A 56,558-nucleotide genomic window follows, 5' to 3' on the forward strand; every position below is an offset into this window, starting at 1 on the left:
CAGCTCCGCACCCCGAAGCAGTTGACGTTGCCCCAGTAGCCCTCGACCTGAGGGTGAACCAGTGGATCCCCGTAGACCTCGCTGGTGGAGGACTGCAGGACGGTCGCGCCCGTCTCGCGCGCCAGTTCGAGGAGGTTGCGCACCCCGACGAAGTTCGTCTCCAGGGTGAACAGGGGGTCACGCTGGTAGGTGAGCGGCGATGCGGGACACGCCATGTTGTAGATGACATCCAGGACACCCACCGCCGCGGCGTCCAGCGGGCGGTTGATGTCGTGCTCGAGGAAGTCGAAGCCCGGGTCGTCCTCGAGGTGCCGGAGGTTCTCGCGCGTGCCCGTAGCGAAGTTGTCAAGCCCGAGAACTTCGACGCCGTCGCGGCGAAGACGATCACAGAGGTGGGATCCCAGGAAGCCGGCGGCGCCGGCGACGAGGGCTCTCATCGATTCTCCCAAGTTTCAGTTCCGGCCCATGCCGTAGTACTCAAAGCCCTCCGCCCGCAGGCGTTTTGGATCGTAGATGTTCCGGCCGTCGAACACGACGTAGCCCCGCATCACCGATTTGAGGCGCTGCCAAGACGGCCGCTGGAACTGTTTCCACTCGGTGACCAGGAGCAGCGCGTCGGCATCCTCGGCGGCCTCGTACATGTTGCCGGCGTATTCGATCGAATCACCGAGCGCCTTCTTCGCCTGCACGGTCGCCTCGGGATCGAAGGCCCGCACGGTCGCCCCGAGCTCGACCAGCCGGCTCGCGATGACGATGGAAGGCGCCTCGCGCATATCGTCGGTCTGCGGCTTGAAGCTCAGGCCCCAGAGCGCGAAGCGCAGGCCCTCCAGGCTCGTTGCCGGCGACGGGCCGCCGAAATGGGCGACGATCTTCGACACCAGGGTGGCTTTCTGCCCGCTGTTGACGCCGTCGACCGCGCGCAGCAGGCCCATGTCCGCGCCCAGGCTGGCACCGGTGTGAATAAGGGCCCGAACGTCTTTCGGCAAACACGAGCCGCCGTAGCCGACCCCGGGGAACAGGAATTCGTAGCGGATCCGCCGGTCCGCACCGATCGCCTCCCGCACCGCCGAGATGTCGGCGCCGGCCTTCTCGCACAGGTTCGAGATCTCGTTGATGAACGAAATCTTGGTCGCCAGAAAGCAGTTGGCCGCGTATTTCGTCATCTCGGCGCTTCGGATGTCCATGGTGATCAAGGGATTGAAAGTGCGCAGGTACGGCTCGTAGACCTCCCGCATGATGTCGAGGGCGCGTTTCGAGTCGCCGCCGATCACCACCCGGTCGGGCTTCATGAAATCGGCGATCGCCGTGCCCTCTTTGAGGAACTCGGGGTTGGAGACGATGTCGAACTCGTGCTTCGCCTTTTTGGCGATGATCGCTCGAACCTCGTCGGAGGTGCCGACCGGGACGGTCGACTTGTCGACCACGACCTTGTAGCGGTCCAGGTACGACCCGATATCATCCGCCACGGAATAGACGTAGGAGAGATCGGCCTCGCCGGTTTCGCTCATCGGCGTCGCGACCGCGATGAATATCACGTCCCCGTGCTCGACCCCGCGGCGCGTGTCGGTGGTGAAGTCGATCAGCCCGCTCTCCCGGTTGCGGGCGATCAGCTCCGCCAGGCCGGGCTCGAAGATCGGGACCCCTCCGGCGAGCAGCAGGTCGATCTTGTCCTGATCGATATCGACGCAGACCACGTCGTTGCCGCTGTCGGCGAGGCAGGCGCCCGTGACGAGGCCGACGTAGCCGCATCCGATCACCGAAACCTTCAAGATGACCCCCTTCGTGTCCCGAACGGTCGCCGCCCATACTGCCGCACGCGGGCGATGCCCATGCGGGAATCCGGCCCCGCGATCAACAGTCGTCGATCGGCACCAACCGACCGTCGTTCCGGGCGGACTCCTCCGCGGCACTGATCGCCCGCACGATCGCGACCTCGCTTTCGAGCGGGGCCGTCTGGACCGTCCCGGCGCCAAGCAAGCCGACGAACGCCCGAAGCTCGCCCGTCAGGGGCGGTTCGTCACCGTAGGCGGGGTACGACGTGCCACCGGAGTCATGCAGCGATAGCTTTCGCTCCGCGGTGTCGTCGAAGGTGAGCGCGTTGCGCTCGCCGACAACCGTCATGCGGTGGCGCTTCACCGGCGAGATCCAGCTGGCGGTCGCGAAGAACGGGACGCCCCCGATCACAAACCTGGCGATCGCCGCCGTGTACCGCGACGGCTCGCCAACGCCCCAGGCCTGCGCGCACGTGGGATCGGCGTCGAATAACGCCCGCGCCATGGACAGACCATGGGGAAGCCAGTCCCACAACACCGACGAGTCGGTTCGTGGTTGGTGGTTCATGCCCTCCCAGAACACGGTCTGCACGGGGTCGACTTCGGGCAGGAGTTTTTTCGCGGCCTGAAACGCGGGGTTATGCAATTGCACGTGCCCCACGACAACGGGTGCGCCGGAACGTAACGCCGCCTGGTGAATGCGGCCCGCGTCGGCCACCGTGGTTGCCATCGGCTTTTCGATGAACGTCGGCAGGCCCGCCTCGATAAACGGGATCGCGACTTGCGCGTGGGTCGCCGACGGTGTCGCGATCAGAACCCCGTCGGGCCGCTGGCGGAGAACGAGATCGAGGTTCTTCGACTCGTCAATCACCTCCACACGCATCGCCGCCAGCGTGCGGACGATGTTCACGCCCCATTTGCCGCGGCCGATTACGGCTACTCGCATGCGCCCTTCCGGTACGACGGCTGGTCTTTGGCCCAGTCGACGAATCGCGCGAGCCCGTCTTCGACATCCACCTGCGGTTGATAGTCCAACTGCTCATGGGCTTTGGTGAGGTCCGGGCAGCGTCGCTGCGGCTCGCCCGCCGGGTAGGAGTCCGGATATTCGATGCGCTGAAATGTCGAGCCCGGCACGAGCTTTCCGTACAGCTCGGCCAGATTCAGCATCGAGATTTCGTTGGCGGCATTGCCGATGTTGTACGGCTCGCCGGGGCGTCCTCTGAGTAGCACTTTCAAAAACCCGGTGATCGCGTCCGTGATGTAGCAGAACGTTCGCGTCTGCAGTCCGTCCCCGTGCACCGGAATCGCCTCGCCGTTCAGCGCCTGATAGGTGAACATCGGAACGACGCGTCGGTCGTTGTGCTTCATCCCGGGCCCAAATACGTTGAACGGCCTGACGATCGTCACCGGCAAGTCGTACTTCTGGTGATAGACCGTCGCGATCGTTTCGGCCAGTCGTTTGGACTCGTCGTAGCAAGCGCGGGGACCGACGCTCGAGACGTGACCGTGGTAGGTCTCCGGGGTGGGGACGAACCGGGGATCGGGGTCACCGTAGATTTCGCTGGAACTGAAGAACAGGAAGCCTTCCAGCGACGGGTTCTGGCGCCCCAACTTGAGCAGATTCTCGATGCCCGACACCGCGCTTTCGATGGTTTCGAGCGGATACTTCATGTAGTAGACCGGCGAAGCCAGGCCGGCCGCATGCATGATGAAGTGAATGTCTTCGCGCACCGGCAGCGGGTAGGTGACGTCGGCCCACACCTCGGCAATGTTCTCGTCGCGCTCAGAGGTGCTCGGGTCGCCCGTGATGAAATTGTCGACCGACAGCACCCGGACGGGTTCTTCGAGGATCGTGTCGTTGAGCCGCTTGAACACCCGCAGGAAGTGTTTGCCGAGGAAGCCGGCGCCGCCGCTCAACAGCACGGTTTTTCCCGACAGGCGGTGGGCGTCGTCACCGAGGCCCTGGATGATCGCCTCGGTGTCGCGGCGGACGATGAAATGTTCAGGCATACAAGGAACTTTCTGCTATGTCAGGTCTGTAGGGGGAATGGGCTTCAAATAGCGGTACGCCCCGTCGGTCTTCTTCTTGATGTCTTCGATGTATTCGTATGCGAAGACGACGAGAACGTCGGGCTTGTGTTCGTCCAGGTAGCTCTTGGGAACGATCGGGATGTGCGTGCCGGGGGTGAACTTGTTCTGCTTCAGGGGGCTGTCGTCGACGGTGAACGGGATTTCGCCGGGCCCGATCTTGCCGTAATTGCAAATCGTCGCCACCCGGGCCGGCGAACCGTAGCCGGCGACCTGCAGACCGGCTTGCCGGTATTCCGCCAGCCGATCCTTGAACGCGGCCATTTGAATATCCACACTGCGGCGAAACTCTTGCAGCGTTTCCAGGGTCAAATCCTCTTCCTCGCGCGCGAGGAACCGGACCGTCGCATCGGAGGGGGATTGCCGGCCCGCTCGCCGCACGAACACCTGCAACGAGCCGCCGTGCGGCGTGATCTCCCGCACGTCGGCGATCAACATGCCGTGCGCCTCGAACAACTTCGCCAGCGATGTGAGTGAGTAGTAGAAAATCCGATCCAGATAGAACCGCTCGAACTGCGTGGTGGCCAGAATGGATCCGATGTATTCGACCTCGACGATGAACGTGCCGTCCTCGGTCAGCAGCCGCTTCACCGTCTCGATGAATCCACTCGGATCCTCGAGGTGGGTGAAGACGCTGCTGGCGACGATGACGTCCGCCTTGCCGTGGGATGCTTCGATGGCCTCGGCTGCTGCCATGTCGAAGAAGGACGTCAGCGTTTCCAGGCCCTCGTCGTTGGCGATCTTCGAAACATTGATCGACGGCTCGACGCCGAGCGCTTTGACGCCCAGCTTCTGCAGCGGCCGGAGCAGAACCCCGTCGTTGGAGCCGACGTCGACCACGAACTTCGCCGACGCCAGTTTTTGCGCCAGGTCCTCGAAATGGTTCACCAGCGCGCGGTTGACCGAGGACAGATAGTAGTAGTCCTCGAACATCCTCTCGCGCGAGATGATCGTGCCGAGTTGGACGTTCTTGCACGTCGGGCAGAAGAACACCTGCAACGGAAAGAATTCCTCCGCGGCGAATTGAGCTTCCGTCGGGTACTTATTCGCCAGCGGTTGCTGGCCAAGATTGAGGAACTCGACGGCGGCGGGCTCGCCGCACAATCGACATTCCATCGTCGCGGTTGGCGGTGTGGGCATATCAAGCTCCTGTTTGCCTCGTTTGCGGATCAATCGCCGGCGATGCGCCGGCCGATTGGAATTCGGGGGCACGGGTCTAAAAAGAAGGTCTTTTCCTTGCCCAAATCGGTAGATTCGCTGATCGAGGGCAACGTGCTCGTCCGTTGAATGCTCATCATCTCCATAACAAGGTGGTAAGGATAGTACTTCACCGGCAGGCTTCGGAGTCACCGTCGATCGGAACCGTTGACTAGACGTCCGACGTCGCGACGACGCCGCCCTGCGCACCCGCAAGGCTCCGTCGCGCCCCCACGGCGAAGAACAGGCTGACCCCCAGGGCCAGCAACACGGGCCCGATCGAAAGTATGACATGCACCGCGGCGGCCGTCCCGTCAGCGAGAGATCCCTTGAGCCACATTCGGTTTCGCGCCTTTGCGATGTCGGCGTCAGGGGGACGGAATTGTGGCGGTAGCACCGCCCTGACATCCGGGTCCGCCAGAATCTCGGCTAGCTGCTGCGTTGGGAAATAGAGTTGCGCCTCAAGACCCGGGCCGTCCTTGGTTTTGAGATGGTCAAGGTCGTTTGTGGTGAGATAGGCCTTCACCTCGACCTCCTGTTGGCGTGCCGCTTCCGACCATTTGATGGATCCGAGCACCCCCACGTTGCCCATCGCTGCGACGATCGCCACGAGGACGAACACGTACGTTGCCGTCAAGGATCTCGCGGCTCGGCCGGGCCGCCTGGCGTGCGCTTGACCGGCAAGGGTTAGCACGGCCACCAATCCGAGTGGGTAGGCGAGCAACAGCATGTCCAAATAGCGTGGCGCCACGAGGTTTCCACGGCCGTATGCGAGCAGTACAACCTGGATGGCGACCCACCCAGCGATTCCTACCACCACCCAGGCGCGGTCAGAGATAGCCGGGCGTCTCGCCAGGGTGTGCCAACAGAACCAGACCGTCGGAACCATTGGAAGGATGATCCTCGCGGTGAACAGGAGCAATCCCTCAATGAACGTCCACGGGGTGGACAGCGGATTCGCGTCCGATGCTTCCCAGAGGATCGTCGCCACGGCGGTTGATGCGATAACGACGACGGCGGCCAGCTCACGACCGTTCCGCTTCCTGGCCCTGGTTGCCAGCTGCAGCCCCACCAGTAAACCGGCAGCCAGAACGGTGGACACTCCCGCCGCAAAAGACAGGCAACTGAGGATCGCGGCCACCAATCCGCCGAACCAGCGAAAGGAGAACGCCTCCGCGGTGGCGAAAGCGACCAGCGCCGCGACGGCAAAGAGCAACGAAATGTACACCATCGACTGGAACCCGGATAGCGCGTTCTCGTAGCCGATCGGAAACGCAAACACCAATGCGACGAAACAGGCCAGCAGCAACTGGCATTGCGGCCGGACGAGGGGCATCAGCAATGCCGCGAGCCAGGTGGCCACGGCGGTGAGCGCGAGCGCACCGAAAATCATCTCCAGGCGCGTGTTCCACTCGCCGGCCAGCTCGAGATGGCCCAGCGAGAGCAGCCGAAAAATGAAGATACGGTGCGAATTGTGCGGGGCGAACAGGTCGGCGAAGGACAGTGTCCCCCTGAGATACGGCCCGTAGACCTTCTGGCCTTCCCCATTCCATTGATCCAACAACGGCACCGGCGAACCGAGCGCCCAAATGACGACCAACCTGGAACCGGCGACCGTGCAGGCGACCGCCGTCAGAAGCGCCACCATGCCGCGCGGGCGTTGCGGTTCGTCCACGGGTGTGTCCGCCGGCGGCGCTGTGGTCTCGCCATGATCGTCTGCAGCGGGCGCGACCGGCTCGGGTGGGGAGCTTCCGCCTGCCGGGTCCAGCACCAATTCGTCGTGTTCGCCCATCGGATGACGTCCCCCGGTTAATCCAGATTCATCGTGGGGACAATTTCTTTCGCGCGCCCCCTGGCCGAGGATCGCCTCCCCGATAGCGCCGCATCAGCCCAAGCGCGCCGAGCGATGCCAGCCCGCCGCCGGTCCAGCGCAACATCGGGCCTCGCATGGCCAGCCCATACCAGTGCAGATAGGCGGGCAGCCAGCCGACCAGGTCGAACTTGCTTGTGCCGGCGGTTCGGTCCTCCCAGCTGCACGGGACCTCATCGACCCGATAACCCCGCAGGTGCGCCTTCGTAGTGAGCTCGAGACCCACTTCGAACCCCCGCTGACTCTCCACCGGAACGTCGTCGAGAAAACGGCGGCTGTAGGCGCGAAAGTTCGTGGTCGCGTCGTGAGTCGCGATGCCGCCCACGTAGTGCAGGCTGAGCCCCGCGGTCCGCGAGATCAGTGTCTTCAACCTGGGTCCCCCACGCTGGCTACCGCCGCGCATATACCGCGACCCGCTGACGACAGCCGCGCCTTCTTCGCGAATCTTGGCCGCCATCAACGGAATCGCCGAGGGCGGATCCGACAGGTCTGCCATGCTGGTGACCACGACGTCACCGCGCGCGGCCCCGAAGCCGGCGATCAGCGCATTCGCCACACCCTTTCCGATCGAATTGCGAACTAACCGCACGGTGGCCGGCCGGTCGGGCATCGCGGCCAGCGCCGGCAGCGTGTCGTCCTCATCGAAGTCGTAACAGACGAGCAGTTCGTGCGGGGTCTCCGCCAACGCCTCGGTCAGCCTCCTGACGCAGACCTGAATATTCTCGCCCTCGTTGTGGACCGGGATGACCACACTCACCAGGCGCTGATCGCCCGTATCGGATCCTGGTCCGGGCTTGCGAGCGCGAATCACGAACTGCTTGCCCAAGATTCGCCATGCCGGCCTCAACAGCAGATACATGCGCACCAAGATCGGCGCCTGCGGCAACGACGAGGACGCCGTGTACGGCATAAACCGGTCGTAGCTCTCCGCGATCTCGAAGTCGGAGGCCTCCAGCAGCTCGATCAGAGAGCGATCGCTGATCGGCACGGTGTGATCCCAGAAATCCCAATAGGCACCCGGGACCAGACGGATGTTCGGCCCCATCGCGATGAGATGCCCACCCGGCTTGAGCACCCGGCGGGCCTCGGCGATCGTCCGCTCGACGTCATCTTTGCCTTGCATGTGCTCCAAGAAGTTGCTCGTGAAGACGACGTCGACCGAATCGTCCTCGAGGAACCCGAGGTCGTCGGCGCGGCCGTGATGGAACTCGACCCCGGGATCGAGCATGGCCGCGCTGTCCGGGTTCAGATCGACCCCGATCCGACGCGCCGCATGCACGTGGTTCAGGAACTCGCCGTAGCCACACCCAAGATCCAGCACCGTGTCGCTGCGCTTGATGCGCGACTGGAAGAAGTCCCGCACCAATACGGCCCAGATGGCCGACCGCGACTCGCGGGCATGGCCGAAGCGATTGCGATAGAGCTGCTGGAGGTCGGGTTCACCCGCGATGTGCATGACGTCCCAATGGTGACAAACAATCCACGTCAGATGGTCCCGGCCTCGACGGCGTCGACGATCCAGGGAATGACCTCGTCCAACATGTCATCGAGGGTTGTGGCCGCCTCGAAGCCGAGAACCTCGGAAGCCTTGTGAACGTCCGGTGAGCGCAACTGGACGTCGTGCTCGAAGGGCGGGTCGCTTTCGTATCGGAACGGGGTGCCGGGACGCATCTTCTTCCAGATCGCCTCCGCCAGCTCCAACACCGTGGTGGGCTCGGGCGTCGAGAGGTTGAAGTCCCCGTTCAGCGCGGCCGGATGCTCCATGCAGGTCCGAATGCCGCGGGCCAGGTCGCCGCCGTAGGTGTAGTGCCGCACCTGGGTGCCGTCGCCGAGGATGCGCAGCGGGTCCTGCCCCTTCGCCACCTTCTGAACGAGGTCCGGCACGACGTGACTCATGGCGAGTTTGACATTACCGCTGGGGATTTCGCGGCCACCCAGCGCCCGCTGTTCGCCAGTCCCCACACAGTTGAACGGGCGGATGATCGTGTACGGAAGGCCGTACTGCTCATAGGCGCCGTGCGCGAAATACTCACAGGCCAGCTTCTGAAAGCCGTAAGTGCTTGTCGGAGGCGGACATTCGGTGATGTGCTTCTCCGGCGTGGGGAAGACGGTGGCGTTTTCGAACACCATCGACGAACTGATCACGTTGATCTTCTTGAGCCAGCCCTTTTGGTACGCGTAGATGGCGGTGTCGAAATGGGCGGCGGCGATGCGTTCGTTCTCGGCCAACAGGTCGTAGGCGTACTCGTGGAAGTAGGTTATGCCGCCGATGCGGGCCGCGCTGGCCACCATCTGCTCGCAGCCCTCGATCAGCTGGAACATCAGGTCCAGGTCTTTGACGTCGCCCTCGACGAAGTGATACCGCGGGTGATCGTCGTAGCTTTTCTTGACCTTCCCATATTTCGAGTAATTGTCGACACCGACGACCTCATGGCCGGCGCGCAGCAGCTCGTCGACAACGTACCCATTGATGAATCCCGCGCTGCCAGTGACGAGAACTTTCACGGGGCCGGGGTTCCCATGCTCAGCGTCGCCAACGGGGCTCCGTTCGGCGCGTCCTCTTCAGCCTGCTTGGCCCCCAGGCAACCCCAGACATCCTCGACAATCTTGTCTTCGGGAATCTGCAGACCGCGGTAGATCGAGTGCGGCACGCCGATGACGATGACATCGGCACGGCCCAACACGACGTCGAGTGCGTAGTACTCCGGGCCATCGAGGAACGGATCGTGCAGCATCACCTGCTTGGCCTCGAGCATCAACAGATGCCGGAGTTTGAAGCTGAGCGAGTCGCGCGTGTCGTCACAATCCGCCTTGAACGTCATGCCGAGGAGGCCAACGGTCTTGTCGCGCAGATCAACCCGGCGCTTGAGCATGTTGACGATGAACTGCGGCTGGCCCTCGTTGATCAGCATGGCCGCGTGTCCCAGCATGAAGTTGTTGTTGCTGAACCCGGCGAGCTGCATGGTGTCCTTCAGCAGGCACGGGCCCGCCGCCAGCCCGGCCCTGGGCAGGCTGTCGACGCGCTTGTTCTGGTACGTCGCCGCGTGATGAATGCGGTCGAAGTCGAGCCCGGCCTCCCGGCTGAGCAGGTAAAACTGGTTGGCGACCGCGAACTGGATGTAGCGGTACGCATTGCAGAACAGCTTGGCCAGCTCCGCCTCCTGCGGCTCCACCTCGATGATGTCGCCGGTGATCCGGGAAAAGAGTTCGCGGACAACCCGGCGCCCTTCGGCGTCGAACCCGCTGATGATCTGCGGAATCTCGCGCAGCTCGCGGATGGAGTGGCCCTGCGCGATGCGCTCGGGGCAGAAAGTGACATGAACGCCGACCCCGCGCTCCTTGAACAAGTCGTGGACGCGCTGGCTTAGTCCGGGGTAAACGGTGCTTCGCAAGACGAGCGTCTGTCCGTCGTGAAAGTACGGACTGATCTCATCGATGATGCGGAAGAAGGTGTGCGCCTGCGGTGTCAGGTACTCGTCCACCGGCGTCCCGACGACGCAGATCACGATGTCGGAATTCCTGACCGCCCACGAATCGGTGGTCGCCGAGATACGGCCGGTCGGCAACAGCCGCTTGAGCAGTTCCTGGGCGCCGTTCTCGACGAATGGCATCCGGCCGGCCATGATCGTTTTCAGCGCTGTGGTGTTCGTGTCGAGGATGTCGACGTGGAAACCCTCGTCCGCAAGCACGAGCGCCAGCGGCAGCCCGACGTGCCCGGCGCCGCCGATGATGCAGATGCGTTGATCGGTTTGAGCTGCCATTCGAAAGCCCCTCCGCTCCTTGCTTCAAGCCCCCCACGGGTTGAACAACCACAAGTTCGTATAGCTAACGTGGTTCCGTTGGTTGGAGCGTACGAGATCTGGGGCTACCACGCGGCGTTTCGGGAAAATATCAACCGGGCCGCAGCCCCCGCCCGTCCGACGGCGTCGGAAGCCTTGAGGCGCAGCGCCTCTGGCAACGGCTCGAGTATGCAACCGGGCTGAATTTCGTCTGAAAAGTATGTGAATGACCTTCGACGCGCATTGCCTCCGAGGACCTCGGCTAATGCCGGCAGCCATTCACCGCGTGAGTTCCGCCAATTTCAGCCCGCGGCGAGGAGTCTCCGAGTAATTTGCTCACCATGCAGCTCCTGGGGGGCTCGGTCGCGAACGCCCACACGGTAGAAATGCGCAAAAAGCTACGCTACGCCGCCGTGGCGGCCGCCTTCCTGCCTATCGGCCAGGGCCTGATCCAGGTGATGGGAGTGTGGCTCAACAGCTACACCGCCGCGTCGCTCCTTGCGGCGGCGATTGTCACCGTTCCCAACTTCTTCGCCAACAAGCACTTCGTCTGGCGGGCGACGTCGGCCGAGAACCTGCGCAAACAGGTGATCGTGTTCTGGCTGGTCGTGATGCTGGCGGTGGCACTGGCTACGCTTTTCACTTCTCTGGTCGACGATGCGATGGCCGGTGACACCACACCCATCCACGGTGCTGCCGTGTTCTTGGTGCAGGTGCTCGGGTTCGGCGTCGTGTGGATCGGCCGCTTCCTGATCCTGGATCGGTGGTTCCGCGACTCGCAGGCGGAGCCCGCGACAGCACGGTCGTAATTCCGGGCTGCCGGTCGCGCCCCAATTCTGGTGGAAAGCCAGCGGCACAAATGGGTTTCGATGCGGGATTGCCCTGGCTTCAGGGTCGCGCAGGGCCCTGGACCTGCAGGCTCCACCGTGCGCCGGCCGCGAAGAATAAACCAATTCCCAGCGCCAGCAATGCGGGCGCGATCTCGAGGATGAGGTGAACTGTCGTGGCGGTGCCGCCGGCGAGCCGGCCCCTGAGCAGCAAGCGGTGGCGAGCTCCGGCATTATCGGCGTCGGCGGGTCGGAATTGGGACGGCAGGATCGCCCTGATATCTCGATCTTCCAAGATTTCCGCCAGCTTTCGCGGCTGCGGGTAGGAAAGGTCGAACATCTGGCTGCGCCCGCCCTTTGCGTTGAGATCGTCGACGTTCCGTGTGGCCAGGTAGGCCTGGACGTTGACTTCCTGCTGGCGGGTCGCTTGTCCCCAGCCGACGGCCCCGACCACCGACACGTAGCCCAGCCCGGCGAAGGCGGCTACAACGACGAACACCCATACGGTGGCGGCCGGGACCGCATACCGGCCTAACCGCGAGGCGCGCGCCGTCCCGGCAAGCACGAACACCGCGACCAGCGCCACGGGATAGACGAGCAGGACGACGTCCAGGTACCGCACCGCGAGGGCGGGTCCACGGCCGTAGGCGAGAAGCAGCAGCTGGATCGTCAACCACGCACTGATTCCGACCACCAGCCACGCACGGTCGGCGATGGCGGGACGCCGCACCAGAATGTGGTGACAGAACCAGATCGTCGGGACCAACCCGATTATCGCCTGGCCGCCGAAGAGAATTAATCCCTGGATGAACGTCCACGGACTGCTCGTCGGATGCTCGCTTGAGGTTGCCCACAGGACCATCGCCAAGGCGAGTGATATGAGGACGACGATGCTGGCGTACTCGCGAACGCACCTCTTCCTTGCGTTGGTAGCCAACTGCAACGACACCAGCGCGGCCGCGGCGAGGGTGATGGCCAGACCTGAACCGAAGGAGAGGTAACTAAGGACCGCGGCCACCAATCCGCAAAACCAGCGCACCGAGAACGGCCGCGCGGAGCTGAACGCGACCAGAGCAGCGATCCCGAAGAACAGCATGAGGTACAAGGAACTTTGAAACCCGGACAGTATGTTCTCGTAACCGATTGGAAGCGCGAACAGAAGTGCGACGAAGCACGCCAGGGGCATGCGGCAGCGCGCCGCGACCAGGGGCAGCAGCAACGCCAAAAGCCAGGTGATCGTCGCGGTATGGACGATCGCGCCCAAGATCATTTCGAGGCGGGTATTCCACTCGCCCGCGAGTTCCAAATGTAAGAGTGCGAACACGCGGAATACAAAGATGCGGTGTTCATTGTGCGGGGCGAACAGGTTGGCGCACGAAAGTGCGCCCTTCAGGTACGGCGAGTACAGGTTCGCCGCTTCCCCGTACCACTGATCGAAGAACGGCATCGCCGAACCGAGGGCCGAAATGGTGGCCAGCTTGGCGCCGAAGATGACGCAACTGGCAGCGGCCAGTAACGCAAACATGCCCTTCGGCCGTCGTGTTCCAAGTGATGGGTCCGGTGGTACGGACGGGGTCGGTCCATTTTCGTCTGTGGCCGCACTGCGATGTCGGAGGCCGACGGCCGCATAACTCTCAACCTGCTCACCCATTTGGCAATTGACCCCCTTGCCAAGCCGCCCTGGCGACTGGCGTTTTCGCGCCAGGCGCGTCGGAGATCGCCGCTTTATACCGCCGTGGAACCCGAGGTACCCCGCGTTCACAAGCCCAAAACGCCAGCGGAAGCCTGACCCGCCACCGCGGCGAATACCTACCTATGTGAATCCGATTATGGGAGCGTATGAGATTGACGTGTTCGAACATCGGAGTTTTCATGGAACCCCCGGAGGGATCGCGATGAGCAATCACACCTACCGCGTGATCGAGATCGTTGGATCCTCACCCGATGGTGTCGACGCGGCCATCCGGAGCGGTCTGGCCCGGGCGACGCAGACCATGCGCGGCCTGGACTGGTTCGAGGTGGCGTCGATCCGTGGCCACCTGGTCGACGGGGCCGTCGGACACGTCCAGGTGACGATGAAAGTCGGCTTCCGCCTCGAAGATTCCTAGGTCCGCCAGCCCTAGCCGGCGACGGCTCCCGGCTCCGAGAAGGGCGCCCCGAACTCGGTCACCGGCTGCAGCCCGCGCTTACGCACCTTCGCGGCGGCGTCGCGGATCAGCTTGTATATGCCGACGAACGCGGCGTGATCGGTCATCACGAACGGCGTCAGCAGCCGGTTGTGCACCAGCGAGAACGCCACCCCTCCGGCGGGGTCGGCCCAGCCAAGCGATCCGCCCAGCCCGACGTGACCGAAGCCGGGCATCACGTTGCCGTACGGCAGGCTGTGGTAACCGAGGTGGAAAGCCAACGGCACGAACAGGTTTCGGTCCGGCCGCAGGCTCCGCCGGCCGGTCAGGCCCGCGACCAGCTCCCGCGACAGGAACTGGGTGCCGTCGATCTCCCCGTGGTTGGCGATGGCGCCGTACATCCGGGCCAGCGCGCGGGCCGTGACCACCCCGTTGGCCGCCGGGATTTCCGCGTCCAGCATTGGCATCTCGCCCTGGACGGCGGCGATCATGCCCGGGAAGTACATGGACCGCCATCCCCCGGACAGCTGGTGGCCGACCTTGCGGCTCACGTAGTTGACGATCGGGTTGCCTACCAGGCTCTGCGGCGTGATGATCTGGGCCACCCGCGTCGGCGATTCGGCCGGTGGCCGGCCCAGGTGCATGCCGTCGGTGCCCAGCGGCTCGGCGAGTTCCTCGCGGATCAGCGCGCGCATGCCTTTACCGGTCACCGCCCGGCCGAGACCGGACATCAGCCAGCCGAAGGTCAGCGCGTGATAGGCGGACTTGCCCAGCAGGCGCCCCGGCGGGGCGGCGGCCAGCCGTTCCTCCATCACGAGGTGATCGAACAAGTCTTCCTGTGTGGCGCCGCGCAGGCCCGACAGGCCGGCGGCGTGTCTCATCACCTCGCGCACGGTGAGCTCGGCTTTGCCGTTGGCCGCGAAGTCCGGCCAGTATTCGGCGACGGGGGCCTCGTAGTCGATGAGCCCGCGGTCGGCAAGCCGGTGGATGACCGTGGCGGCCATGCCCTTGGTCGCCGAGAAAACCATGGGTGCGGTGTCGGCCGACCACGGCACGTGACCGCCCCGATCCGCCCAGCCGCTCCACACGTCTACCGCGGGTCGGCCGTCGACATAGACGGCCAGGGCGCCGCCGCCGAAGCGGCGGGCCGGGAACATGGTGGAGAAAGCGCGAACGACGCACGCAAAGTGTGGGTCCGCCGCGCCGGACACGCGATGACCTGCGTCAGGGCCATCGAGCACAGGGACCGCGCGGCGAGCGACCCGGGACTCCATCGTCACGCTATCGAATTTACTGAAGTTTCATACCTTCCGCCGGGAAAACGTCGGTTAATTTACCTTTCCGTTAGCCCGACGCGGCCTTGAGGATTTGCTCGGCGGCCAGGGCCGGGGTCAGCTCCCCCGCCTTGACCTGGCGTTCCAGGTCGGCACGAATTTTGCGGACACCGGGGTTGGACACCACCCGGTCCAGGACGGTGTCGCGGACCATCTGCCACGTCCAGTCGACCTGCTGGGCGCGCCGGCGCTCGTCGAGTTCGCCGGCCTCGGACAGCACCCGGTGGTGGCGCTCGATCGTCTCCCACAGCTCGGCCAGGCCGGTGCCCTCGGTCGCGCTCATCGTGAGAACCGGTGGCCGCCAAAGCGTTTCGCCCGGGTGGATCAGCCGAATCGCGGCGGACAGTTCCCGCGCGGCCTTTCGCGCCTCGGGCAGGTGCTCCCCGTCGGCCTTGTTGACCACCACGATGTCGGCCAGCTCCAGAGCGCCCTTCTTGATGCCCTGCAGCTGGTCGCCGCTGCGCGCCAGGGTCAGCAACACGAACGTGTCGACCATGTTCGCCACGGCCACCTCGGACTGGCCGACCCCGACCGTCTCGACCAGGACCACGTCGAACCCGGCGGCCTCCAGCAGGACGATGGTTTCCCGCGTGGCCTTGGCGACCCCGCCCAGGGTGCCCGAGGTCGGGGACGGGCGGATGTAGGCGTCGGGCTGGACCGCCAGGCGCGCCATCCGCGTCTTGTCGCCGAGGATGGAGCCGCCGGTCCGGGTCGACGACGGGTCGACGGCCAGCACCGCCACCCGGTGGCCGTGTTCGATGAGGTGCATACCGAGCGCCTCGATGCTGGTGGACTTGCCGACCCCGGGCGTCCCGCTGATGCCGACGCGGCGCGCGTTGCCGGAGTAGGGCATCAGCTCCAGCAGCAGCCGCTGCGCCTTCTGGCGATGGTCGGCGCGGGTGGACTCCAGCAGCGTGATCGCCCTCGGCAGCGCCGCACGATCACCGTTGCGGACCGACTCGGCCAGCGTCTCGATTCCCGACACGATCCCCCAGCGTATAGGGGCCGTCGGGTCAGAAAAGGTGCACGCTCCATACGCCGACGTTGTTGGCCGCCCCGGTCGGGAGCAACGCCAGCGCAAGGACGATGTAGACGAAGAGCAGGACGTTCCTTCTCGACGGCGCCTGCCCGATCTCCGGCCGCTTGATCGCGTAGAGGAAGTACACGACGGCCACGTCGAACGTGATCAAAATCCACCACCGAGTCCAGTCGACGGCGGTGACAAACAGCGGAACCACCAATGCCGCCCCGAGCAACGGCAACACGAGATTGTGGCGCAATTCGCCGAGGAAAGCGCGGATCGGAACACCGGAGAAATAGCGGATTGTCCCTGCTGTGCCGGCGAAGTACACCACCCCGAGGACGAACGCGCCGAGCAACGGGAAGAAGCCCCAATGCAAAACCATGTACACGGCGCCGGCCGTGTCGGAGTCGAAAATCGGGATCACCTTATTACACATGAAGTCGTGAAAATCCGTGCGGCTCTCGACACGACCGAGCATATAGTCGAGCGCTTTCTGCGGCGTGGTGGAAACCCCCCACGGATGCTCGATCAAGCCGTGCGGGAGCTGGGCGCACAACTGCGCCGCGACGTCGCGGCGCCCCAGCGCGGCGACCGACAACGTCGCGGCAATCCCCGGACCGACCGCCAAGACGGCGCACATCCGCCGAGTACCACGCCCCGAATCCTTCGCGAGAACGACGATCGCCAGAACCGCTCCGAGCGCGAACTCGAGCGGAATCGCCTCGTGCAGGTACGCCAGCACGGCTATCGCCAGTCCGTAACCGGCGCTGAGGATCAATCGGGCGCGGGCGGTTCTCACCGCGGTGAGGGAGATGCAGTAGGCCAGCAGCGCGGTCATGCCGAAGAGTTCGGGATGGGGGCTGTAGATGGCGTAGGAAAGCGAGAAGGGCAGCACCGGAACGAGCAGGGCCAGCATCACCTTGCGCTGGGATCCGGTTCCCGTGTTGAGAATCCGCCACGTCAGCACGCCGAGGGCGACCAGCCAAACCACGATCGACGCCCACAGGATCGCGTAGGCGGCGGTGAAGTAGTCGCCGGGGGCGAATATGCGGATCAGTTCACCGCCGAGCCCGCGTCGTACGAATCCCGCCGCGTAATTGCCGACGTAGTACTGCAACCACCATAAATCGTTGGAAAAGACGACCCTCTGGAAATACATATGGGCGATAAGCCAGACGATCACCCAGGTCGAGGTCAGTAGATAAACTAATGAGATTCGGTCGGCGAGGTGCGGGTATCGACGCGGAATATAGTGATCCGCTGGGTAAGTCGAAGCGTCCAGTAACATCAAATGCGCCTTCCCGATAAGGCGTTTGCCGGATAGTAGCGGACGCAGAACGGACGCGCAGCGATTCTGATCCCCTTGGCGGAAGAATTTTTCGGGCGCGAAATGTAGGACGGCTTACAAAATACGCGTGTTTCTATCGGCCGATCGCAGGGAAATGAATGCAGGACCGTCAGAATCGGGCCATGATTCGGGTGCGCCGGCGACAACCCAAGATCACCAACGCATTTGGCAAATGCGCGCTAATCCAGCTTGTATTCAAGCCGCTCGGCCAGCTTGTGCAGCAGGCCGATCGCGGCGTCGGCGATCACGGTTCCGGGCGGGAAGATGGCGGTCGCCCCGGCGGCGTACAGCTCGTCGAAGTCGCCGGGCGGGATGACGCCACCCACCACGATCATGATGTCGGGCCGTCCCACCTCGGCCAGCGCGTCGCGCAGCGCCGGCACCAGCGTCAGGTGGCCGGCGGCCAGCGACGACACCCCGATCACGTGCACGTCGTTGTCGGCGGCCTGCCGGGCCACTTCCTCGGGCGTGGAGAACAGCGACCCGACGTCGACGTCGAAGCCGATGTCGGCGAACGCCGTCGCGATCACCTTCTGCCCACGGTCGTGGCCGTCCTGGCCCATCTTGGCCACCAGGATCCGGGGCCGGCGACCGTCGGCCTCGGCGAACTTCTGGACCAATTCGGTGGCGGTTGCGATGTTGGTCGCCTTTCCGGCCTCGTGACGGTAGACCCCGGCGATAGTACGGATCTCCGCCTGGTGACGGCCATACACCTTTTCCAGTGCATCGGAAATCTCGCCGACGGTGGCCTTGGCCCGGGCCGCGTCGATGGCCAGCGCCAGCAGGTTGTTGCCCAGCCCATCCTCGCCCGCCCGGCCGGTGGCGGCGGCGGCCCGCGACAGCTCCGCCAGCGCGGCGTCGACGGCCGAGGAGTCCCGGCCGGCGCGCAGGTCCTTCAGTTTCGCCAACTGCTCGGCGCGCACCCGGCTGTTCTCGACCTTGAGCACCTCGATTTCCTGGTCCTCGTCGACCTGGTACTTGTTGACGCCGATCACGGGCTGCTGGCCCGAGTCGATGCGGGCCTGGGTGCGCGCGGCCGCCTCCTCGATGCGCATCTTGGGGATGCCGTCGTCGATGGCCTGCGCCATGCCGCCGTGCTCGGCGATCTCGGCGATGTGGCCGCGCGCGGCTTCCGCGAGCCGGTGCGTCAGCCACTCCACGTAATAGGAGCCGCCCCACGGGTCGATCGGCCTGGTGGTCCCCGACTCCTGCGCCAAGAGCAGCTGGGTGTTGCGCGCGATCCGGGCCGAGAAGTCGGTGGGCAGCGCCAGCGCCTCGTCCAGCGCGTTGGTGTGCAGCGACTGCGTGTGCCCCTGGGTGGCGGCCATGGCCTCGATGCAGGTGCGCGCGACGTTGTTGAAGGCGTCCTGGGCGGTCAGCGACCAGCCCGAGGTCTGCGAGTGCGTGCGCAGGGAAAGGGATTTGGGGTTCTTGGCGCCGAATCCCGCGACCAGTTCGCTCCACAGCAGCCGGCCGGCGCGCAGCTTGGCGACCTCCATGAAGAAGTTCATGCCGATGCCCCAGAAGAACGACAGCCGGGGCGCGAACTTGTCGATGTCCAGCCCGGCGTCCAGGCCCGCCTTGATGTAGTCGACACCGTCGGCCAGGGTGTAGGCCAGCTCCAAATCCGCTGTGGCACCGGCCTCTTGGATGTGATAGCCGGAGATCGAGATGGAGTTGAACTTGGGCATCTTGGCGCTGGTGTAGGCGAAGATGTCGGAGATGATGCGCATCGACGGCTTGGGCGGATAGATGTAGGTGTTGCGCACCATGAACTCTTTGAGGATGTCGTTCTGGATGGTGCCGGCCAGCTTCTCCGGTGGCACCCCCTGCTCCTCGGCGGCCACCACGTACAGCGCCAGGATCGGCAGCACGGCGCCGTTCATGGTCATCGAGACCGACACCGCCGACAAATCGATGCCGTCGAACAGCTGCCGCATGTCGAGGATGGAATCGATTGCCACACCGGCCATTCCGACGTCGCCCTGGACGCGGGGGTGGTCGGAGTCGTAGCCGCGGTGGGTGGCCAGGTCGAAGGCCACCGAAAGGCCCTTTTGGCCGGCGGCGAGGTTGCGGCGGTAGAAGGCGTTGGAATCCGCCGCGGTGGAGAACCCGGCGTACTGGCGGATTGTCCACGGTTGGTTGACGTACATCGTCGGGTAGGGGCCGCGCACGAAGGGGGGCTCGCCCGGGAAACTGTTCAGCGGATAGCCCTCGGCCGCCGCGGCCGCACGATCGGCGGCGATGTACACCGGCTTGACGTCGATGCCCTCGGGCGTGTGCCAGTCGGCGCCGATGTACTTACGGGCGGCGGCCTCCGTGGGCGCGGGCACTTCGCGATCGCCGTGCAGCGGGATGTCGGAGAAGTTGCCGACGGCGGGTGTCGTCATCGTCATGGTGGCTACGCTCCCAACCGGGTGAGCAGATTCGACAAGGCTTCCACCGCATTGATTTTCGCGGTCAGGAACTCGTCCGGCCTCGGTGCGGTGTCGTCCAGATCGGCCAGCGCCCGCTCCGGGCCCGCGAGGTAGACCCTCGTCACACCGGCGCCCCGGGCCGCCTCGACCACGCCCGAAACCTCCTCGTGATAGCGCTTGTCGGTGCCGCAGATGATGGCCACTGTCGAGTCGGCGTCGGCCACCGCGGCCGCGACCCCGGCGGCGTCGACCGGCCCTGGGTTGATCGCCTCGACGCCGCCCGACGCGAGCAGGTTGGCCGCGAACGTCGTCCGGATGTTGTGCTCGGCCAACGGGCCGAGCGGCAGCAGCAACGCCTTGGGGCGGGAACCCGTGCGCGCCAGGAATGCGTCGGAACGGTCCCGCAGCGCCTCGAACTCCGCCGCGTAGCGCCGGACTCCGGATGCCGAATCCCCTTGCGGCAGGGGCGGTTCCTCGAGGTTGGGGTATTCGTTAACGCCGGTGATCGCGGTGCGACGGTGCGCGATGTCGTCGGCGCGCCGCGCGGCGACGTCGGCGATCTGCTCGGCGATGTAGTCGCGGGCTTCGGCGAACCCGCCGCGGGCGACCCGCTCTTCGGTGGCCTGGAACTGCTGCCACGCCCGCTGGGCCAGCTGCTCGGTGAGGTCCTCGACGTACCAGGACCCGCCGGCCGGGTCCAACACCCGTCCGACGTGGGACTCCTCCAGCAGCAGCAGCTGGGTGTTGCGGGCGATGCGGCGCGCGAAGCCGCGCCCGACGCCGGGAAAGCCGCCCGGGATCGCCACATCGAACGGCAACACCACCACGGTGTCGGCGCCGCCGACGCCCGCACCGAAGGCGGCCACCGTGCCGCGCAGCATGTTCACCCACGGGTCGCGCTGGGTCATCATCGGCAGCGAGGTCTGCGCGTGCACCACCGCCGCGCCGGCCGCCGGCTCGCCGACGACCTCGGCGACGCGCGCCCACAGCTGACGCGCGGCGCGGATCTTGGCGATGGTCATGAACTGGTCGTCGTCGGCGGACAGCCGGAAGCTGATCTGCCGCAACGCTTGTCCGGCCGGGATCCCGGCCTCGGTGAGCAGGCGCAGGTAGGCCACCGCGGCCGCGAGGCCGCCGGCCAGCTCCCAGCTCGCGTCGGCGCCCAGGTTGTGGAAGGCGGGGCCGTCGACGGTGATCGCTCGCACGCCGTGGTTCCCGGCCACCCGCGTTGCCACGGCCACCACCTGCTCGGCCGACGGGGATCCCCGGCCGCTCAGCGTCGCGGTCAGCGGGTCCGCGCCCAGGTCGATCGACAGGGCGTCGCGCTTGTCGGCATCGAGCCCGTCGACCAACGCCAGCAGGGCGTCGCAGGCGTCGGCGTAGTGGGCGCCCGCGTCGAGGATCACCGGCACCAGATCCAGGTACACCCCCGAGAGCAGCTGCCCGAGGTCGCCGGCCGCCACGCCGGACTCTCCCACGCGCACCAGCAGCGCGCTGACGCCGTCGGTGAGGGCGGCCAGCACCGCGGCGTTGGGGTCGTCGCAGCCCGGCGCGGGAAAAACCTCGGCGACCTTCCAGCCGGCGTCGACGTCGCGGGTCGCGTCGGCGCCGCGCACGTAGGGCCACTCGCCGGGCAGCGCCGGTTCGGGGAGCTGGTCGAGTGCGGTATAGAGCGCCCGAACGGGGATCCCCTCATAGGTCGGGGTTTCCAGCAGCCGTTCGGGCTCGTCCCCCAGTTGGTCGGGATCCTTGCGCGAGCTCTTCGAGAGCACACCGGCGACGGCCGTGCGCCAACGCCCGCGAACCTCTTCCAGGCCGGCGAGTTCGGGTACATCAATGGACACCGATTGCTCCCTTTTTCCCAGTAAACGGGGCTCTGCCAATTACTGACGAGGCTAATTGATCGGGCCTCCCGGCAAAAAACCGCGCCGGGCGCCCAGCGCGGCGCGCCGGTTGCGTGCGGCGATGAAACGCCAGGCTCGCGAAAGGACTTATTCGACCGTTCCCCGTACCCTTGACAGGCGTGACGGCTTCCGCCACCTGCAAAATCACCGAGCGACTGCGCGACGTCGGCCGCGCCCTGGCCGTGACGGCCCGGCAGCTGTCCGGGCCCCGAACGGTCGCGGCAGTGGTCGGTATCACAGTGCTGATCGTGGCGGCCACCTGGCTTCCGCTGCCGACGCCGGTGCAGATGCGGGACTGGGCGGAGTCGGTGGGCCCCTGGTTCCCGTTGGCGTTCCTGGCCGCGCACATCGTGGTCACGGTGGTGCCGGTCCCCCGCACCGCGTTCACCCTGGCCGCCGGGCTGCTGTTCGGCCCCTTGCTGGGGGTCGCCATCGCGGTGGTCGCCAGCACCGCGAGCGCGGTGCTCGCGCTGCTGCTGGTGCGCGCGGCCGGGTGGCAGCTCAACCGCCTGGTTCGCCATCGCTCGATCGACACGGTCGACGAGCGGTTGCGCGAACGCGGCTGGCTGGCCGTCTTCTCGCTGAGGTTGATCCCCGCCGTGCCGTTTTCGGCGATCAACTACGCCGCGGGCGCGTCAGCCGTGCGGCTGGCGCCGTACACCCTGGCAACGCTGGCCGGTCTGCTGCCCGGGACCGCGGCCGTGGTGATCCTCGGCGACGCCCTCGCCAGTCACCCCAGCCCGCTGCTGCTGCTGGTATCCCTGTGCACCGGCGCTTTAGGGCTGACGGGGCTGATCGTCGAGATCCGCCACTTCCGGCGCCACCACCGCCGGAGGATCCAGGGAGACGAGCGTTCGGCCGAGCCGGCCGTCGTCACCTGACGTCGCCTCGGCGATTCTGAACCGAACCTGAAGATCTGAGCGCTACGAGCCGCTCTTCAGGTTGATTTCAGATCCGCTTCCTACCGTCGCCGGCATCACCCCGAGCAACGAGGAGGCACAGTGACCGACGAGGAACCCACCCAAACCACCCAACCCGCAACTCCACCTTCGGTCCTGCAGCGGCACCCGCTCGGTGTCGCCGTCGGCACCGGATTGGCCGGGCTCGTCGTCGGCGCGTTCGGGGCCGCCACCCTGATCGGCCTCTGGGCCCCCGCGCCCCCGCCGCCGGGCTGGGGTTTTCCGCCGCCGCCGGGTGCCCTGGGCCCCCCGCCGCCACCGCCGTTTGGCTGGCACGCACCGCCGCCGCCCTGGGCCGGCCCGCCGCCGGGCCAGCCGCCGCAGCCCGGCGTCCCCGCTCCCCCCGCCGGACCGGCGTCCCCGCCGTCGTCGCCGCCGCAGGCCCACTAACAAACAAAAAGGAGAAACGGTTAATGAACATCAAGCAAGTGATCGCCGGTTCGTTGCTCGCGGGAGCCCTCGGGATGGCCACGGCGGGTTTCGGCGCCGCGGTGGCCGGCGCTGATCCGCCGCCGCCACCACCGGCACCGGGGCAACCCGGACCGCAACCGCCCGGTCCGGGGGGTCCGGGCGGACCGTTCGGGGCTCCCCCGCCCGGGCCCGGTGCGCCGGGCGGACCATTTGGGCAGCACCCCGGCGGAGCACCTCCACCGCCGCCGGGATTCTGACGCCGGCCGTCCGGACACTGACGAGCGGTGGTCGCCTCAATCAATCCGGTTGGGCGGCCACCGCTCCCTCAATTCACGTGCGCGTCGAGCGGCAGGGTGAGCCGGAACTGGGCCCCGCCCTCGCGCGGCAGACACGTCAGCTCTCCGCCATGCGCGCGCGCCAGCGCCCTGGCGATCGGTAGGCCCAGCCCGGCGCCGCCGTGGTCGCGGGCGCGCCCGGCGTCGAGGCGTACCAGCCGCTCGAAGATGCGGTCGCGCTCGTCGGCGGGAATGCCGGGGCCGGTGTCGGTGACGATCACCTCTGCCATGTAGTCGTCGGAGCGGAGCTCGATGTGGATGCCGCCGCCCGCGGGGGTGTACCTCCGGGCGTTGTCGAGCAGGTTGGACAAGATCTGGGCCAGCCGGGTCGGGTCGGCTTTGACCTCGAGTTCGTCCAGGCCGGTCCGGACGACCGTGACACGCGGCGCGAGCATCGCCGCCCGGTCGGCTTCGGCATCGAGCAAGGCGGCGAGGTCGACGTCCTGCAGATCCAGCGGCAGCCCGGCGTCGATGCGGCTCAGGTCCAGCATGTCGGCCACCAGGCGTCCGGCGCGGCGGGCGTCGGACAGCAACAGGCTGGCGCGGCGATACTGGCCGCGGGCCGCATCGTCGTGTTGATGCTGGCCGGCGTTGCTGACGAGCTGCTCGGCGGCTACCTGGATGCCGGCGATCGGCGTGCGCAGCTCGTGCGCGGCGTCGACGAGGAATCTCCTGGTCGCCGCCTCGGCGCGCTGCGCGGACTCGGCGGACTGCCGGGCCCGGTCCTCGGAGGCTTCCAGGGCGTCGAGCATGCCGTCGAAAGCCGCAGCCGCGCGGCCTAATTCGGTGCTCGGGCGGTCGGGACGCAGGCGCCTACCCCGGTCGCCGGTGGTGATGGATCGAGCCAGGGTGGTGAGCCGGTCGAGGGGACGCAGCGCGGCGCCGGTGACCAGGATGAGCAGCAGACCGGCGGCGGCGAGGATGGCCAAGCTCGCCACCACCATGACCTCGCGCAGCCGGCGCAGCAGCGCGGTCGTCTGGGTCGTGTCGGCAACCAGGATCACCTTTCCGCCGGTGTTCAGCGGGTGCACGACGACCGCGGCGGTGGCGTCCGGGGGCGGTGGCGGCGGTGGGCCCCACGGGGGCGGTGGTGGGGGCGGCCCCCACGGCGGAGGTGGCGGGCCCCACGGCGGCGGCGCGGGCGGCAGCTCGGTCGCCCCCGCCGTGGTGTCGGGGCTTATCGCGTGGTCGCCGTAGCTGGTTCCATCCGGGGTGATCAGCAGCGCGCGGATGCCGCCGCCACCGAGCTGCGCGACCAGGCGCTCGGGTGGAGTGTTGGCGGCGGCCAAGGCGTCCGCGCGCGCCGCCGTCGCCATCAATCGATCGTGCAGATCGCGGCGGGCCTGCGATCCGACGACCAGGTCGATCGCGACCCCGAGCACCACCAGCAGCACGGTGAGCAGGCCGAGCACCATCACGATCACCCGACGCCGCAGCGACGGTGTCCGCGTTGTCCCCGTCATGGCCGCACCGCCTGCAGGCGGTAACCGATGCCCCGCACGGTGTGCAGGACGCGCGGGCCGTGCGCCTCGAGCTTGCGCCGCAGCCCGCTGACGTGGACGTGCACCAGGTTGGCGTCGTAGGCGTCGTAACCCCACACCGCGTTCAGGATTTGGCCCGTGCTGACGATCCGGCCGCGCTGCTCCACCAGGAAGCCCAGCAGCCTGAGCTCGGTGCCGGTCAGCGCCAACGGGTTACCCGATCGCGAGGCGACTCCGGCCTCCAGGTCGAGGGTCAGGTCGCCGAATTGAACCGCCGAGGGCAACCGGCCGCCGCGGCGCAGCACCGCGCCGACCCGCGAGAGCAGCTCGGCCAGTTCGAAGGGTTTGACCACGTAGTCGTCGGCCCCGCCGTCGAGCCCCCGGATCCGATCCGGCAACCCGTCGCGGGCGGTGAGCAACACGATTCCGGCCCCGCCCCAGTCCCGGACCACGTCGATCAGCGCGAAACCGTCCCGGCCGGGCAGCATCACATCCAGGATCACCAGGTCGGGCCGGAAGCCCTCCAACGCGTCCTCGAGCCCGGCGCCGTCGGGGCGGACCGCGGTCACGTACCCGGCGTCGGTCAATGCCTCACCGACCATCTCGCGGATCGCCTCCGAATCCTCCACGACCAGCACCCGCGCCGCCGCCTGCCTGGTGGGGGTTCGATCGCTCATCGTTTCATTCTCGGGCTGCCGTCGCGCCGCCGTCTGAAGCGAACCTGAAGAAACCGCCCGACGCGGACAGTTTCAGTGACTGCATAATGCCTGCATCAATGCTAATCTGCAGGCATGGTGGCTATCACGATCCGGGGCGTTCCCGGGGACGTTCGCGACGAACTGGCCGCTCGTGCAGCCCGGTCGGGCCAGTCGCTACAGGAATACCTTCGCGGCCTGCTCGTCGCCACGGCGGACAAGCCAACACCACGGGATGTCATCGCCCGGGCCCGCGCCAGGGTCGACGCAACGCAAGCGCGCCTCGACGCGGCCGCCATCCTCGCGGCCAAGGACGCCGAGCGCCGGTGACCGGGCGTGTCGTCTGCGACGCGTCGGCGGTCATAGCCCTTCTGCTGGATTCGGGCGGCGACGGGCAATGGGCAACCGGGCGTCTGGCGGACGCGGAACTTTTCGCACCGACGTTGCTGCCCTACGAATGCGCCAACGTCATCAGGCGCGCGGAGCGCGGCGGGGTGATCGGGGCCGACCAGGCCGCTCAAGCGCACGCCGACCTGCTCGATCTGCCGATCGAGTTCTGGCCGTACGACGTGCTGGCGACGCGCGCTTGGGAGCTGCGGGCGAATCTATCCAGCTACGACGCCGCCTACGTCGCGCTCGCCGAGACCATCACGGCCCCATTGGTGACTTTGGACCGGCGGATCCTGCGAGCGCCGGGCATTACCTGTTCGGTGTCGATCCCCGAGGGCACGTCCGGACAGTAGCGTCCTCAGATACCCACATCCGACGACCAGGGGAACCAGCATGACCTCCAACGACACCAATCCCCCCGTCCGTCGCCACTCCACGCTCGTCGTAATCGGCGTGGGGCTGGTGGGTTTGGCGCTCGGCGCGATCGCCGCCTTCGCGATCACCGGATTGGTCTTCACGGTCCGCGTGCAGCTGCCCCCGCCGCCGTATCCGCCGCCCCTGGGGTCGAACGCGGCGCCCGGTTGCGTCTACCCGGCTCCGCCGTCGGGCACCACACCGGCGCCGACGCCCGGCGTCATACCGGCGCCGCCGCTGCCGCGCTGAGCCCCGACCAGGTCCGTTGAACCCAGCAACGGCTTGCCCGACACCTCCGGGGCGAAGAACAGGGTGATGGCGCCGACCAGCCCGGCGAACATCAGCATGTAGGCCGGCATCATCGGGTTTCCGGTCCCGGCGACCAGCGTCTCGGCGATCAGCGGGGTGGTGCCGCCGAAGGCCGAAACCGCGATGTTGAAGCCGATCGACACCGCGCCGTAGCGCACGTGGGTGGGAAACAGCGCGGGCAGGATCGCCGGTTCGAGGCTGCTCAGGAAGAGCATGGGCAGCCCGACCAGCGCCACGCCGGCGAACTTCGTCGGATACGCCCCGCCGAACCGCATCAACGCGAATGCCGGCAGCGACACCGCGATCAGCAGCCCGCAGCCCGTCCACATCAGCGGTTTGACGCCGATCCGGTCGGACAGCATCGCGACGAGGAGCACGCCGATCGTCAGGACGGCCAGCACCATCAGGACCATCACCAGGGCCGCGGTGTCCCCCACGCCCGCGGTCTTCTTCAGGTAGGTCGGCACGTACCCGCTGACCATGTAGCTGGTGTCGGTGACCGCGAGCTCGACACCGAGGCAGATCAGCAGCCCTTTCCACTGCCGCACGACCGTCAACGTGAATTGGGTGCGAACCGAGATAGGCAGCGCGACCTTGTGCACCTTCTCGTAACCGGGCGACTCGTCGATCCGCGAGCGCAGGTAAACCGCGACGAGGCCCAACGGCGCGGCCAGCAGGAACGGTATGCGCCAGCCCCAGGCCAGCATGTCGGCGCTCGGCAGGGCCGTCTGCAGCCCCGTCACCAGCACGGCGCCCACCACGAAGCCGGCCAGCGTCCCCACCGGCAGAAACCCGGCCAGCGTCCCGCGTTTGTGGTCCGGGGCGTGTTCGGCGATGAACGTCATCGCGCCCGCGTATTCGCCGCCCGAGGAGAGTCCCTGGCCGATGCGAATGACCGTGAGCAGGACGGGCGCCCAGATCCCGATGGCGTGGTAGCCGGGCAGCACACCGGTGGCGGCGCCGCACACCGCCATCAGCGAGATCGTCATCACCAGCACGGGCTTGCGCCCGATGCGGTCGCCGAGCGGGCCGAAGATGAACCCGCCCAGGGGCCGGACCACGAATCCCGCCGTCATCGTGCCGAACGTGGCGATCAGGTTGCCCGCCCCGGAATTGCCCCCGGGATAGAAGGTCTGCGCGAGGAGGGTGGCGACGAGGCTGAACAGGGTGAAGTCGTACGCCTCCATGAAGTTGCCGATGGCCGTGCCCTGGATAGACCGATGCGCCGCGCGCCTGTCGGCGGCGTGGACCTCAGCTTTTCGACTCATTGGGTAAATGACTTACCCGCAACGCTTGGCAACTAGTCCCGATCCGGGCCTTTCACCGTCATGGCCGCGAAAGTGGCCAAGAACGTGGCGGCGGGAAGGGCATTGACGACCTTGTCCCGTGCCCGGATGTGCGCGCCGACGGCCAGGGTGAAGTACAGCGTCAGCATCGCCGTCGTCAGCCTGGCCAGGCCGGGGAACCGGGTGACCGAGAGCAGGCCGACCGCCGCAGCCGCCTTGACGACCGGCAGCACGGGCCGAATCTCGTCCGGCACCCCCAGGTCGTCCAGAACCTTTTTGATCGGGGCCACCTGGACCCCGCAGGCCACCGCGTCGACGGCATGGAAGACGGCAAGCGCCGCATAGGTTTTCGGTGATGTCAGCGCGCTCATGCGGCCAGCCTATGGGGTCAACTCCGGCGGCGCCCCCGGCTGGCCGTCCACCGGCTGGCGGGCGATCGCCTCGGCCTTGGCCACCACCTGGGCGATCGCCGGGTCGGTTTCGGTGGAGAACCAGTCGGCCACTTCGGCGTCGTCGTCGGCGCTGTGCTTGGGCGCGTCCTCCACTGGGGACGGCTGGAACCGGAACACTCCGTCCTCGCCCGGGGCGCCCAGCAGCCTGGTGAAGCCCTGCAGCGCGGCGCTGAAGTCGCTGGGCACCACCCACACCTTGTTGGCATCACCGCGTGCCATCTCCGGCAGCGTCTGCAGGTACTGGTAGGCCAGCATCTCCGGGGTGGGCCGGCCGGCCTTGATCGCGGCGAACGTCTTCTCGATGGCCTTGGCCTGACCCTGCGCCCGCAGATAGGCCGCGGCGCGCTCGCCCTGCGCCCGCAGCATGCGGGACTGCCGGTCGGCCTCGGCGGCCAGGATCGCGGCCTGCTTGGCGCCCTCGGCGGCCAGGATCTGCGACTGCTTCTCACCCTCGGCCTGGGTAATCGCCGCCTGGCGACTACCTTCGGCCGTCAGGATCATCGCCCGCTTCTCCCGGTCGGCCTTCATCTGCTTTTCCATCGAGGCCTGGATCGACGGCGGCGGGTCGATGCTGCGCAGCTCCACCCGGGCGACCCGCAGGCCCCAGCGGCCCGTCGCCTCGTCGAGCACGCCGCGCAGCTGGCCGTTGATCATGTCGCGGGAGGTCAGCGTCTGCTCCAGGGTCATCCCGCCGACCACGTTGCGCAGCGTGGTCGTGGTGAGCTGCTCGACGCCGACGATGTAGTTGCTGATCTCGTAGACCGCCGCCTGCGGGACGGTGACCTGGAAGTAGACCACGGTGTCGATGTTGAGGGTCAGGTTGTCCTCGGTGATCACCGGCTGCGGCGGGAACGACACCACCCGCTCGCGCAGGTCCACGCGGGCGCGCACGCGGTCGATGAACGGCACCAGCAGCGTCAGCTGCCCGCTGACCGTGCGGCTGTAACGGCCCAGGCGTTCGATCACCGCGGCCTCGGCCTGCGGGATCAGCGCAACGGACTTCGCCACCACGACGATCCCAAAGACGATGATCACAAGCGCCACTATTAAAAGAGCAACCCCAGCCATCGTGCTTCCTCCTATTTTTCCAGAGGGATTACATGTCCTTGAACACCACCGCGGTGGCGCCGTTGATCTGCATGACCGTCACCCGGTCGCCGGGCTCGTAGACATCGTTGTCGTTGAGTGGCCGGGCCGTCCATACCTGGCCGTCCAGCTTCACCTGGCCCTCGTCGCGCGCGACGCGGTCCAGGACCAGCGCGCTCTTGCCCTCCAGCGCCTTGATGCCCGTCGGCAGGCCCTTCGCGGGCGTGAGCCGCCGCCGCAGCGCCGGCCGCACCAACACCAGCAGCAGCACCGAAACGACCACGAACACCGACGCGTCGGCCCAGAGCGGCAACCCCAGCAGCCAGGTGCTGCCCGCGGCGGCCAGCGCGCCCCCGGAAAGCATCAACAGGGACATGTCGCCGGTCAGCGCCTCCGCACCGGCAAGCACCAGCGCGAATATGAGCCAAATCACCGCGGCGGGCATGCGGTCAGAATACGCGTAATCCGCCTTTGCCGGACCAAACAACTACACTCCGAGATCATGTGGTGTCCGAGTGTCTCGCTGTCCCTGTGGGCCAACGCCTGGCTCGCGGGAAAGGCCGCGCCCGACGATGTGTTGGACGCGTTATCCCTTTGGGCGCCAAAGCAATCGGTCACCGCGTATGATGCCGTCGCGGCCGGGCACACGGGACTGCCGTGGCCCGATGTCCACGACGCCGGGACGGTCACGCTGCTGCAAACGCTGCGCGCGGCGGTTGGCCGGCCGGCGGTTTCGGCGGCCTCCGCGTGGCCAGGTCGTTTGCGGGGGACGATCAACTTGGTTCTGCCGGTGCCCGGGGACGTGCGCGGGCTGGCGGCGGGAACGCAGTTCGAGAGCGACGCGCTGGCCGCCGGCGAGGCGGTGATCATCACCGACCCCGACGATCCGACCTCCGCCGTCGGCCTGGTCCCCGAGTTCAGCTACGGCGACCTGGACGGGCCCGACGAGGACGCGAGCCTGCACGAATTGTGCGCGCTGTCCTGGACGGTGTACTCGCTGCCCGGCGCGGCCCCGCCGCACCCGTACGAGCTCGGCGACGCGGAATACGCCCTGCGGTCCGCCGTGCGCTCGGCCGCGGATGCGCTCGGCGCCATCGGGTTGGGCGCCGCATCGGACGTCGACGATCCGCGCGGGCTCGTCGAGCAGCTGCTGGAATCTGCACGGCAGCACCGCATTCCCGAGCATGCGCCGTCGCGCGCGCTGCGGGTGCTGGAGAACGCCGCGCACGTCGACGCCATCATCGCGGTCAGCGCCGGGCTGAGCCGGTCCGACTCCCCCGCGGACCGCATCGCCGCGGGGATCACCCAGTCGTCGTCGCAGGCACAGATCGCAACCGACGCGCTGCGCCCGCTGACCACGGTGGTGCGGTCGGCGCGGATGGCCGCGGTCGACGCGATCCTGCACTCGGCCTGGGCGGACTAATCCTGTTGCTGCGCCACGCAGTGCGGCGGGCGGCACGCCGCGCCGTTGACGCTGGCGAGGCACCCCGGCACGGGATCCCTTCCACCCACCCGATTCGGCGGACTGCCGTGCCGGAGCTCGTCGATCAGGTCGGCGGCGAGGCGGGCGAATCGCCTGTCGGCGTTGGGGGTTGCCGCGCGGGCGAAGGCCATGCCCGCGGCCTCGGCCTGTATTCGCAACTCGTGGTCGAGGTCCCACACCACCTCGATGTGGTCGGCGACGAACCCGATCGGGCAGACGATGACGGCCTTGGTGGTCAGCGTTGCAAGGTGGTCGCCCACGTCCGGCTCCAGCCACTGGACCTGGGGCGGTCCCGAGCGCGACTGCCAGGCCAGGTCGTAGTCGGTGTAGCCGGCGGCCGCCGCGACGAGCCTTGTGGCATAGGCGACTTGGCGGCTGTAGAGCCGGGGGCCGAAGCGGTCGTCGGCGGCCACCGGGACCGAGTGCGCGGTGAAGACCAGCCGCGCGTCGTCCGGCACGGTCTCGGCCGCGGCGGCGACTGCGCCGGCGAACATCTCGACGAAGAGCGGATGGTCGAAGTAGGGCCGTAGCTTCACCAATTCGGGCGCGCCCGGCCCGGCCACCCGGCGGGCGCGGGCGATGTCTTCGACGTACTGGGTGCAGCTGGAATAGCCGCTCCACGCCGACGTGGTGAACACCGCGGCACGGCGAACGCCGGTGTCGCGCATGGTGGCGACGGTGTCCTCGACGTAGGGCTCCCAGTTGCGGTTGCCGAAATACACCGGCAGATCCAGTACCGCGCGCAGCTCGTCCATCAGGGCGCGGTTGATGCCGTTGATCGGCGACACCCCGCCGAAATGCAGGTAGTGCTCGGCGACCTCGTCGAGGCGCTCGGGCGGCACGTTGCGGCCCCGCGTCACGTTCTCCAGGAACGGCCGCACCTGATCGGGCCCTTCCGGGCCGCCGAAGGACAGCAGCAGGACCGCGTCGAAATCCATTGGTGCTTAGAGCAACTGGGTGCTGGCGCCGCCGTCGGCGTAGATGATGGTTCCGGTGGTGGCCGGCAGCCACTCCGAAAGCAGCGCGCAAACCGTCTTGGCGACCGGCGTCGGATCCTTCATGTTCCAGCCGATCGGTGCGCGCTGGTCCCAGCCCTCCTCGAGCAGCTGCATCTGGGCCCCGGCCTCCTCGCCGAGGGCGCCGCCGACGATCGCGCTCATCGCCAGCGTCCGGATCGGGCCGGCCGCAACGAGATTCGAGCGCACGCCGTAAGGCCCGGCCTCGCGCGCCACGAATCGGTTCACCGACTCCAGCGCGCTCTTGGCCACCGTCATCCAGTTGTAGGCCGGCATCGCGCGCGACGGGTCGAAGTCCATGCCGACGATGGAGCCACCGGGGTTCATGATCGGCAGCAGCGCCTTGGCCAGCGAGGCGTACGAAAAGGCGGAAATGTGAATGCCTTTCGACACATCCTCGTACGGGGCGTCGAAGAACGGGTTGATGCCCATCCCGGTCTGCGGCATGAAGCCGATCGAATGCACCACCCCGTCCAGCTTGTTGCCCTCACCGATCTCGGCCGTCACCCGCTCGGCCAGCGTGGCCAGGTGCTTCTCGTCCTGCACGTCGAGCTCGATCAGCGGCGCCTTCTCCGGCAGCCGGTCCGCGATGCGCTGGATCAGGCGCAACCGGTCGAATCCGGTCAGCACCAGCTGCGCCCCTGCTTCCTGGGCGACCTTGGCGATGTGAAACGCGATCGACGAGTCGGTGATGATCCCGGAGACCAGAATCCGTTTGCCTTCGAGCAGTCCTGCCATGTCCGTCCTTCTACTAGTGGCCCATGCCCATGCCGCCGTCGACGGGGATGACGGCGCCGGCGATGTAGCTCGCGTCCTCGGACGCCAGGAAGCTGACCGCCCCGGCGACGTCCTCGGCGGTGCCGACCCGCTTGGCCGGGATGAATTCCAGTGCGCCCGCCTGGATCCGCTCGTCCAGCGCGCGCGTCATCTCGGTGTCGATGTAGCCGGGGGCGACCACGTTGGCGGTCACCCCGGCCTTGGACAGCTCGCGGGAGATCGAGCGGGCCATGCCGATCAGGCCGGCCTTGGCGGCCGCGTAGTTGGCCTGATTGCCGATGCCCCACATGCCGGACACCGACCCGATGAAGATGATGCGGCCGAACCGCTTGCGCTGCATACTGCGCGACGCCCGCTGGGCCACCCGGAACGCCCCGGTGAGGTTGGCGTTGATGACCTCGGTGAACCGCTCCTCGGTCATCCGGATCAGGAAGGCGTCTTTGGAGATGCCGGCGTTGGACACCAGCACCTCGACCGGGCCCTGGTGCTCCTCGACCTCCTTGAAGGCGCGGTCGACGGCGTCGTTGTCGGTGACGTCGCATTCGACGCCGAATAGCCCCTCGGGTGCCCCGGATCCGCGGTGCGTGATGGCCACCTTGTGCCCGTCGGCCGCCAGCCGCTGCGCGATCGCCAGACCGATCCCCCGGTTTCCGCCCGTCACCAGGACCGAACGGGATACAAATGCGGGTCTGCCGCCGTCGGTGGCTACTTCAGTCACCCGGCCAACCTATCGTCTCCCCGCGGCACGCCCGAAATCGCCTCGCTCTTCCCGCGAACCTAACCTGGCTGCGATTTCCGGGGTGGATTTTCGCAGTGCGGTTCGACTCGCGCAGTGATGTCGGTAACACGCAGCAGACTTCGTCCATGATCGAGCCCTTTCTGGGCAGCGAAGCCCTATCTGCGGGCACGCTGACGCCCTACCGGTTGCGCAGTCGGTACGTCGCGCTTCACAAAGACGTTTACGTGCCCCGCGATGTGGAGTTGACCGCGCAATTGCGCGCGAAGGCGTTGTGGCTACGCTCGCGCCGCCGCGGCATTCTGGCCGGTTACTCGGCTTCTGCGCTGCACGGTGCCAAGTGGATCAACGCGAGTCTTCCCGCCGCGATCATCGACACCAACGCCCGCCGCGAACCGCGCGTGCAAATCTGGGAAGACCGCATCGAGGCCGAGGAAGTCTGCGTCGTCGACGGTATGCGCGTGACTACACCAGAGCGGACCGCACTCGACCTGGCCAGTCGTTTCCCGCTGGACCCCGCCGTCGCCGCGACCGACGCGCTCATTCAGGCAACCCATCTGAAAATGGCCGACGTGGAGCAATTGGTCGATCGCTACCGGGGCCGACGTGGCATCAAAGCAGCCCGCGCCGCTCTCGAGCTGGTTGACGGCGGTGCGCAATCGCCCAAGGAGACCTGGCTACGCCTGCTGCTCATTCGCGCCGGATTTCCGCGTCCGCAGACACAGATCGCAGTCCGCAATGAATGGGGTTGGGCAGAAGCCTATTTGGACATGGGATGGGAGGATCTCAAGGTCGCGGCAGAGTATGACGGTGCACACCACGCGACCAATCGCTACCACTACCGAAAGGACATCCGCCGGCTCGAGATGCTCGAGCGTTACGGGTGGATCGTGGTCCGGGTAGTCGCCGAGGACCATCCCGAGGACATAATTCGCCGAGTAACCCAAGCGCGTGCGCGGCGAACCTAACCACACGGCGAGATCCGCGGCCGAAAATCGCTGCCCGGTTAGATACGCGCAAGAAGACTCAGGTCGGCAGCCGCCGGTTGATCAGCAGCGCCGCCAGCCCCGCGAGCGCCAGCACCAGCGCACCCAGCCGCAGCCAGCCCGAGCTGGCGTCGCCCTTGATCGTCTCGTAGCCGATCTGCTGCTGCAGCGACGCATAGACGGCCTTCAGCTCGGCCAGGCTCGCGGCGTTGTACCAGTTCCCGCCGGAGAGCTCGGCGACCTTCTTCATGGTCGAGTCGTCGACCGGAACGGGCTGGCGCTGGTCGTTGATCTCGACGAAGCCGTAGGGCGTGCCGAACGAGATCGTCGAGATGGGCACGCCCTGGTCCTTGGCGGTGCGCGCGGCGGTGAAGGCGCCCTTGGGGTTGTCCGGGTTGGTCGGCATCGTCTCCTTGCCGTCGGAGAACAACACGATGCGCGCGGGCGGCGGCGTGTCGCCGCCGCCGATCACCGCGCCGACGGTGGCGATCGCCTGCAGCGCGGTGAAGATGCCCTCCCCGGTGGCGGTGCGGTCGGCGAACTGGAGCTTGTCCAGCGCGTTCTTGGTCGCCTCCCGGTTGGTCGTCGGGGACACCAGCACGGTCGCGGTGCCCGCGTACTCGATCAGGCCGAGGTTGATCCCCGGGGTCAGCTCGTCGGCGAACGCCTTGGCGGCCTCCTGCGCCGCCGCCATGCGATTGGGCGGGACGTCGGTGGCGCGCATCGACTGCGACACGTCGATCACCAGCATCACCACCGCGCGGTTGCGCGGAATCCGGACGTCGTTCGTCGGCCCCGCCATCGCGATCGTGAACAGCACCAGCGCCAACACCAGCAGGATCGCCGGCACGTGCCGCCACCGCGAGGGACGTTGCGGCGCAACGCTTTCCAGCAGCTCCATGTTGGCGAACCGCAGCATCCGCCGCTGCCGCGCCAGCTGCAGCACGATGTAGAGCGCAGCCAACCCGACGGCCGCGAAGAGGAAGAGGAAAAACCATGCGTGCGCGAAGCCCGACAGCGTCATCGGGCCCAGGAGGGGCAGTGTCACTGCCGGCCCGCCAGTGCCCCGCGCCGGCGGGACTCGACGAAGCGGACGATGTCGGCGATCCAGTCCCGGTCGGTGCGCAGCGTCAGCACCGGGGCCCCGCAGCTGCGGATGGTGCGGGACACCTCCGCGCGGTGCGCCGCGGCCGCCTTGGAGAAGTCGTCACGCAGCTGGGCGTCGATGGTGAATTCCCGGGTGACGCCGGTTTCGGCGTCCTGCAACACGACGTCGCCGATGTCGGGCAGCTCGACGTCGCGCGGGTCGAGCACCTCGATCGCCAGCACCTCGTGGCGGGCCGCGATCGCCCGCAGCGGGCGCATCCAGTTGATGGGGCCGAGGAAGTCGCTGATGATGACGGCCATGCCGCGGCGGCGTTCGGGCCGGCGCAACGCGTCGATCGCGGTCGCCAGGTCGCCGCGCACCCCCACCGGCGCCTTGGGCGTGGTGGCGATGGTGCGCAACAGCGTCTGCTCGTGCTGGCGCCCGGAGCGGGCCGGGACCCGGGTGATGGTCGCGCCGGTAGCGATGATCGCGCCGAGCCGGTTGCCGCCGCCGCTGTTGAGGAAGGTGATCGCCGCCGCGGCGGCCACCGCCAGGTCGCGCTTCTCGCACACCGTGGTGCCGAAGTCCAGGCTGGCCGACATGTCGACCACCATCCAGGTCTCCAGTTCGCGGTCGGCGATCATCTGCCGGACGTGCGGGTGCATGGTGCGCGCGGTAACGGCCCAGTCCATCCGCCGGACGTCGTCGCCGGGCTGGTACTCGCGCGACTCCCCCGGCTCGCTGCCCGGCCCCGGGATCAGGCCGAGATGATCGCCGTGCAGCACACCGTCGAGCTTGCGCTTGACCGTGAGCTCCAGCTGGCGCAGCGCCGCCGACAGCTTCGGGTCGTCGATCTGCCCGCGCTCAAAGGATGGCGGATGGCGCACCGCCGGCTTCTGGGGGTCGGTCACCGACCGCTAGCCGCCACGGTCTGCATCACCGGGGGCACCGAATGACCTTGCTGCGGAACGGCATTCACCTGCGGCAGGGCCACCGTCTGCAGAATCCGGTTGATGACGATCTCCGGCGAGATCTCGTCGGCGAGCGCGTCGTAGGTCAATATCAACCGGTGCCGCAGCACGTCGGGAATGACCTCGACGACGTCCTGCGGGATCACGTAGTCGCGGCCCCGCACCAGCGCCAGCGAGCGGGCGCCGGCGATGATGCCCAGCGAGGCGCGCGGTGACGCGCCGAACGAGACCCAGGTCTTGACGTCGTTCATGCCGAGTTGCTCGGGGTTGCGGGTGGCGGTGACGACGCGCACCACGTAGTCGACCAGCGCGTGGTGGACGAAGACGTTGGACGCGATGTCCTGCAGCCGCAGCAGGTCGCCGGTGTTCAGGATCTGCTTGGGCACCGGCGGCTTGACGCCCATCCGGTAGATGATCTCCCGCTCCTCTTCCGGCGTCGGGTAGCCGACGTTGATCTTGAACAGAAAGCGGTCGCGCTGGGCCTCGGGCAGCGGGTAGACGCCCTCGTGCTCGATCGGGTTCTGGGTGGCCATCACCAGGAACGGGTTGGGCAGCGGGAAGGTCTTACCGCCGATGGACACGTGGCGTTCCTGCATGACCTCCAGCAGCGCCGACTGCACCTTCGCCGGCGCGCGGTTGATCTCGTCGGCGAGCAGGAAGTTGACCACCACCGGGCCGAGTTCGGTGTCGAACTCCTCCTTGCCCTGCCGGTAGATGCGGGTACCGATGATGTCGGTGGGCACCAGGTCGGGCGTGAACTGGATGCGCGCGAACGTCCCGCCGACCACCCGGGCGAACGTCTCCACGGCCAGCGTCTTGGCGACGCCGGGAACGCCCTCGAGCAGGACGTGGCCCTTGGACAACAGGCCGACCAGCATGCGCTCCACCAGCTGGTCCTGCCCGACGATGATGCGTTTGACCTCGAAGATGGCCCGTTCCAGCGTGTGGACCTCGGCGGCCAGCCCGTTACCGGCGCCCGGGGGCGCCTCGTGGGCCGGAGGGCCGGACGGACCACCAGGGCCCGGGTAGCTGCTGGCGCCCGGGGGCGGCCCACCTGCTGATGTCATCAAGAACCCTCCACGCTCAAACGGACACGACTGCCGGGCAGCGACGTGCCCTGGACCAACTATTCCAGGCCTGCCGGTTTCCGTCGACGCTCACCCAGCTGATGCCTACCTGGCCCCGCGATCAGTACTCGATGATCCTAGTCAGGAACGGCGTCATGCCGGGCTTGCGCACCGGGCTGACGGTGACGTGGCCGGCGAGGCTGGACGCCTCCAGCATCTGACCGTTGCCCAGGTACATGGTGACGTGCTGGCCGCCGTTGGGCCCATAGAAGATCAGGTCGCCGCGCCGCGCCTGGTCCGGGGGAATGTGGCGCCCGGCGTTGTACTGGTCACCGGAAAACCGCGGGATCAGCACCCCGACGCCGGCGAAGCCGTAGCGCATCAGGCCCGAGCAGTCGAAGCCGTTGATGTTCGCCCCGTCGCCGACGCCCTTGCTGGGCCCGTCCAGCGAACCGCCACCCCACGAATAGGGCACGCCCATCTGCGAACCCATCCGCTTGATCACGTACTCGATCGCCTGCCGGCCGTAGACCCGCGGGATCTTGCCGCCGGGGTTGGTGGGGGTCGCGGCGGTGGGAGCCGGGTCGCCCCCCAGGTTGATGCCGAGGCCGCCGAGGAATTGCTTGCCCAGGTCCAGCGTGGTCTGGGTGGCCTGCGCGGTGGCCTGCAGCGAGGCGTTGGCGACGGCGAGCGGATCGCCAGGCGCGCCGGCGCTGATGGTGGCCGGCAGCGTGGGATCCCACCCGGGGTCGGCGCTGACCACGGGAGCCGGCGCCACAGACAACATCAGCCCGGTCAGCATCGCGGTGATGCAGGCCAGGTTGATCAGACGAAACCGGTTGCGGCGCATAGCTCCTCGTTCAGTAATCGATCGTCACCATTCGATGTAACGGACCACATAGGGCGTCATCCCGCTGGTGCGCACGGGCGCGACGCGAACCTTCAAACCGATGTCGGGGGCCTCGAGCATCTGGCCGTCGCCGAGGTAGAGCGTCACGTGCTGGCTGCCGCCCGGTCCGTAGAAGATGACGTCGCCGCGGCGCATCTGCGCCGACGGGATCTTGCGGCCCAGGTTGTACTGCGAACCCGAGTAGTGCGGCAGCTTGATGCCCACGCCGGCGAACGAGTACAGGACCAGGCCCGAACAGTCGAAGCCGGTGATCCCGGCGCCGGAGTCGATGCCCTTGCTGGGCCCCGCCGCGTTGCCGCCACCCCACGAATAGGGCACGCCGATCTGCGACATGCCGCGCCGGATCACGTACTCGGTGGCCTGCCGCCCGTACACCCGGGGGATGCGGCCGGCGGTGCCGCCGGGCGCCGCGTTGGTGATGCCGGTGTCGTCGGGCTTGAGGATGCCCAGCTGTTGCAGGAAGCTGCGGCCCATGCCGGCGGTGACCTGCGTCGAGGTGGCCGAGATGCCCAGCACCTGGTTGATCACGGCGATCGGGTCACCCGGCACGTTGGCGCTGGCCACCATGGGCAGCGTCGGGTCCCACAGACCGTCCCACCGCCGCCCGCCGGCGGGCGGGGCGCCAGCGGGTGACCCCGGATCCCACCGGTCCCCCGAGAGCGGGACGGGGGACCCGCCATGCTCCGCCGCCCACTCGCGCTGGGCCGCTGCGAGTTTCGCCTGCGCCTGGTCGCGCTCGGCGGCCAGCCGGGTGGCCTGCTCGCGCTGGTCGTTGAACTTGCGCTTGGAATCGGTGAGCGCGGCCACCGCGGCGTCCTGGCTCGCCTTCGCGTCGGCGGCGGCCTTGTCGGCCTTCTGCTTGGCCAGCCGCGCGGCCGACTCCTTGTTGACCTGCTCGGTGCGGGCCCGCTGCAGCTTGTCCATCACCGCCTGGGAGCTCGCGGTCAGGGTCTCCGCGGCGCTCTCGGTCGCGATCATCTCTTCGGGGCTGGTCGCGGTCAGGTAGCTGCCCGACGGCCCGTTCATGTAGGTGGCCGCGGCGAAGGTGTTGAACCGGTGCTGCGCGGCGGCGATCGCCGCGTTGGCGTCCTTGACCCCCTGCTGGCTGGCCTCGACGTCGTGCTCGGCGGCGGTGGCGTTGTCGCGCGCGGTCTCGACGTCGACCAGGGCCTTGTTGACGCTTTCCTGCTCGGTCTGGATCTCGGCGGTCAGGTCTTCCAGGCGTTGGTTGGCCTTGGCGACGTTGGCGATCAATGCGGCCATGCTGTCGGCGGCGGGGTCGGCGTCGGCCAGGCCCGGGGTGCACAGCAACATGGCCACGCTCAGCACCGACGGAGCGACCGGCCGGAGCAACCTGGCGGCCGGTCGCGCAGACGATGCCCAGCGCGTACGTCTCATTCGGCAGGTCTCCTACGGCTCAACGCGGACGGGCGGCGCCAGGCACGGCCTTTCTGAAAACGCCACAAACAACACGAGCACCATTTGCACCGTACGTCACATATGACGCCGTGGAAACGCTCGTCACAAACTGCACTCTTGACGTGCGTTTAATGTGACCGAACGGTGACCTGCGTTGTTTGCCGCGCGAATTCAACGGGGCGCGGCCCTATGGGGCGACCCGAGCCGACCCGCGCCGGATGCGCGTGTCAGACGCCGTTACTAAGCGCTATCGGACGCCTCTGGCGTCGGGTCCGGCGTGCCGGCCGGCGTTGCTGCGCGCTTGGCGCGCGACTGCAGAAGTCGGGTACCCACGGCCGCGGCGAGGACGGCGATCAGCAGGAAGATGGTCAGGCCAGTCCAGGGAAATTCGGGCGTATTCAGCTCGTGCAGGAAATGCTGCGCCGAGACCACCGGGTTGCCCGTCTTGGCGTTGTCCTCGCCGGCCTCGAGCGTGACGCGAGGGAATTGCGTGCTGTAGGTGCCGACGTAATTCGGGCTCAGCGTCAGGACGGTGGCGTCGTGGTAGTCGGCGCCGACGACGGTGGAGATGTCGCGCAGCGGGGTGTCGTTCGGCGGGTTGTGGTCGAGCAGGACGATCTTGAGGTTGATGCCGTCGGCGTGCGCCTGGTTGACGACGTCGAGCAGCCCGGGCATGGCCGCCGGCGGCGCGCTGACGCCGTTGGCAGCGACCTGAGCCTTGATCGCGGTCATGTCGACGTCCACCGGAATGTAGAGCGGCAGAAACGGGTGCCCGGTCATGCCGACACTGTAATGGGGCTTTAATCCCGCGCCGCGCGCGACAAGACTGGAATGGCGGGCACCCCGCCGTAATACAGGACAAGCGTACTGTTAAAGTGGTACCGCACCGCCGACATGGCCCGTCGGCGGAAGAACTTAATCCTTGGGAGTTGAAGTGACTGATTCTGTGAACTCGTTCGGAGCCCGCGACACCCTCAAGGTCGGCGACAAGAGTTACCAGATCTACCGCCTGGACGCCGTCCCCAATACCGAGAAACTCCCGTACAGCCTCAAGGTCCTGGCCGAGAACCTGCTGCGCAACGAGGACGGCAGCAACATCACCAAGGACCACATCGAGGCGATCGCCAACTGGGATCCCAAGGCGGAGCCCAGTATTGAGATCCAGTACACGCCGGCCCGCGTGGTGATGCAGGACTTCACCGGCGTGCCGTGCATCGTCGACCTGGCCACCATGCGCGAGGCCGTCGGCGACCTCGGCGGCAACCCGGACAAGGTCAACCCGCTGGCCCCCGCCGACCTGGTGATCGACCACTCGGTGATCGCCGACCTGTTCGGCACCGCCGACGCGTTCGAGCGCAACGTCGAGATCGAATACCAGCGCAACGGCGAGCGCTACCAGTTCTTGCGTTGGGGCCAGGGCGCTTTCGACGACTTCAAGGTGGTCCCCCCGGGCACCGGAATCGTGCACCAGGTCAACATCGAGTACCTGGCGAGCGTGGTGATGACCCGCGACGGGGTGGCGTATCCGGACACCTGTGTGGGCACCGACTCGCACACCACGATGGTCAACGGCCTCGGCGTGCTCGGCTGGGGCGTGGGCGGCATCGAGGCCGAGGCCGCGATGCTGGGCCAGCCGGTGTCGATGCTCATCCCCCGCGTCGTCGGCTTCAAGCTGACCGGCGAGATCCAGGCCGGCGTCACGGCCACCGACGTCGTGCTGACGGTGACCGAGATGCTGCGCAAGCACGGCGTCGTCGGCAAGTTCGTCGAGTTCTACGGCGAAGGGGTGGCCGAGGTGCCGCTGGCCAACCGCGCCACCCTGGGCAACATGAGTCCCGAGTTCGGTTCCACCGCAGCCATTTTCCCGATCGACGAGGAGACCATCTCCTACCTGCGCTTCACCGGCCGCAGCGACGAGCAGCTGGCCCTGGTCGAGGCGTACGCCAAGGAACAGGGCATGTGGCACGACCCCAAGCACGAGCCGGCCTTCTCCGAATACCTCGAACTCGACCTGTCCGACGTGGTGCCGTCGATCGCCGGCCCCAAGCGCCCGCAGGACCGCATCGCGTTGTCGGACGCGAAATCGACGTTCCGCGAGCAGATCCCGAACTATGTCGGCGACGATCCCGACAAGAAGGCCTACTCGAAGCTCGACGAGACCGTCGACGAGACGTTCCCGGCGAGCGACCCGGGGGCGCTGGAGAACGGCCACGCCGACGACGCCCCGAAGGTGGAGTCGGCCGCGAAGCACGCGAAGGGCCGGGTGAGCAGCCCGGTGACGGTCCGCTCCGAGGAACTCGGCGAGTTCGTGCTCGACCACGGCGCGGTGGTGATCGCGGCGGTCACGTCGTGCACCAACACCTCCAACCCGGAGGTGATGCTGGGCGCGGCGCTGCTGGCCCGCAACGCCGTCGAGAAGGGGCTGGCCGCCAAGCCGTGGGTGAAGACCACGATGGCGCCGGGCTCCCAGGTGGTCCACGACTACTACGACAAGGCCGGCCTGTGGCCGTATTTGGAGAAGCTCGGCTTCTACCTCGTCGGCTACGGCTGCACCACGTGCATCGGCAACTCGGGCCCGCTGCCCGACGAGATCTCCAAGGCGATCAACGACAGCGACCTTTCCGTGGCGGCCGTACTGTCGGGCAACCGCAACTTCGAGGGCCGCATCAACCCGGACGTGAAGATGAACTACCTGGCGTCGCCGCCGCTGGTGGTCGCCTACGCGCTGGCCGGGACCATGGACTTCGACTTCGATCAGCAGCCGCTCGGGACAGATAAAGAGGGCAAGGACGTCTATTTGAAGGACATCTGGCCGTCGCAGCAGGACGTCTCGGACACCATCGCCTCGGCGATCAGCCAGGAGATGTTCACCAAGAACTACGCCGACGTGTTCAAGGGCGACGAGCGCTGGCGCAACCTGCCGACCCCCAGCGGCAACACCTTTGAGTGGGACCCGGATTCGACGTATGTGCGGAAGCCCCCCTACTTCGAGGGCATGTCGGCCGACCCCGAACCCGTCAAGGACATCTCCGGCGCCCGGGTGCTGGCGCTGCTGGGCGATTCGGTGACCACCGACCACATCTCCCCCGCCGGTGCCATCAAGCCGGGCACCCCCGCCGCCCAGTACCTCGACGAGCACGGCGTGGAGCGCAAGGACTACAACTCCTTCGGCTCGCGGCGCGGCAACCACGAGGTGATGATCCGCGGCACCTTCGCCAACATCCGGCTTCGTAACCAGCTGCTGGACGACGTCGCCGGCGGCTACACCCGTGACTTCACCCAGGACGGCGGCCCGCAGGCGTTCATCTACGACGCCGCGCAAAACTATGCGGCACAGAACATTCCGCTGGTGGTGCTGGGCGGCAAGGAGTACGGGTCGGGCTCGTCGCGTGACTGGGCGGCCAAGGGCACGCTGCTGCTGGGCGTGCGGGCGGTGATCGCCGAGTCGTTCGAGCGCATCCACCGGTCCAACCTGATCGGCATGGGCGTCATCCCGCTGCAGTTCCCGGAGGGCAAGACCGCCGGAGACTTGGGCCTGGACGGCACCGAGGTCTTCGACATCACCGGCATCGAGGCGCTCAACGACGGCAAGACGCCGAAGACGGTGAAGGTCAAGGCCGCCAAGGAGAGTGGCGACCCGATCGAGTTCGACGCGGTCGTGCGCATCGACACACCCGGCGAGGCGGACTACTACCGCAACGGCGGCATCCTGCAGTACGTGCTGCGCAACATGCTCAAGTCCGGCTAACGCGGCCCGCCGGTGCCAAAAGTCAGCGAGGACCATCTGGCGGCCCGCCGCCGCCAGATCCTCGACGGTGCGCGCCATTGCTTCGCCGAATACGGCTACGACAAGGCGACGGTGCGTCGGCTGGAGAAGGCGATCGGGATGTCGCGCGGCGCGATCTTCCATCACTTCCGGGACAAGGACGCGTTGTTCTTCGCGCTGGCGCACGAGGACGCCGAGCGGATGGCCGACGTGGCGTCCCGCGAGGGCCTGATCCAGGTGATGCGCGACATGCTCGCCGCGCCCGACCAATTCGACTGGCTCGCGACCCGGCTGGAGATCGCGCGCAAGCTGCGCAACGACCCCGTGTTCAGCCAGGGCTGGGCGGATCGCTCCGCGGAACTGGCGGCGGCGACGACCGATCGGCTGCGCCGGCAGAAGGAGGCGCACCGGGTCCGCGACGACGTTCCCGGCGACGTGCTGCAGTGCTACCTAGAACTGGTTCTCGACGGCTTGGTGGCCCGGCTGGCGTCCGGCGAGGATCCGCGCCGGCTGTCCGCGGTCCTCGACCTGGTGGAAAAGTCGGTGCGGCGCAAGGACGTTGGGGCGCGGGCGTAACGCCACTGCGAATGAGGGGACGTAATTTCGCAGTGACGCTACGCCCGCGGGGACTGGCTCCGGGCCGAAGTGTGGTTGGGGCCGCCGCGTCCGCGCAGCGTGGTGCCGGACTCGAGCAGCATGCTGTGCACCGACCCGTAGGACCTGCCGGTGGTGGCCACCAGCTTGCGGATGCTGGCGCCGCCCTCGTACGCGTTGCGCAGTTCGTGCAACATCTGCTCGCGCGTCTTCTTCGGCCTTCTCACTGCGGTCTTCAAGGTCCCCTCCATGCTCTGGGCTCGATCCCCAAGCACATAGAGTAGGAAGCCATCGTCGGCCGCGGGCCGATTTGGCGAAATCACGCGAGTTCGATGAGATCCCGGTAGTCGTCGGACCAGTAGTCCTCGGTGCCGTCGGGCAGCAGCACGACGCGTTGCGGGTCGAGGGCCTCGGCCGCGCCCGGGTCGTGGGTCACCAACACCACCGCGCCGAGGTAGCTGCGCAGCGCGTCGAGCACCTGTTCGCGCGACGCGGGATCCAGGTTGTTGGTGGGTTCGTCGAGGAGCAGCACGTTGGCCGTCGACGCCACCAGGCCGGCCAGCGCAAGCCGCGTCTTCTCCCCGCCGGACAGGGTGCCCGCCGGTTGGTCGAGCTGCGGGCCGCTGAACATGAACGCGCCGAGCAGGCCGCGCAGCTCTTGCTCGCCCGACTCGGGCGCGGCGTGCCGGATGTTCTCCCAGACGGTCGCGTCGTTGTCGAGGGTGTCGTGCTCCTGCGCGAAATACCCGATCCGCAAACCATGTCCGGGCTCGAGGCCCCCGCTGTCGGGGGTTTCGACGCCGGCCAGCAGGCGCAGCAGCGTCGTCTTGCCCGCGCCGTTGAGACCGAGCACGACGACGCGGGATCCACGGTCGATGGCCAGGTCGACGCCGCTGAACACCTCGAGCGACCCGTATGACTTGGAAAGTCCCTTGGCGACCAGCGGGGTGCGCCCGCACGCGGCCGGGGTGGGGAACTTGATCCGGGCCACCTTGTCGGCGGCCCTTTCCTCGTCGAGCGCCGCCATCATCCGATCGGCGCGGCGCAACATGTTCTGCGCGGCAACGGCTTTGGTGGCCTTGGCGCCCAGCTTGGCGGCCTGGGTGCGCAGCGCGGCGGCCTTGCGCTCGGCGTTGGCGCGTTCCCGGCGGCGGCGCTGCTCGTCCGTCGCCCGGGCGTCCAGATACTTCTGCCAGCCCATGTTGTAGACGTCGACCTCGCCGCGCACCGCGTCCAGGAACCACACCCGGTTGACGACATCGGCCAGCAGCTCGACGTTGTGGCTGATGAGTACCAGCCCGCCGGTGTGCGCCCGCAGGAAATCGCGCAGCCAGCCAAGCGAATCCGCGTCGAGGTGGTTGGTCGGCTCGTCGAGCAGCAAGGTGGTCGACGACCCGGAGCCGCTGTCCGACGCGGCGAACAGGATGCGCGCCAGCTCCACGCGGCGGCGCTGCCCGCCGGACAGCGTGCGCAACTTCTGCGTCAGCACCCGTTCGGGCAGGCCGAGACTCGCGCAGATGCGGCCCGCCTCGCTCTCGGCGCCGTAGCCGCCGAGCGCCACGAATCGCTCCTCCAGCTGCCCGTAGCGACGGATCGCGCGGTCCCGCGCCTCGTCGTCGGCGACCTCGGCCATCAGCGCCTGCTGCTTCTCGAGATCGGTGAGCAGGACATCCAGCCCGCGGGCCGACAGCACCCGGTCGCGGGCCAGCACGTCGAGATCGCCTTCTTTGGGATCCTGTGGGAGGTAACCGATTTCGCCGATCTGGGCCACCGACCCCGCGTAGGGCTGGCTCTCCCCGGCCAGGATGCGCAGGGTCGTCGTCTTGCCCGCCCCGTTGCGGCCCACCAGCCCGATGCGGTCGCCGGGCTGCACGCGCAGATCCGGGCCGTCAGGTGAGAGCAGAATGCGCGCACCAGCGCGGACCTCGAGGTCCGTGGCCGTGATCACATCTACTCCCTTTGATGGTTACTTTTCGTCGGTGAAAACCGGCGGCCGCTTCTCCGCGCGCGCGGCAACCGCTTCCTCGAAGTTGGCGGTGAGCAGGCGGACGAAGAGCTGTCCTAGGCCTTCGGCTTGCATGTGCCCCTCCAGGCTACCGGCGTCGAGTCCACTCCACAGCGTGCGCTTGGTCAACTCGGTTCCCGGCCGCGAGAACGCCGCGATTCGCGCGGCGATCGCGTAGCAGGTGTCCAGCAGCTGGGCCTCCGGCACCTGACAGGACACCAGCCCGATCCGCTCGGCCTCCTCGGCGCTGACGTCGCGGCCGGTCAGCATGATCTCGAACGCGCGCGACGACCCGATCGCCCGGGGCAGCAGGTAGGACAGGCCCAGTTCGCTGGCGGTCAGGCCGTTGTTGATGCCCGCGGCCCGGAAGTAGGCGCTGGTGGATGCCACGCGGATGTCGGCGGCCAGCGCCAGGCACAGTCCGCCGCCGATGGCGGGGCCGTTGACCGCGGCGATCACCGGTTGGTGTAGCCGGCGCAGCCCCAGGATCACGTCGTCGAGCAGCTCCATCGAACGCAGCGCGTACGTCGGACGGGTCAGCCCGGCGACGTGGGGCACCGTGCCCGCGGACTTGTGATCGGCGCCCGAGGAGAACCCTCGGCCCGCCCCGGTCAACACCACGACGCGCACGGAATTGTCGTAGGTGACCTGCTCGAGGGCCTCTTTGAGCGGCACCATGACGTCGAAGGCCATGGAGTTCATCCGTTCGGGCCGATTGAGGGTTATCAGCGCGACACCGGGCCGCGGTTGCTCTACCAGTACCAGGCTCACCCGAGAAAGGTAACGGACGCTCTGCTCAGACGTGGCCCATGCCAGTGGTCATCAGGAAAACCCCCAGCACCGCCACGACGACCCCGAGGACCGCCCGCCTGCGGGCCTGCACCCAGTCGTGCACCCGCGACATCATCGCGCCGGTGCGCGCCGGCGCCGCCAAATGGCAGATCAGCGGGACCTCGGCAAACGCCAGGCCAACCAGCGTGTACGCCGCCGCCGCGCTGACCTGGGTGCCCAGGGCGGCCCCGGAGGCCAGGATCACGGTCAGCGCCGCCAGGTACCGGAAGTCGGTCGTTATCCCCACCCCGACCAGGAAGGTGATCCAGGGCGGGCCGGACTGCAGCGCGTGCAGGGCGCGCGTCGACACCCGGGAGAACGTCGTCGGTTCGGCCTGGTTCAGGGGAACCCCGGCGGGCACCGCGACGGGTCGGCGCACCGAAACACCGACCGCGATCGCCCCGGCGATCACCAGGGCGAGCAGGCCCATCGCGACCTGAATCCGCCCCGCCGTGGAGCTCGAGGTGGCAACGTCCACCCGGTCCATGACGCCGAGCACGACGTCGTGCAGCCCCACGAGCGCGCCCAGGGCCAGGGTCACGCCGACCGCCACCCCGCCCAGCCACAGAGCACAGAGGTGCAGCACCGGCCGTCGTCGCGAAAACAGCAGCAGGGCGATCCCGATCCGCCCCGGGTCCACCCCCGCCACCAGCGCCAACGCCAGCACCGTGCCCCACATGGGCGCGACTCTACCGCGACCGGGCCGGGTCGCGTTCGCACTTCCGGGCGATTGAACCGCCGCCGCGTACGTCGCGTTTCGGCACGCGACCGTACGTTAAATGTCGTGCAAACGGCCCACGCCGCTTGGTTTGGTCTGCTATCTTTAGCCACCATTGGGCGCGTGTCGGCTACGCCCGTTGTGACGTCTTGCGCGGGCGGCAGTAGCAGGGGCATTGGCGCGCAAATGTGCTGTCCCGCAACCGGATCCGGCCAATGGAGGTAGGAACGCCGTTCGGCAAAGCAATGGTAGAGCTATGAATCCGCTGTGTCCAGGCGATGAAGCAGACTAGGGAGGGAATGTGTTCATCCCAGGGGAAGAGGCGTTCGGGGCCATCCACGATTGGTTGCCGGACCCGGGGGCGGTCGTGTGCTGGCATCCCTCGCCGGCGTCGCTCGCCAAGGTCCGGCAAGCCCCGATTAGCCCTGTTCCGGCCAGCCACCAGCAGGCCCGTCACCTGCGCAATTTCGTCGACCACGCGGGACGCGGGGTGGACATGTCGCGGCTGTGCATCGGCAGCTGGGACATGCCCGGCCGGTGCGACATCCGGGTCCTGACCTACGTCATCAACGCGCATCTTCGGCGGCACGACACGTATCACAGCTGGTTCGAATTTGCCGACGGCGACCGGATTTTGCGGCACACCGTTCGCAATCCCGCCGATATTCAATGCGTTCCGATCAAGCACGACGAGATGACGCCGGAGGATTTTCGCGAGCACATCGTGGCCACGCCGAGCCCGTTGGAGTGGGATTGCTTCCGCTTTGCCGTAATTCAGCGCGCGGATCACTTCACCTTCTGCTTTTCCATCGACCATCTCTACATCGACGCGCAATTCCTCGGCGCGATACGCATGGAGCTGTACCTGATGTACACGTCCCTGCTGGCCGGCGGGGCGCCGCCGCCCCTGCCGGCCCCGGGCAGCTACGAGAAGTACTGCGTCCAGCAACACGAGTACACCTCCGAGCTGACCCTGGACTCCCCGCAGGTGCAGGCCTGGGTCGACTTCTTCGAACAGAATGACGGCACCCTGCCGGAATGCCCGGTGTCGCTCGGCGACGGCTCGGGGGCGTGCGACCTGACGTTCGTCCGGCTCATGGACGAGCAACAGACGGCCGATTTCGAAGCCGCTTGCATCGCGGCGGGCGGCCGTTTCAGCGGCGGCGTGTTCGCCGCCGCCGGCCTCGCGCAATACGAATTGACCGGCGCCGAAACGTATTACGGGCTGGTTGCGTGCGACACCCGCAGCTCGCGGGCCGAGTTTCTGACGATCGGTTGGTTCACCGGTTTCGTCCCGATCACCATTCCCGTCGGCTCGTCATCGTTCGGTGCCGCCGTGCGGGCCGCGCAGCAGTCGTTCGATTCGGGCAAGGCCCTGGCGAATGTGCCGTTTTCCCGCGTGCTGGAGCTGGCGCCGTGGCTGAGCATGCCCCAGGGGCGTGTCCCGTTGCTGTTCCATCTCGACGCCAGCAGCCCTCCGCTGTCCACCATCGTCAAGTCGGACTGGGGCGGCTCCAACATCAAGATCCATCACGACGGCGGGGTTCCGGCGCGATTCGATTTGCGCGTCAACCGGTATGAAAACGAAACGCATGCCATGGTGTTCTTCCCCGACAACCCGGTCGCCCGGGAGTCGGTTGCTCGGTACCTCGAGACGCTGAAATCGATCTACCTGCGCGTCGCCGCAGGCCGCGCCGGGGCGCCGGTGTGGGAGGTCGCCGCGCTGCAGCGGCAACTGGTCTAGGCCTGGTCGGCCTGGGCGGCCTCGGCCGCTTCGATGTCGAAGGCCTTGATTTGCTGAACCAGGTCCTCCAGGGCCGCCGGCGGTAGCGCGCCGGCCTGGTTAAACAGCAGTTTGCCCTTCTTGAAGGCCATGAGGGTCGGGATGGACCGGATCTGGGCGGCCGCCGCGAGCTGTTGCTCGGCCTCGGTGTCGACCTTGGCGTAGACGATGTCCGGGTGTTCCTCCGAGGACGCCTGGAACGTCGGGGCGAACTGGCGGCACGGGCCGCACCAGGAGGCCCAGAAGTCCACCAGCACGATGTCGTTGCCCTCGATGGTCTCGTTGAACTGCTCAGCAGTGAGATCGCGTGTTGTCACAAGCGTCTTAACGTAGGTAACTGACGCGGTGTTCCCGCAGCCCTCTGGGGCCCGAAATACGACGCGAATCGTGTGCGTGAGCCATCAAATTCACCCGTGACGACAGCAAACAATTTGCTACTCCACAGCTGCTGAATACGCGATAGGATTTTCCGATCGCTGACGCTTCACCGGGAGGTGCGGGATGTCATTTCTGGTCGCGGATACGGGATTGGTGTCGGGGGCAGCCGGGAATCTGGCGCGCATCGGTGCGGCAATTAGCGAGGTCAATTCCGCGGTGGCGGCCCAGACGACCTCAGTGCCCGCCGCCGCGGCCGATGAGGTATCCGCCGCGATCGCCGCGGTGTTCGACGTGCACGGCCAGAGTTATCAGGCGCTGAGCGCCGAGGTCGCGGCGTTTCACGACCAATTCGTGCAAAACTTGCTTGGCGGCGCGCAGGCATACGCCGCCGCCGAAGCCGCAGCCACCAACCCGTTGAAGCCGCTGTTCGACCTGATCAACGAGCCCACCCGGCTACTCATCGGCCGCCCCTTGATTGGAAACGGAAACAACGCCACCGCGCCCGGTCAGGCCGGCGAGGGCGGCGGAATCCTGTTCGGCAACGGCGGCAGGGGCGGAGCGGGTACCGTCGCCAGCCCGAACGGAGGCAGGGGCGGCGACGCCGGGTTCTTCGGCACCGGCGGCATGGGTGGCGCCAGCGGCCCGGCCGGGATCGGCGGCGCCGGCGGCAACGGCGGGCTGCTGTGGGGCAACGGCGGCGCGGGCGGCACCGGGTTCTTCGGCGGCGGTGCCGGTGGCCGGGCCTGGCTGGTGGGCAACGGCGGTGCCGGTGGGTTTACCCAATCTCTCGGCAACGCCGGTGACGGCGGCGCCGCCGGACTGATCTACGGCAATGGTGGTGACGGCGGCAACGGCGGGTCGAACGGCAATGGCGGCAACGGCGGGAACTCCTTCTTGATCGGAAACGGCGGCAACGGCGGTAAGGGCGGGATCGGCGGCACCAACGGCGCGGGCGGCAACGCCGGAATACTGTTCGGCGTAAGAGGCACGCCCGGCGTGGTGTAGCCCTAGTTACGGTTGCGTACGTTTTGCCCACTCGGAGAGACTGACCTCATCGGCCGATCGGCCGGAGTGGAGGGAATCGCGTTGGGGCACTACATCGCTAACGTCCGCGACATCGAGTTCAACCTGTTCGAGGTCCTCGAAATAAGCGCCGTCCTCGGCGCCGGGAGCTACAGCGACCTCGACGAGGACACCGTCCGAACCATCCTGGCCGAGGCCGCGCGCCTGGCGGAGGGGCCGGTCGCGGAGTCCTTCGCCGCCGCCGACCGCAATCCGCCGGTGTTCGACCCGGCCACGCACTCGATCAGCGTGCCCGACGAGTTGGCCAAGACGGTGCGGGCGATCAAGGAGGCGGGGTGGTGGCGGCTGGGCATGGCGGAGGAGATCGGCGGCATGCCGGCGCCGCCGCCGCTGGCCTGGGCGGTCAACGAAATGATCCTCTGCGCCAACCCCTCGGCGAACTTCTTCAACTTCGGCCCGTTCATGGCCCAGGCGCTCTACGAGGAGGGCAACGAGCAGCAACGGCAGTGGGCGGCCGTCAGTGTGGAGCGCGGCTGGCAGGCCACCATGGTGCTCACCGAGCCCGACGCCGGCTCCGACGTGGGGGCGGGCCGCGCCAAGGCCATCCAGCAGCCCGACGGCACCTGGCACATCGAGGGCGTCAAGCGCTTCATTTCCGGCGGCGACGTGGGCGAGACCGCCGAGAACATCTTCCACCTCGTGCTGGCCCGGCCGGAGGGCGCCGGGCCGGGCACCAAGGGGTTGAGCCTGTTCTATGTGCCCAAGTACCTGTTCGATCCCGAGACGTTCGAACTCGGTTCCCGCAACGGCGTTTTCGCCACCGGGCTGGAACACAAGATGGGCATCAAGTCCTCACCGACGTGCGAATTGACCTTCGGCGACGGCGACGTGCCCGCCGTGGGCTACCTGGTGGGCGACGTGCACAACGGGATCGCGCAGATGTTCACCGTGATCGAGCAGGCGCGCATGACGATCGGGGTGAAGGCCGCCGGCACCCTGTCCACGGGCTACCTGAACGCGTTGGCCTTCGCGAAGGAGCGCGTACAAGGCGCCGACCTCACCCAGATGACCGACAAGACCGCGCCGCGGGTCACGATCATGCACCACCCCGACGTGCGTCGCAGCCTGATGACGCAGAAGGCGTACGCCGAGGGGCTGCGGGCGCTTTACATGTATGCCGCCGCGCATCAGGATGCGGCTGTGGCGCAACGGGTTTCGGGTGCCGACGCCGACATGGCGCACCGCATCGACGACCTGCTGCTGCCGATCGTCAAGGGGGTGAGCTCCGAGCGGGCCTACGAGATCCTGACCGAGTCGCTGCAGACACTGGGGGGCTCGGGCTTCCTGGTCGACTACCCGCTCGAACAGTACATCCGCGACTCCAAGATCGATTCGCTCTACGAGGGCACCACCGCCATCCAGGCGCTCGATTTCTTCTTCCGCAAGATCGTCCGCGACCACGGTCAGGCCCTACAGTTCCTGGTGGCGCAGATCAGTAAGACCATCGACGCCTGCGACGAGGCGCTCAAGCCGCAGGCCGAGCTGGTGCAGGCGGCGCTCGACGAGGTCACCGCGATGACGGGCGCGCTGACCGGCTACCTGATGTCGGCCACCCAGCACCCGACCGAGATCTACAAGGTGGGGCTGGGGTCGGTGCGCTACCTGCTCGCGGTCGGCGACCTGGTCATCGGCTGGCGGCTGCTTGTCCAGGCCGGCGTCGCCCGGGCCGCCCTGGCCGACGCACCCTCCGCGAGCGACAAGAGCTTCTATGAGGGCAAGGTCGCGACGGCGACGTTCTTCGCGAAGAACATGCTGCCCAGGCTGGCCGCCCAGCGCAGGGTCCTCGAGTCCCTCGACGACGACATCATGCGGGTCTCCGAAGACGCGTTCTGACACTTCACAGTTCCGGCACAGCTCGAACGGGTACACCTTTCGTGGTCCAACTCACGAATGGGGGAAACGTTGATATCCGCAAGCTGTCCCACTCCTCGGCTCACCCGCTTCGCCATCCTCACCGCCGCGAGCGCGGCCGTCGTGTCCGTCGCCGCGTGCGGATCGTCGAACCAATCGGCTCCGACCTCGACGTCCACCTCAACCTCGACGGTGACCTCGACCGCCACCTCACAGGCACCGCCCCAGGGCGAAGCCAAGGTGAGCGGCCTGATCGCGTCCGTCGCGGGCAACTCGATTCAGGTCACCAAGGAAGACAACAGCAAGGCCGCGGTGAACTTCACCTCCACGACCAAGGTCACCGAGGTCGCCCCGGCCACGCTGAGTGACGTCACCCAGGGGAGCTGCGTCACCGTGCGGCCCACCCAGGAAGCCCAAAGCGGGCAGCCGGTCACCGCCGCATCCGTCCGGGTCAGCCCGTCGGTCAACGGCACCTGCCCCCCGGCCAAAGAGTCCGGGCAGGGTTCGACCACCACGCCGCCACCCCCCGGTTCACCGTCGCCGGCGCCCCCCAAGCCAAAGCCGTTGCGGGGCTCGGTTGCTTCGGTGACCGGAAACACCGTCACCGTCGCGGGCGCCGACGCCAGCGGTAACAGCACTCAGACGCCCGTGACCGTCGACGACCAGACGAAGTACTCCAAGCTGGCGACCGCCACTCCCGACGCGATCACGCAGGGCAAGTGCGTCACGGCGCGCGGCAGCCTGGACAGCGGCGGCACGCTGCAGGCGACGAGCATCAACGTGCGGGCGGCTGTCGACGGCAAGTGCCCGGGCAAACCGCGCGGGTGATCCCTGTTACGGGATAGTGAAGGCATGGGTGCGAGCGGGTATCCCGCTCGAACCCGCCTCACGATCGGAGCCACGTCGATGCCCGTCAGAACGGTCAAGCCCCGACTGGCCCAGATCGCGCTGGTCGCGGTCGTCGCTCTGATCGCGCTGAGCCTCGCCATGTGCCACTCGGGTGACACGGCGAGCAACACCGGCACCACCGGGAAACCGACCGTGACGGCGACCCCACCCAGCGCCGCGGCCGGCCAGCCGCCCTCGCCGGCCCCCGCGCCGCCCCCCGCCCCCAAGGACTACGTCGAGGGACTGGTCCAGTCGGTGTCGGGCGGCACCATCGGGCTCAGGACGCGGACCGGATCGGCCACCGTGGACTTCACGCCACAGACCAGGGTCGTCGAGACCACGCCGGCCCAGCTGACCGACGTCACCCCCGGCAGCTGCGTCAACGTGCGCGCCACGCCGCAGAGCGCGCCCACCCCCGGCGCCATCACCGCGCAATCGGTGACCGTCACCGCCGCCGTCGACGGCAAGTGCCCGCCACCGGCCGGGTTCTACGGCACGGTCGCCTCGGTCTCGGGTAATACCATCGCCGTCAACGGCATCGGCGCCCAACCGACGCCCACGAACGTGACGGTCGCGGACACGACGTCGTATCAGAAGCAGACGGCTTCAGACTCCCAGGCGATCACAAACGGAAAGTGCTTGGGGGCGCAGGGAACCCAGGACGCCGGGGTGCTGCACGCGATGACCATCAGCCTCGAGGCGTGCCCGCCGATGGGACACCCGCACCACCACCTGCACCTGCCCCACCTCCCCTTCCATCTCTAGAAGGGGCTGTGCTCAGACGGTGAAGCCGAGGGCGCGCAACTGCTCGCGCCCGTCCTCGGTGATCTTGTCGGGGCCCCACGGCGGGTTCCACACCCAGTTGATCCGCAGGTCGTCGACCAGCCCGCTGCCGACCAGCGCGCTGCGCGACTGGTCCTCGATGACGTCGGTCAGCGGGCAGGCCGCCGACGTCAACGTCATGTCGATCAGGGCGACGGTCCCCTCGTCGCCCTCTTCGACGTTGAGGCCGTAAACCAGCCCGAGGTCGACGACGTTGATGCCCAGTTCGGGGTCGACGACGTCGCGCATCGCCTCCTCCACGTCGGCGAGGAACTCGTCGCTCGGTGCGGTGGTTTCGCTCATTTTTGGTCCTCCTCAAAACCCGCACTCGCCTGAGCCAGTGCGTCCTTGAAAGCCATCCAGCCAAGCAGCGCGCATTTCACCCGCGCCGGGTATTTGGCGACGCCGGCGAAGGCGACCCCGTCGCCCAACACGTCCTCGTCGCCGTCGATCTTGCCGCGCGATGACACCATCTCGCTGAACGCGGTGAGGGTCTTGAGCGCCTCGCCGACGCTGCGGCCGATCACCTGCTGGGTCAGCACCGACGTCGACGCCTGGCTGATCGAACAGCCCTGCCCGTCATATGAGACGTCGGTGACGGTGTCGCCGTCGTCGGACAGGGCGACCCGCAGGGTGATCTCGTCGCCGCAGACCGGGTTGACGTGGTACACCTGCGCGCCGAACGGCTCCCGCAGCCCCCGGTGCTGCGGGTGCTTGTAGTGATCGAGGATCACGTCCTGATAGATCTGCTCGAGGCGCAACGTCAGTCTCTCCCAAAGAAATCCAGCGCGCGTCGCACGCCGGCCACCAGGCGATCGACCTCGTCGAGGGTGTTGTAGACCGCGAACGACGCCCGCGCGGTCGCCGCCACGCCGAACCTGCGGTGCAGCGGCAACGCGCAGTGGTGCCCCACCCGAACCGCGACGCCGTCGTCGTCGAGCACCTGGCCGACGTCGTGGGCGTGCACGCCGTCGACGACGAACGCCACCGGCGAGCCGCGGTTCTCCGTCGACGTCGGGCCGACGATGCGCAGGCCGTCGATGCCGGACAGGCCGTCGATGGCCGCGGCCACCAGCTCGCGCTCGTGGGCTTCCACGGCGTCCATGCCGATGGCGCCGAGATAGCGTGCGGCCGCGGCCAACCCGACCACCTGGGAGGTCATCGGGGTGCCGGCCTCGAAGCGCTGCGGCGGCGCCGCGTAGGTGCTGACCTCCATGGTCACCGTCTCGATCATCGAGCCGCCGGTGAGGAACGGGGGCGCGGCCGACAGCAGCTCGCCCCGCCCGTACAGCACGCCGATCCCATTGGGCCCCAACATCTTGTGGCCGGAGAACGCGCCGAAGTCGACGTCGAGCGCGTGGAAGTCGATCGGCCGGTGCGGCACCGACTGGCAGGCGTCCAGCACGGTCAGCGCGCCCACGGCCTTGGCGCGGCCGACCAGTTCGCCCACCGGCGCGAGCGCGCCGGTGACGTTGGAATGGTGGCTGAACGCAACGACTTTGACCCGCTCGTCGAGCTGCAACGAGTCGAGATCGATGCGCCCGTCGTCGGTCACGCCGTACCAGCGCAACATCGCCCCGGTGCGCCGGGCCAGCTCCTGCCACGGGACCAGGTTGGCGTGGTGCTCGAGCTCGGTGGTGACGATGACGTCACCGGGCCCCACGGCGCGCTGGAAACGGTTGTCGCCCAGCACGTATGACACCAAGTTGAGCGCCTCGGTGGCGTTCTTGGTGAACACCAATTCGTCGGCGTCGGCTCCCACGAAGGCCGCGATGTCGGATCGGCCCTGCTCGTAGGCGTCGGTAGCCTCCTCCATCAGCTGGTGCGCACCGCGATGCACCGCGCCGTTGGACGTCAGCAGGAACTCCCGCTCGGCGTCGAGC

General features: G+C 67.5%; 53 protein-coding genes and 2 pseudogenes (1 of these 55 running past the window's edge). 17 read left to right on the forward strand and 38 right to left on the reverse strand.

The features are described from left to right. From AC5Y7V_RS20100 to AC5Y7V_RS20140, 9 genes are all read right to left on the reverse strand, one after another. A partial coding sequence (locus AC5Y7V_RS20100; RefSeq protein WP_499881798.1) for an NAD-dependent epimerase/dehydratase family protein occupies positions 1 to 437 on the reverse strand: 437 nt, incomplete at its 3' end. A gap of 15 nt (positions 438 to 452) precedes the next feature. Continuing rightward, positions 453 to 1,769, reverse strand: a complete 1,317-nt coding sequence (locus AC5Y7V_RS20105) for a UDP-glucose dehydrogenase family protein (RefSeq protein ID WP_499881799.1) — start codon at positions 1,767 to 1,769, stop codon at positions 453 to 455. An 82-nt stretch (positions 1,770 to 1,851) separates the two neighbouring features. Continuing rightward, a complete protein-coding gene (locus tag AC5Y7V_RS20110; RefSeq protein WP_499881800.1) occupies positions 1,852 to 2,718 on the reverse strand; it encodes a Gfo/Idh/MocA family protein in 867 nt (288 codons plus the stop codon). Then, entirely contained in the window at positions 2,709 to 3,782 is a 1,074-nt protein-coding gene (locus tag AC5Y7V_RS20115) for an NAD-dependent epimerase/dehydratase family protein (RefSeq protein ID WP_499881801.1), read from the reverse strand. The genes AC5Y7V_RS20110 and AC5Y7V_RS20115 overlap by 10 nt, the downstream gene beginning before the upstream one ends. Positions 3,783 to 3,797: 15 nt before the next feature. Then, a complete protein-coding gene (locus AC5Y7V_RS20120) occupies positions 3,798 to 5,210 on the reverse strand; it encodes a class I SAM-dependent methyltransferase (protein WP_499881802.1) in 1,413 nt (470 codons plus the stop codon). A 19-nt stretch (positions 5,211 to 5,229) separates the two neighbouring features. Continuing rightward, positions 5,230 to 6,849: a hypothetical protein gene (locus AC5Y7V_RS20125; protein ID WP_499881803.1), complete on the reverse strand. Its 1,620-nt coding sequence runs from the start codon at positions 6,847 to 6,849 to the stop codon at positions 5,230 to 5,232. A gap of 28 nt (positions 6,850 to 6,877) precedes the next feature. After that, the gene (locus tag AC5Y7V_RS20130) at positions 6,878 to 8,383 is read right to left on the reverse strand and encodes a glycosyltransferase (RefSeq protein WP_499881804.1); all 1,506 of its coding nucleotides are present in this window, start codon (positions 8,381 to 8,383) and stop codon (positions 6,878 to 6,880) included. Between the two features lie 29 nt (positions 8,384 to 8,412). Then, positions 8,413 to 9,432: an NAD-dependent epimerase/dehydratase family protein gene (locus AC5Y7V_RS20135; protein ID WP_499881805.1), complete on the reverse strand. Its 1,020-nt coding sequence runs from the start codon at positions 9,430 to 9,432 to the stop codon at positions 8,413 to 8,415. Then, a complete protein-coding gene (locus tag AC5Y7V_RS20140) occupies positions 9,429 to 10,688 on the reverse strand; it encodes a nucleotide sugar dehydrogenase (RefSeq protein WP_499881806.1) in 1,260 nt (419 codons plus the stop codon). Before AC5Y7V_RS20140 ends, AC5Y7V_RS20135 begins: the two co-directional genes overlap by 4 nt. 359 nt (positions 10,689 to 11,047) lie before the next feature. On the opposite strand from AC5Y7V_RS20140, the gene AC5Y7V_RS20145 reads away from it, so the two are divergent. After that, complete coding sequence (locus AC5Y7V_RS20145) at positions 11,048 to 11,515, forward strand: GtrA domain-containing protein (protein ID WP_499881807.1); 468 nt, start codon at positions 11,048 to 11,050, stop codon at positions 11,513 to 11,515. A gap of 79 nt (positions 11,516 to 11,594) precedes the next feature. Here the strand turns inward: AC5Y7V_RS20145 and AC5Y7V_RS20150 are convergent, their stop codons facing one another. Then, positions 11,595 to 13,184: a hypothetical protein gene (locus tag AC5Y7V_RS20150; RefSeq protein ID WP_499881808.1), complete on the reverse strand. Its 1,590-nt coding sequence runs from the start codon at positions 13,182 to 13,184 to the stop codon at positions 11,595 to 11,597. A gap of 244 nt (positions 13,185 to 13,428) precedes the next feature. On the opposite strand from AC5Y7V_RS20150, the gene AC5Y7V_RS20155 reads away from it, so the two are divergent. Further along, on the forward strand, positions 13,429 to 13,641 hold the full coding sequence (locus tag AC5Y7V_RS20155) for a dodecin (protein ID WP_499881809.1): 213 nt from the start codon (positions 13,429 to 13,431) through the stop codon (positions 13,639 to 13,641). A gap of 11 nt (positions 13,642 to 13,652) precedes the next feature. Here AC5Y7V_RS20155 and lipL read toward each other — a convergent pair whose 3' ends face one another. The 5 genes from lipL to mutA form a co-directional block, all read right to left on the reverse strand. After that, positions 13,653 to 14,933: an esterase/beta-lactamase LipL gene (gene lipL, locus AC5Y7V_RS20160; protein WP_499882031.1), complete on the reverse strand. Its 1,281-nt coding sequence runs from the start codon at positions 14,931 to 14,933 to the stop codon at positions 13,653 to 13,655. A gap of 70 nt (positions 14,934 to 15,003) precedes the next feature. Then, positions 15,004 to 15,978, reverse strand: coding sequence for a methylmalonyl Co-A mutase-associated GTPase MeaB (gene meaB, locus AC5Y7V_RS20165; protein WP_499881810.1), 975 nt, complete (start codon positions 15,976 to 15,978; stop codon positions 15,004 to 15,006). Between the two features lie 28 nt (positions 15,979 to 16,006). Then, on the reverse strand, positions 16,007 to 17,305 hold the full coding sequence (locus AC5Y7V_RS20170) for an Rv1490 family membrane protein (RefSeq protein WP_499881811.1): 1,299 nt from the start codon (positions 17,303 to 17,305) through the stop codon (positions 16,007 to 16,009). A 239-nt stretch (positions 17,306 to 17,544) separates the two neighbouring features. Further along, positions 17,545 to 19,761 (reverse strand): methylmalonyl-CoA mutase, encoded by a 2,217-nt coding sequence (scpA, locus tag AC5Y7V_RS20175; RefSeq protein ID WP_499881812.1) that lies wholly within the window; start codon positions 19,759 to 19,761, stop codon positions 17,545 to 17,547. A 5-nt stretch (positions 19,762 to 19,766) separates the two neighbouring features. Continuing rightward, positions 19,767 to 21,626: a methylmalonyl-CoA mutase small subunit gene (mutA, locus tag AC5Y7V_RS20180; RefSeq protein ID WP_499881813.1), complete on the reverse strand. Its 1,860-nt coding sequence runs from the start codon at positions 21,624 to 21,626 to the stop codon at positions 19,767 to 19,769. Between the two features lie 179 nt (positions 21,627 to 21,805). On the opposite strand from mutA, the gene AC5Y7V_RS20185 reads away from it, so the two are divergent. From AC5Y7V_RS20185 to AC5Y7V_RS20195, 3 genes are all read left to right on the forward strand, one after another. Further along, positions 21,806 to 22,567 carry a TVP38/TMEM64 family protein gene (locus AC5Y7V_RS20185; protein ID WP_499881814.1) on the forward strand — a complete coding sequence of 254 codons (762 nt, stop codon included), beginning with the start codon at positions 21,806 to 21,808 and terminating at the stop codon, positions 22,565 to 22,567. Between the two features lie 120 nt (positions 22,568 to 22,687). Further along, positions 22,688 to 23,035 (forward strand): hypothetical protein, encoded by a 348-nt coding sequence (locus tag AC5Y7V_RS20190; protein ID WP_499881815.1) that lies wholly within the window; start codon positions 22,688 to 22,690, stop codon positions 23,033 to 23,035. Between the two features lie 23 nt (positions 23,036 to 23,058). Next, positions 23,059 to 23,313 (forward strand): hypothetical protein, encoded by a 255-nt coding sequence (locus tag AC5Y7V_RS20195; protein ID WP_499881816.1) that lies wholly within the window; start codon positions 23,059 to 23,061, stop codon positions 23,311 to 23,313. Positions 23,314 to 23,381: 68 nt separating this feature from the next. On the opposite strand, the gene AC5Y7V_RS20200 is transcribed toward AC5Y7V_RS20195, so the two are convergent. Continuing rightward, positions 23,382 to 24,854, reverse strand: coding sequence for a sensor histidine kinase (locus AC5Y7V_RS20200; protein WP_499881817.1), 1,473 nt, complete (start codon positions 24,852 to 24,854; stop codon positions 23,382 to 23,384). Further along, positions 24,851 to 25,549 carry a response regulator transcription factor gene (locus tag AC5Y7V_RS20205; RefSeq protein WP_499881818.1) on the reverse strand — a complete coding sequence of 233 codons (699 nt, stop codon included), beginning with the start codon at positions 25,547 to 25,549 and terminating at the stop codon, positions 24,851 to 24,853. The genes AC5Y7V_RS20200 and AC5Y7V_RS20205 overlap by 4 nt, the downstream gene beginning before the upstream one ends. 114 nt (positions 25,550 to 25,663) lie before the next feature. Here AC5Y7V_RS20205 and AC5Y7V_RS20210 point away from each other — a divergent pair, with 114 nt between their 5' ends. From AC5Y7V_RS20210 to AC5Y7V_RS20220, 3 genes are read left to right on the forward strand one after another with little or no spacing between them, the layout of a single operon-like run. Next, positions 25,664 to 25,897 (forward strand): FitA-like ribbon-helix-helix domain-containing protein, encoded by a 234-nt coding sequence (locus AC5Y7V_RS20210; RefSeq protein ID WP_499881819.1) that lies wholly within the window; start codon positions 25,664 to 25,666, stop codon positions 25,895 to 25,897. Beyond that, on the forward strand, positions 25,894 to 26,310 hold the full coding sequence (locus tag AC5Y7V_RS20215; protein WP_499881820.1) for a type II toxin-antitoxin system VapC family toxin: 417 nt from the start codon (positions 25,894 to 25,896) through the stop codon (positions 26,308 to 26,310). The genes AC5Y7V_RS20210 and AC5Y7V_RS20215 overlap by 4 nt, the downstream gene beginning before the upstream one ends. A gap of 40 nt (positions 26,311 to 26,350) precedes the next feature. Then, positions 26,351 to 26,620, forward strand: a complete 270-nt coding sequence (locus AC5Y7V_RS20220) for a hypothetical protein (RefSeq protein WP_499881821.1) — start codon at positions 26,351 to 26,353, stop codon at positions 26,618 to 26,620. On the opposite strand, the gene AC5Y7V_RS20225 is transcribed toward AC5Y7V_RS20220, so the two are convergent. The 4 genes from AC5Y7V_RS20225 to AC5Y7V_RS20240 are packed head-to-tail and all read right to left on the reverse strand — an operon-like array spanning position 26,545 to position 29,949. Continuing rightward, complete coding sequence (locus tag AC5Y7V_RS20225; protein WP_499881822.1) at positions 26,545 to 27,948, reverse strand: MFS transporter; 1,404 nt, start codon at positions 27,946 to 27,948, stop codon at positions 26,545 to 26,547. The genes AC5Y7V_RS20220 and AC5Y7V_RS20225 overlap by 76 nt on opposite strands. A 32-nt stretch (positions 27,949 to 27,980) precedes the next feature. Then, positions 27,981 to 28,337, reverse strand: a complete 357-nt coding sequence (locus AC5Y7V_RS20230; RefSeq protein ID WP_499881823.1) for a DoxX family protein — start codon at positions 28,335 to 28,337, stop codon at positions 27,981 to 27,983. A gap of 9 nt (positions 28,338 to 28,346) precedes the next feature. Continuing rightward, complete coding sequence (locus tag AC5Y7V_RS20235; protein ID WP_499881824.1) at positions 28,347 to 29,486, reverse strand: SPFH domain-containing protein; 1,140 nt, start codon at positions 29,484 to 29,486, stop codon at positions 28,347 to 28,349. A gap of 28 nt (positions 29,487 to 29,514) precedes the next feature. After that, entirely contained in the window at positions 29,515 to 29,949 is a 435-nt protein-coding gene (locus AC5Y7V_RS20240) for an NfeD family protein (protein ID WP_499881825.1), read from the reverse strand. 57 nt (positions 29,950 to 30,006) lie between these two features. Between AC5Y7V_RS20240 and AC5Y7V_RS20245 the strand changes: the two genes are divergently transcribed. Next, entirely contained in the window at positions 30,007 to 30,927 is a 921-nt protein-coding gene (locus AC5Y7V_RS20245) for an Rv1486c family protein (RefSeq protein WP_499881826.1), read from the forward strand. Here the strand turns inward: AC5Y7V_RS20245 and AC5Y7V_RS20250 are convergent. The 3 genes and pseudogenes from AC5Y7V_RS20250 to fabG1 form a co-directional block, all read right to left on the reverse strand. Then, positions 30,899 to 31,925 (reverse strand): annotated as a pseudogene (locus AC5Y7V_RS20250) (ferrochelatase); the annotation flags it as partial. The gene AC5Y7V_RS20245 and the pseudogene AC5Y7V_RS20250 sit on opposite strands and share 29 nt — an antisense overlap. A gap of 6 nt (positions 31,926 to 31,931) precedes the next feature. Beyond that, complete coding sequence (inhA, locus tag AC5Y7V_RS20255; RefSeq protein WP_499881827.1) at positions 31,932 to 32,741, reverse strand: NADH-dependent enoyl-ACP reductase InhA; 810 nt, start codon at positions 32,739 to 32,741, stop codon at positions 31,932 to 31,934. Between the two features lie 13 nt (positions 32,742 to 32,754). Next, positions 32,755 to 33,498 (reverse strand): 3-oxoacyl-ACP reductase FabG1, encoded by a 744-nt coding sequence (gene fabG1 / locus AC5Y7V_RS20260; protein WP_499881828.1) that lies wholly within the window; start codon positions 33,496 to 33,498, stop codon positions 32,755 to 32,757. A gap of 146 nt (positions 33,499 to 33,644) precedes the next feature. Here fabG1 and AC5Y7V_RS20265 point away from each other — a divergent pair, with 146 nt between their 5' ends. Then, the gene (locus tag AC5Y7V_RS20265; protein WP_499881829.1) at positions 33,645 to 34,484 is read left to right on the forward strand and encodes a type IV toxin-antitoxin system AbiEi family antitoxin; all 840 of its coding nucleotides are present in this window, start codon (positions 33,645 to 33,647) and stop codon (positions 34,482 to 34,484) included. A 58-nt stretch (positions 34,485 to 34,542) separates the two neighbouring features. Here AC5Y7V_RS20265 and AC5Y7V_RS20270 read toward each other — a convergent pair whose 3' ends face one another. From AC5Y7V_RS20270 to AC5Y7V_RS20295, 6 genes are all read right to left on the reverse strand, one after another. Further along, entirely contained in the window at positions 34,543 to 35,550 is a 1,008-nt protein-coding gene (locus tag AC5Y7V_RS20270) for a VWA domain-containing protein (RefSeq protein ID WP_499881830.1), read from the reverse strand. Continuing rightward, positions 35,547 to 36,500, reverse strand: coding sequence for a DUF58 domain-containing protein (locus tag AC5Y7V_RS20275; protein ID WP_067014753.1), 954 nt, complete (start codon positions 36,498 to 36,500; stop codon positions 35,547 to 35,549). The genes AC5Y7V_RS20270 and AC5Y7V_RS20275 overlap by 4 nt, the downstream gene beginning before the upstream one ends. Next, on the reverse strand, positions 36,497 to 37,627 hold the full coding sequence (moxR1, locus tag AC5Y7V_RS20280; protein ID WP_499881831.1) for a chaperone MoxR1: 1,131 nt from the start codon (positions 37,625 to 37,627) through the stop codon (positions 36,497 to 36,499). The genes AC5Y7V_RS20275 and moxR1 overlap by 4 nt, the downstream gene beginning before the upstream one ends. Before the next feature lie 121 nt (positions 37,628 to 37,748). Continuing rightward, complete coding sequence (ripB, locus tag AC5Y7V_RS20285) at positions 37,749 to 38,477, reverse strand: NlpC/P60 family peptidoglycan endopeptidase RipB (protein WP_499881832.1); 729 nt, start codon at positions 38,475 to 38,477, stop codon at positions 37,749 to 37,751. A 24-nt stretch (positions 38,478 to 38,501) separates the two neighbouring features. Then, positions 38,502 to 39,935 (reverse strand): NlpC/P60 family peptidoglycan endopeptidase RipA, encoded by a 1,434-nt coding sequence (ripA, locus tag AC5Y7V_RS20290; RefSeq protein WP_499881833.1) that lies wholly within the window; start codon positions 39,933 to 39,935, stop codon positions 38,502 to 38,504. Positions 39,936 to 40,196: 261 nt separating this feature from the next. After that, positions 40,197 to 40,736, reverse strand: a complete 540-nt coding sequence (locus AC5Y7V_RS20295) for an Rv1476 family membrane protein (RefSeq protein WP_499881834.1) — start codon at positions 40,734 to 40,736, stop codon at positions 40,197 to 40,199. Between the two features lie 154 nt (positions 40,737 to 40,890). On the opposite strand from AC5Y7V_RS20295, the gene AC5Y7V_RS20300 reads away from it, so the two are divergent. Beyond that, on the forward strand, positions 40,891 to 43,704 hold the full coding sequence (locus AC5Y7V_RS20300; RefSeq protein ID WP_499881835.1) for an aconitate hydratase: 2,814 nt from the start codon (positions 40,891 to 40,893) through the stop codon (positions 43,702 to 43,704). A gap of 12 nt (positions 43,705 to 43,716) precedes the next feature. Next, a complete protein-coding gene (locus AC5Y7V_RS20305) occupies positions 43,717 to 44,298 on the forward strand; it encodes a TetR/AcrR family transcriptional regulator (RefSeq protein WP_499881836.1) in 582 nt (193 codons plus the stop codon). A 38-nt stretch (positions 44,299 to 44,336) separates the two neighbouring features. Here the strand turns inward: AC5Y7V_RS20305 and AC5Y7V_RS20310 are convergent, their stop codons facing one another. The 4 genes from AC5Y7V_RS20310 to AC5Y7V_RS20325 form a co-directional block, all read right to left on the reverse strand. Next, entirely contained in the window at positions 44,337 to 44,543 is a 207-nt protein-coding gene (locus tag AC5Y7V_RS20310) for a helix-turn-helix domain-containing protein (RefSeq protein WP_499882032.1), read from the reverse strand. A gap of 92 nt (positions 44,544 to 44,635) precedes the next feature. Then, positions 44,636 to 46,264, reverse strand: a complete 1,629-nt coding sequence (locus AC5Y7V_RS20315) for an ABC-F family ATP-binding cassette domain-containing protein (RefSeq protein ID WP_499881837.1) — start codon at positions 46,262 to 46,264, stop codon at positions 44,636 to 44,638. Positions 46,265 to 46,282: 18 nt separating this feature from the next. After that, positions 46,283 to 47,137: an enoyl-CoA hydratase gene (locus AC5Y7V_RS20320; RefSeq protein WP_499882033.1), complete on the reverse strand. Its 855-nt coding sequence runs from the start codon at positions 47,135 to 47,137 to the stop codon at positions 46,283 to 46,285. Continuing rightward, positions 47,118 to 47,831 carry a GAP family protein gene (locus tag AC5Y7V_RS20325; RefSeq protein ID WP_499881838.1) on the reverse strand — a complete coding sequence of 238 codons (714 nt, stop codon included), beginning with the start codon at positions 47,829 to 47,831 and terminating at the stop codon, positions 47,118 to 47,120. The genes AC5Y7V_RS20320 and AC5Y7V_RS20325 overlap by 20 nt, the downstream gene beginning before the upstream one ends. Positions 47,832 to 48,171: 340 nt before the next feature. On the opposite strand from AC5Y7V_RS20325, the gene AC5Y7V_RS20330 reads away from it, so the two are divergent. Beyond that, positions 48,172 to 49,614 carry a condensation domain-containing protein gene (locus AC5Y7V_RS20330; protein WP_499881839.1) on the forward strand — a complete coding sequence of 481 codons (1,443 nt, stop codon included), beginning with the start codon at positions 48,172 to 48,174 and terminating at the stop codon, positions 49,612 to 49,614. Here AC5Y7V_RS20330 and trxA read toward each other — a convergent pair. Beyond that, positions 49,611 to 49,970 (reverse strand): thioredoxin, encoded by a 360-nt coding sequence (gene trxA / locus AC5Y7V_RS20335; protein WP_499881840.1) that lies wholly within the window; start codon positions 49,968 to 49,970, stop codon positions 49,611 to 49,613. The two genes, AC5Y7V_RS20330 and trxA, sit on opposite strands and share 4 nt — an antisense overlap. Before the next feature lie 184 nt (positions 49,971 to 50,154). Here trxA and AC5Y7V_RS20340 point away from each other — a divergent pair, with 184 nt between their 5' ends. The 4 genes from AC5Y7V_RS20340 (at position 50,155) to AC5Y7V_RS20355 (ending at position 54,618) form a co-directional block, all read left to right on the forward strand. Beyond that, positions 50,155 to 51,036, forward strand: coding sequence for a PE family protein (locus AC5Y7V_RS20340; RefSeq protein WP_499881841.1), 882 nt, complete (start codon positions 50,155 to 50,157; stop codon positions 51,034 to 51,036). Positions 51,037 to 51,117: 81 nt separating this feature from the next. Further along, positions 51,118 to 52,947 carry an acyl-CoA dehydrogenase gene (locus AC5Y7V_RS20345; protein WP_499881842.1) on the forward strand — a complete coding sequence of 610 codons (1,830 nt, stop codon included), beginning with the start codon at positions 51,118 to 51,120 and terminating at the stop codon, positions 52,945 to 52,947. A gap of 210 nt (positions 52,948 to 53,157) precedes the next feature. Then, complete coding sequence (locus AC5Y7V_RS20350) at positions 53,158 to 53,793, forward strand: DUF5666 domain-containing protein (protein ID WP_499881843.1); 636 nt, start codon at positions 53,158 to 53,160, stop codon at positions 53,791 to 53,793. Between the two features lie 78 nt (positions 53,794 to 53,871). Then, a complete protein-coding gene (locus tag AC5Y7V_RS20355; protein ID WP_499881844.1) occupies positions 53,872 to 54,618 on the forward strand; it encodes a DUF5666 domain-containing protein in 747 nt (248 codons plus the stop codon). Between the two features lie 12 nt (positions 54,619 to 54,630). Here the strand turns inward: AC5Y7V_RS20355 and AC5Y7V_RS20360 are convergent, their stop codons facing one another. The 3 genes and pseudogenes from AC5Y7V_RS20360 to AC5Y7V_RS20370 all read right to left on the reverse strand — a co-directional run. After that, positions 54,631 to 54,978 (reverse strand): metal-sulfur cluster assembly factor, encoded by a 348-nt coding sequence (locus tag AC5Y7V_RS20360; protein WP_067014712.1) that lies wholly within the window; start codon positions 54,976 to 54,978, stop codon positions 54,631 to 54,633. After that, positions 54,959 to 55,442, reverse strand: a pseudogene (gene sufU, locus AC5Y7V_RS20365) (Fe-S cluster assembly sulfur transfer protein SufU); the annotation flags it as partial. The pseudogene sufU and the gene AC5Y7V_RS20360, both read right to left, overlap by 20 nt. Continuing rightward, positions 55,439 to 56,558, reverse strand: the 3' portion of a protein-coding gene (locus AC5Y7V_RS20370; RefSeq protein WP_499881845.1) for a cysteine desulfurase. The gene runs 116 nt beyond the window's last position; 1,120 of the gene's 1,236 nt are visible here — the last part of the coding sequence; the start codon falls outside the window, past its right edge; the stop codon is at positions 55,439 to 55,441. The gene AC5Y7V_RS20370 and the pseudogene sufU, both read right to left, overlap by 4 nt.

Source organism: Mycobacterium sp. NGS34 (genome assembly GCF_059812845.1).

Coding starts and splice junctions, on each gene's coding strand:
- AC5Y7V_RS20110 (WP_499881800.1), bottom strand. CDS start 2,718: ATGCGAGTAGCCGTAATCGGCCGCGGCAAATGGGGCGTGAACATCGTC.
- AC5Y7V_RS20115 (WP_499881801.1), bottom strand. CDS start 3,782: ATGCCTGAACATTTCATCGTCCGCCGCGACACCGAGGCGATCATCCAG.
- AC5Y7V_RS20125 (WP_499881803.1), bottom strand. CDS start 6,849: ATGGGCGAACACGACGAATTGGTGCTGGACCCGGCAGGCGGAAGCTCC.
- AC5Y7V_RS20130 (WP_499881804.1), bottom strand. CDS start 8,383: ATGCACATCGCGGGTGAACCCGACCTCCAGCAGCTCTATCGCAATCGC.
- AC5Y7V_RS20140 (WP_499881806.1), bottom strand. CDS start 10,688: ATGGCAGCTCAAACCGATCAACGCATCTGCATCATCGGCGGCGCCGGG.
- AC5Y7V_RS20145 (WP_499881807.1), top strand. CDS start 11,048: ATGCAGCTCCTGGGGGGCTCGGTCGCGAACGCCCACACGGTAGAAATG.
- AC5Y7V_RS20150 (WP_499881808.1), bottom strand. CDS start 13,184: ATGGGTGAGCAGGTTGAGAGTTATGCGGCCGTCGGCCTCCGACATCGC.
- AC5Y7V_RS20155 (WP_499881809.1), top strand. CDS start 13,429: ATGAGCAATCACACCTACCGCGTGATCGAGATCGTTGGATCCTCACCC.
- lipL (WP_499882031.1), bottom strand. CDS start 14,933: ATGGAGTCCCGGGTCGCTCGCCGCGCGGTCCCTGTGCTCGATGGCCCT.
- AC5Y7V_RS20170 (WP_499881811.1), bottom strand. CDS start 17,305: ATGTTACTGGACGCTTCGACTTACCCAGCGGATCACTATATTCCGCGT.
- scpA (WP_499881812.1), bottom strand. CDS start 19,761: ATGACGATGACGACACCCGCCGTCGGCAACTTCTCCGACATCCCGCTG.
- AC5Y7V_RS20195 (WP_499881816.1), top strand. CDS start 23,059: ATGAACATCAAGCAAGTGATCGCCGGTTCGTTGCTCGCGGGAGCCCTC.
- AC5Y7V_RS20200 (WP_499881817.1), bottom strand. CDS start 24,854: ATGACGGGGACAACGCGGACACCGTCGCTGCGGCGTCGGGTGATCGTG.
- AC5Y7V_RS20205 (WP_499881818.1), bottom strand. CDS start 25,549: ATGAGCGATCGAACCCCCACCAGGCAGGCGGCGGCGCGGGTGCTGGTC.
- AC5Y7V_RS20210 (WP_499881819.1), top strand. CDS start 25,664: ATGGTGGCTATCACGATCCGGGGCGTTCCCGGGGACGTTCGCGACGAA.
- AC5Y7V_RS20220 (WP_499881821.1), top strand. CDS start 26,351: ATGACCTCCAACGACACCAATCCCCCCGTCCGTCGCCACTCCACGCTC.
- AC5Y7V_RS20225 (WP_499881822.1), bottom strand. CDS start 27,948: ATGAGTCGAAAAGCTGAGGTCCACGCCGCCGACAGGCGCGCGGCGCAT.
- AC5Y7V_RS20230 (WP_499881823.1), bottom strand. CDS start 28,337: ATGAGCGCGCTGACATCACCGAAAACCTATGCGGCGCTTGCCGTCTTC.
- AC5Y7V_RS20235 (WP_499881824.1), bottom strand. CDS start 29,486: ATGGCTGGGGTTGCTCTTTTAATAGTGGCGCTTGTGATCATCGTCTTT.
- AC5Y7V_RS20240 (WP_499881825.1), bottom strand. CDS start 29,949: ATGCCCGCCGCGGTGATTTGGCTCATATTCGCGCTGGTGCTTGCCGGT.
- AC5Y7V_RS20245 (WP_499881826.1), top strand. CDS start 30,007: ATGTGGTGTCCGAGTGTCTCGCTGTCCCTGTGGGCCAACGCCTGGCTC.
- inhA (WP_499881827.1), bottom strand. CDS start 32,741: ATGGCAGGACTGCTCGAAGGCAAACGGATTCTGGTCTCCGGGATCATC.
- AC5Y7V_RS20265 (WP_499881829.1), top strand. CDS start 33,645: ATGATCGAGCCCTTTCTGGGCAGCGAAGCCCTATCTGCGGGCACGCTG.
- moxR1 (WP_499881831.1), bottom strand. CDS start 37,627: ATGACATCAGCAGGTGGGCCGCCCCCGGGCGCCAGCAGCTACCCGGGC.
- ripB (WP_499881832.1), bottom strand. CDS start 38,477: ATGCGCCGCAACCGGTTTCGTCTGATCAACCTGGCCTGCATCACCGCG.
- ripA (WP_499881833.1), bottom strand. CDS start 39,935: ATGAGACGTACGCGCTGGGCATCGTCTGCGCGACCGGCCGCCAGGTTG.
- AC5Y7V_RS20295 (WP_499881834.1), bottom strand. CDS start 40,736: ATGACCGGGCACCCGTTTCTGCCGCTCTACATTCCGGTGGACGTCGAC.
- AC5Y7V_RS20325 (WP_499881838.1), bottom strand. CDS start 47,831: ATGTGGGGCACGGTGCTGGCGTTGGCGCTGGTGGCGGGGGTGGACCCG.
- AC5Y7V_RS20340 (WP_499881841.1), top strand. CDS start 50,155: ATGTCATTTCTGGTCGCGGATACGGGATTGGTGTCGGGGGCAGCCGGG.
- AC5Y7V_RS20355 (WP_499881844.1), top strand. CDS start 53,872: ATGCCCGTCAGAACGGTCAAGCCCCGACTGGCCCAGATCGCGCTGGTC.
- AC5Y7V_RS20360 (WP_067014712.1), bottom strand. CDS start 54,978: ATGAGCGAAACCACCGCACCGAGCGACGAGTTCCTCGCCGACGTGGAG.